Source organism: Sphingomonas sp. PAMC 26621 (assembly GCF_000251145.1).
GTDB lineage: Bacteria > Pseudomonadota > Alphaproteobacteria > Sphingomonadales > Sphingomonadaceae > Sphingomonas.
The window spans coordinates 1-56074 of record NZ_AIDW01000036.1; the positions used below are offsets into that span (position 1 = coordinate 1).

Genomic DNA, 56074 nt, shown 5'->3' on the forward strand with positions numbered 1-56074 from the left:
CCTATCCCCTGTGTGCCTTGGCAGTCTCAGGCTGCGCGGGCCGATGCGGCGGCCGGACGGCCGCCCCCGATCAGCTGGCTCGGCTGGACTCGCTTGTGGACGCGGGTCACGCTGCTCGCGCTGTCGCTCGGGGTCACCATCCCGCTGCATTATCTGTGGCGGACGGTGCGGCTGTCGTCGCCGTGGCCGCGGCTGTTCCTCGCGACCGCGGCGCGAATCTGCGGCGCGCGCGTCCGCGTTGTCGGCGTGCCGCTGAAGCGCGACGTCTTCTATGTCTCGAACCATGTCAGCTGGGTCGATATCTGCGCGATCGCGGGCGCGAGCGGCACCGCCTTCGTCGCCAAGGCGGAGATCCGCGAGGCACCGGTCGTCGGCTGGCTCGCGACGCTCAACCGCACGGTGTTCGTCGCGCGCGAGGATCGGCTGGGGGTCGCCGAACAGATCAACGCGCTGCGCGAGACTTTGGCCGAAAACTGGTCGGTGACGGTCTTTCCCGAAGGCACCACCACCGACGGCCGCTCGCTGCTGCCGTTCAAGACCTCGATGCTGAAGGTGCTCGAACCCCCGCCCCCCGGCGTGATGGTCCAGCCGGTGCTGCTCGATTACGGCCCGGTCGGCGCCGACATCGCGTGGATCGGCGAGGAAAGCGGGCGGAACAACGCGGTCCGCCTGCTCGCGCGCGCCGAGCGGTTTCGCGTCGCGGTGCATTTCCTCGAGCCGTTCTACCCGCGCGACTTTCCGGGGCGCAAGGCGATCGCGGCGGAGAGCAAGCGGCGGATCGAGGCGGCGCTGTCGGTGGTGATGTGCGGCCCGGTCCCGCCGTTCATCGGCCACGACGTGTGGGCCGGCAAGGGCGAGACGCTGCCGGCGGCGCTCGAGATCAAGGACCATCCGGCGGTGCGCGCGGGGTGAAGCGGGCGGGGTGATACGGGCGCTTGGTGAACCGGAATGCCTCCACCCCACATCCGTCATTCCCGCGAAGGCGGGAATCCATTGGGACCGCCGGCCCGTCATGGTGAGACCAGCCTGTATGGATCCCCGCCTCCGCGGGAGTGTGACGAGGGAGGCGCGCGGGATGGACGCCGCGAAGCAGCGCGCAGCGTTGCCCGCAAGGGGTTCAGTCCCGTCGCATTCTCCCCTATAGCCGCGCCGATCATGACCCCCGCCCCAAAGCATCCCCACAAAGCCCCCAAGACCTACGCGGTCAAATCGTTCGGCTGCCAGATGAACGTCTATGACGGCGACCGGATGGCCGAGCTGATGGCGGCGCAGGGGCTGACCCAGGCGGACCCCGCCGAGGCCGATCTGGTCGTGCTCAACACCTGCCACATCCGCGAACGCGCCACCGAAAAGGTGTACTCCGACATCGGTCGCCTGCGGAAGCACGGCAACGACCCGATGATCGCGGTCGCCGGGTGCGTCGCGCAGGCCGAGGGCGCGGAGATCGTTCGCCGCGCGAAGGTCGACGTCGTCGTCGGCCCGCAGGCGTATCACAACCTCCCCGACCTAATCGCGCGGGCCGCGCGCGGCGAATCCGCGGTCGATACCGACATGCCGGTCGACATGAAGTTCGGCCACCTCCCCGCGCGCCGTCGCGTGCCCCCGAGCGCATTCCTGACGGTGCAGGAGGGGTGCGACAAATTCTGCACCTATTGCGTCGTCCCCTATACGCGCGGCGCCGAAGTCAGCCGCGGGTTCGGCCAGATCGTCGACGAGGCGCGCGCGCTGGTCGCAGCGGGCGCGCGCGAGATCACGCTGCTCGGCCAGAACGTCAACGCCTGGACCGACGGCAGCCAAGGCCTCCACGATCTCGTCTCCACGCTGTCCGACATCGGCGATCTCGCGCGGATCCGCTACACCACCAGCCATCCCAACGACATGACGCAGGGGTTGATCGACGCGCACCGCGATATCGACAAGCTGATGCCGTTCCTCCACTTGCCGGTGCAATCGGGCAGCGACCCGATCCTCAAGGCGATGAACCGCAGCCACAGCCGCGATTCCTACCTCCGCATCCTCGACCGCGTCCGCGCGGTGCGCCCCGACATCGCGCTGTCGGGGGATTTCATCGTCGGCTTCCCTGGCGAGACCGAGGCGGATTTCGCGGATACGCTGAGCCTGGTCGATGCGGTCGGCTATGCGCAGGCGTTCAGCTTCAAATATTCGCCGCGCCCCGGCACCCCCGCGGCGACGATGGGCGAACAAGTGCCGCCTGAAGTGATGGACGAGCGGCTGCAACGCCTCCAGGCAGCGCTCAACCGCGATCAGGCGGCGTTCAACGCGGCGAGCGTCGGGCGGCGGTGCCAGGTGTTGATCGAACGCGCGGGCAAGCTGCCGGGGCAGATGCTCGGCAAGTCGCCTTGGCTGCAATCGGTCCATCTGATGACCGACGCCGCGATCGGCGATCTGGTCACGGTCGATATCGCGCAGGCCGGGCCGAATTCGGTGTCAGGGGTCGAGGTCGTGATGGCGGGACGTTTGCCCGCCGGTGCCGCTGCATAGGAAAAAAGCGGGGGCCGCCGTCAGCTCAGCGCAGTGACCGCGGCGACGACACCGGTCACGACGACGCCCCACAAAGCGAGCGATGCGCCGACGATCACGATCAGGCGCGTGCGCATCGGCAGGCGGCGGAATTCGGGCAGGTCGGCGGTATCGGTGCCGCCGGTCGGGAACGTTGCGGGCGTCGCGAAGGGAACCACCGTCTGCACCGCGCGCGCGGCAAGCACCGCGGCTTCGGACAACGGTTCGTCGAACGCGCAGCCATACCGCTTGCCGCTCCCACGCACGATCCGACCCGAAACCCGGCCGATCCCGGCGATCCCGATGCTGATTTCGGACGGCACCGCCAGCGTATCGCTGACGACGATCAGGCAACCCGTGGTCGACAGGTCGATCACGTCGGCGTCCACCGGACGCAACGTGTCGTCGCGCAGCGTCGCGCCGGCCTGCACGGGCAAACGCTCGGCCAGCCGACCGCTCGGGCCGGTCAGGACCGTATCGTCGTCTTCGAGGAACAGTTGAGCCGTGAGAACCATGTGCCGTACTCCCGCGACGCACACTGCCCGAGGAACCTTAAGATCTGGTAACGTCGCGGCCGGGGCGTCCGCCGGAACGCATCCCCTCGACAAATTCCCCGCTTTGGCGCAGCATCGGCATATGCTCCCGGAACCCGCCTCGTCCGATCTCGCGCCCGGCCAGTGGAAGCCCAATCCGCCCGGCCTTTGGTTCTATATCATGATCGGCGTGGGGCGGATTCTCGTCTCGGGGGCGGAGGTCGTGTTGATCCGCCTCGGCGTGCGGCGCTGACGCCGCAACGGCCTGTTGCGGGCCTTGCCCGAACGGATCGCGCTTCCCATGTTCCCGGTCCGTTCGGTGCCGTTGATTTCCCCGCCTTTTCCCCGCGCCGTCCCAGCAAAGGAAGTGCATGAGCCGCAAGCCAGTCCCCGCGCAATCCGGCGATCGTAGCCGGACCGAAGTCGTCTTCGACCGTCCACAGTTGATGGCGCAGCTGTTTGGCGAGTTCGACCAGAACCTGCTCGCGCTGGAGAACAAGCTGGGGGTCTATATTACCGCGCGCGGCAACAAGGTCGGGCTCGAGGGAACCGCGGAAGCGGTCGCGCAGGCGCGCGACGTGCTTCATGGGCTCTACAACCGGATCGCCCGCGGCGAAGTGGTCGACACCGGGCTGATCGACGCGGTGATCGCGATGTCGAGCGAACCGACGCTCGCCGGGATCATCCAGGCGGATGCGGGCGGCGGCGCAGTCCCGCAGATCATGATCCGCACGCGCAAGAAGACGATCGTCCCGCGCACGATCGCGCAGGCGCATTACATGCGGCAACTGCTCAACAACGACATCATCTTCGCGCTCGGGCCAGCGGGCACGGGCAAGACCTATATCGCGGTCGCGCAGGCGGTGGCGCAACTCATCACCGGCAGCATCCAGCGGCTGATCCTGTCGCGTCCGGCGGTCGAGGCGGGCGAGAAGCTCGGTTTCCTCCCCGGGGACATGAAGGAGAAGGTCGACCCCTATCTCCGCCCCTTGTACGACGCGCTCAACGACTGCCTTCCCGCCGAGCAGGTCGAACGGCGAATCGCGAGCGGTGAGATCGAGATCGCGCCGATCGCGTTCATGCGCGGGCGCACGCTCGCGGATGCGTTCATCATCCTCGACGAGGCGCAGAATACCACGCCCGCGCAGATGAAGATGTTCCTGACGCGCTTCGGCGAGAACAGCCGGATGGTGGTGTGCGGCGACCCCAAGCAGACCGATCTTCCCGGCGGCATGAACGCGTCCGGGCTGAACGATGCGGTCGGGCGGCTCGAGGGGGTCGAGGGCTTGTCGATCTGCCGGTTCGGGTCGGGCGATGTCGTGCGCCATCCGATTGTCGGGCGGATCGTGGAGGCGTATGAAGGGGCGAGTTAGTTGACGGTAGGGATATCCGGACAGTATATTTCGGATATCCCGGAGGCTCCGATGGCGTCGCTCTACATCAAGAACCCTGACACCGCAGATCTGGCGCGCGAAGTCGCCGCGTTGCTGGGGACGAGCAAGACGGCGGCCGTCCACGACGCGCTCGAACATCGCAAACGCGCGCTTCAGGCCGAGCGGAGCGTTAGCATTCACGATCGGCTCGAAATGTGGCGTGCAGCCCATCCGCTCGGCGAACCGAGCGGTCTCGAGGCCGACAAGGCGTTTTACGATTCGCTGAATGACGAGGATAGGATTGATCCTTTTTCTCGATGCATCGGCAATGGTCGCGATGTTGGCGGGCGAGCCCGGCTCGCCCGCGATCGAGGAAAGATTCGGTGCCGCCGACGAAATAGTGTGTTCCGCGGTCTCGCTATGGGAGACGGCGCGCGCCGTCGCAAAGATAAGAACCGTTCCGATCCCGCTCGCTTTTGCCGAAATCGAGACGTTCGTTGCCGACTTCGCGATCCGTCTCGTTCCGATCGGCGCCACCGAGAGTCGTGCCGCAGTCGATGCGTACCATCGCTATGGCAAGGGCACCGGCCATCCCGCCAGGCTCAACCTGGGGGATTGTTTCGCCTATGCCTGTGCCAAGACCAACGCCGCGACCCTGCTCTACAAGGGCGACGACTTCCTCCATACGGATCTTGCCTGATGCTTGAAATCGCCCTCTCCCACGAAGACGTCTGGCCGCAGCACGACTGGGAGGCGCTTGCCGCGCGCGCCGCCACCGCCGCGATGTCGCGCACGCCGCACGCCGAGCTTGCCACCGGCCCTGCCACGGTCGAGATCTCGATCCGCCTGGCCACCGATGCCGAAGTGCAGGTCCTGAACGCGCAATATCGGCACAAGGACAAGCCGACCAACGTCCTGTCCTTCCCGATGGTCCAGCCCGACCTGCTCGACACGATCGCGCAGAATTCGGACGACGGCGAGGTGCTGCTGGGTGATATCGTCCTCGCTTACGAGACGTGCGCGCGCGAGGCGGCGGAAAAAGACGTGACCGTCGACGCGCATGCAACGCATTTGATCGTGCATGGCACGCTGCATTTGCTAGGGTATGATCACATGGACGATGACGAGGCGGGGGCGATGGAGGCGATCGAGATCGCAGCCCTCTCCGCGCTGGGCATCGCCGATCCGTATCTGATTGCTGAGGACTGACGTAACCCCATGCCCGACGGCCAAAGTACCACCGGCACCGCCACCAGCAACGGCGGTGTCACCCATGCCTCCCCCGGGCATGAAACCAGCATCTGGCGCTCGTTCCGCAGCTGGATCTCGGGCCATTCGGGCGACGAATCGCTCCGCGCGACGCTCGAGGAAGCGATCGACGCGCATGAGGACGACCCCGCGCCCGACGCCAAGGGGGATCTCTCCCCGCTCGAGCGGACGATGGTCCGCAACCTGCTCCACTTCGGCGAGCGCGACGCGGGCGACGTCGGCGTGCCGCGCGCGGACATCGTCGCGGTCGAGGAAACGACCAGCTTCGCGAGTCTCGTCGCCTTGTTCGCGGAAGCCGGGCACAGCCGCCTGCCCGTCTATCGCGAGAAGCTCGATACGATCATCGGCATGGTCCACATCAAGGACGTGTTCCAGATCCTCGCGACGGGGGCCGAGCATCCGGCAAGCATCGCGCCGCTGATCCGCGAGCCGCTCTACGTGCCCATGTCGCGCGGCGCGCTCGATCTGCTCGCGGACATGCGGCAGAAGCGCGTCCATCTCGCGATCGTGCTCGACGAATATTTCGGGACCGAAGGGCTCGTCACGATCGAGGATCTGATCGAGGAAATCGTCGGCGACATCGAGGACGAACACGATGACGCGCCGACCGCGCTGCTCGTGCCGCTCGACGGCGGCGCATGGGATGTCGATGCGCGCGCCGAGCTCGAGGATGTCGGCGAGGCGATCGATCCGCGGCTTGCCGAGGTCGATGGCGACATCGACACGATCGGCGGACTCGCCGCAGTGCTGGCGGGGCATATGCCCAAGGTCGGCGATTGCATCGTCCACGACAGCGGCTGGACGCTCGAGATCGTCGCGGCGGACACGCGGCGCGTGCTGAGCCTGCGGCTGCATCCGCCCCGGCCCGAGCTCGAAGGGCGCGACGACTAGGGCGAACGGTGCCGCTCGCCTTTGCGGCACCGGCCTTTCTTGGAAAGACGGATCGACCCGGCGGCGCGGGGAGTTAGGGAAGCGCGCGTGACGTTGCAGCGTCGTGCCCCCTGTTTGCCCCCCTGATTGCAAAGGCCTGCCCTTGACCTTCCGACGTGTGGCGCAAAGCCTTGGAACGATCCTGCTGTGGATCGTCATCATCCTGTGCCTCATGCTGACGATCATCCCGCGTTTTCTCGACGCGCGTTACTATCGCGGCGCGCAAGGCGGGCATTACGACGGGCAACGGTTCTTCAACGCGGATGGCGAGCAGGACGAGATGGCGGGAAACCGCGCCGGCTTCCTGTGGCGCTACCTCACCGGCAGCGACGGACGCCCGAAATGGCCCGAGCACGTTGCGATCAACCCGGTCGCACCGCGGCAGCGCGTCGCGGGCCAGGCGATGGTCGCGACGTGGGTCGGGCATGCGACGGTGCTGGTCCAGACACAGGGGCTCAACATCCTGACCGACCCGGTGTGGAGCAAGACCGCCGGGCCACTCGGCCTCGGGCCGGCGCGGGTCACCAGACCCGGGATCGCGTTCGGCAAGCTGCCGAAGATCGACGTCGTGCTCGTCAGCCATGACCATTACGACCATCTCGACCTCGCGACGCTCAAACGCCTGTGGACGCGCGATCATCCGCTGATCGTCACCAGCCTCGGCAACGACAGCGTGATCCGGCAGGCGGGCGTGCCGTCGCACGCGCTCGACTGGGGCGGGCGGATCGCGGTCAAGCCGGGGGTCGAGATTGTCGTCACGCGCAACCATCACTGGGGCAGCCGCTGGTTCGCGGATCGCAACCGCGCCTTGTGGTCGGCGTTCGTGGTGCGGTTGCCGGGCGGCAACGTGTTCTTCGCGGGCGACACCGGGCCGGGCGACCTGACCTGGGCGAATGCGGCGGCGAGCTATGGGCCGGTGCGGCTGGCGCTACTGCCGATCGGCGCGTTCCGCTTTGCGCCGGGGCAAATGATGTCGGGGAGCCATATCGGGCCGATCGACGCAGCCGAAGTTTATCGGCGGCTGGGGGCGTCGACCGGGATCGGGGTCCATTGGGGGACGTTCCATCTGTCGTCGGAAGCGTATGATACGCCGCCGCGACTGCTGGCAGCGGTGACGCGGGTGGCGGGGTTGCAGGGGTTCGGCACGGTGCCGCTCGGGCAGCCGCGGGTCATCGCGCCATACGTGGCGCGCAAGCCCACTGCGCCGATCGACCGTGTCGAGATCGTCGGACGCCTGCCCGCGGCAGCACGGGCATTGCCATAGCGCTCTCGTTTTCCGGCGAAAGCCGGAATCCAGGGGTGTGAGGGAAGCACCCTGCACCCCTGGACTCCCGCTTTCGCAGGAGAAGGGTTGTGACGCGCACGAACCCACCCCCCGTTCGCCCTGAGCGAAGTCGAAGGGCCGTGCGCCGCGTGTGGGGGCTTCGCCTTCGCGCAGCCCGACCGGACGTTTGCGGCGTGCTAGCGCTTCACCGCCATTGGCGCGGGCGGCGGCGTGATGTCGCCCGCCTTGCACGGGCCGCTGCGAACGGTGTGGACGCGCATCTCCATCACGCCCTCCGCCACGCCGCTGGCGTCGAAACCTTCCGACTTCATCGTCAGGTTGCGGTCGCCGGCCGCATTGGTGCCGGTGACGCTGACCTTGACCGTCCCGCCGCCATCCTGCGGGCAGACCGCGCTGAGCCCGACCGTCGGGCCGGTGTCGTCCCGCTTGCCGATCTTGCAGTTCTGGCCGCGCGGGCCGATCTGCTCCATCGTTTGCGCGAGGTCTTCCTTCGCGGCCGCCTGGGGGGTGAGGCAGATCGACATGCCCGCCATCGCATCGAACATCGCCTGCATCTGCGCCTTTTCCTGCGGCGTCGCGCCCTTGCCCTCGAGCCGGAGGATTCGACCTTCTGCGACCAGCTACCGGGTTCGCGCCGGATCACCGGCTCGGACGAACATGCCGCGACCGCGAGGACCGGCAGCGCGAGTGCCGCGATGCGATGAAACGCCATGAGATATCCCCGGGGAAAGCTGTACGCGACACGGGGCCGGGCACGATTGTCTGTTGCCCCATCCCTTCCCATATTGCTCGGTGATGGCAATCCAGATTCGCACCACGCTCGATGAACCCGAAACCGGGGTCAGCTTCGTCCCCCACCGCCCGGCGCGGCCGCCCAAGGCGGAAGGGGGCAAAAGGTTCAAGCTCGTCTCCGAATACACCGCGGCGGGCGACCAGCCGACTGCGATCGCCGAGCTCGTCGCGCAGACGCAAGCCGGCGAGCGCGACCAGGTGCTGTTGGGCGTGACGGGTTCGGGCAAGACCTTCACCATGGCGAAGGTGATCGAGGCGGTGCAACGCCCCGCGCTGATCCTCGCGCCCAACAAGATCCTCGCGGCGCAGCTCTACGGCGAGATGAAGTCGTTCTTCCCCGACAACGCGGTCGAGTATTTCGTCAGTTACTATGATTACTACCAGCCCGAGGCGTACGTCGCTCGGTCGGACACGTATATCGAGAAGGAAAGCTCGACCAACGAGGCGATCGACCGGATGCGCCACGCCGCGACCCGCTCGCTGCTCGAACGCGACGACGTCATCATCGTCGCGTCGGTATCGTGCCTCTACGGCATCGGCTCGGTCGAGACCTATTCGGCGATGATCTTCGACCTCAAGAAAGGCCAGACCGTCGACCAGCGCGAGATCGTGCGCAAGCTGGTCGCGCTCCAGTACAAGCGCAACGATGCGGCGTTCCAGCGCGGCAATTTCCGCGTGCGCGGCGATGCGCTGGAGATCTTCCCGTCGCATTATGACGACACGGCATGGCGCGTGTCGTTCTTTGGCGACGAGATCGAGGATATCGTCGAGTTCGATCCGCTGACCGGCAAGAAGATCGCGAGCCTCGGCACCATCCGCATCTACGCCAATTCGCACTATGTGACGCCGGGGCCGACGCTCAAGCAGGCGATGGAAGCGATCAAGTTCGAATTGTCCGAGCGGCTCAAGGAGCTGGTGCCCGAGGGCAAATTGCTCGAGGCGCAGCGGCTGGAACAGCGCACCAATTTTGATCTCGAGATGATCGCAGCGACGGGTTCGTGCGCGGGGATCGAGAATTACTCGCGCTTCCTCACCGGGCGCATGCCCGGCGAGCCGCCCCCCACGCTGTTCGAATATCTGCCCGAGAATTCGTTGCTGTTCGTGGACGAGAGCCACCAGACGATCGGCCAGATCAACGGCATGTCGCGCGGCGATCACCGTCGCAAGCTGACGCTGGCCGAATATGGCTTCCGTCTGCCCTCGGCGATCGACAACCGGCCGCTGCGCTTCAACGAATGGGAGGCGATGCGTCCGCAGACGACCTATGTCTCGGCGACGCCGGGTGCGTGGGAGATGGAACAGACCGGCGGCGTGTTCGCCGAGCAGGTCATTCGCCCGACCGGGCTGATCGATCCCCCCATCGAGATCAAGCCGGTCGAGGAGCAGGTGCAGGACCTGATCGTCGAGGCCCGCAAGACCGCCGAACTCGGCTATCGCACGCTGGTGACGACGCTGACCAAGCGGATGGCGGAGGATCTGACCGAGTTCATGCACGAGGCGGGCCTGCGCGTCCGCTACATGCACAGCGACGTCGAGACGCTCGAGCGTATCGAGCTGATCCGCGACTTGCGGCTTGGCGTGTACGACGTGCTGATCGGATCAACCTGTTGCGCGAGGGGCTCGACATTCCCGAGTGCGGGCTGGTCGCGATCCTCGATGCGGACAAGGAAGGCTTCCTGCGCTCGGAAACCTCGCTGATCCAGACGATCGGTCGTGCAGCGCGCAACGTCGACGGGCGCGTGATCCTCTATGCCGACCGCATCACGGGCTCGATGGAGCGCGCGATGAACGAGACCGAGCGTCGCCGCGAGAAACAGCGCGCGTATAACGAAGAACACGGCATCACGCCGACCACGATCAAGCGCAACATCGGCGACATCATCCAGGACGTGTCGAGCCGCGATCAGGTCACGGTCGAGATCGACGAGGACCGGCCGCACATGGTCGGGCACAATTTGCGTGCGTACATCGAGGATCTCGAGAAGAAGATGCGTGCGGCGGCATCCGACCTCGAGTTCGAGACCGCCGGTCGTCTGCGCGACGAGATCCGGCAGCTCGAGCAGGAGGAGCTCGGGCTTCCGGTCGATCAGCAGAAGGCGCCGGTGATGGGGCGCTCCAACGAGGGCAAGCCAGGGACTCGCAAGACGCGGTACGGCAAGAGCCAGAAGATGCGGGCGGGTATGGCGGGGAGTTCGCGACGGGCGCGGTGATTGGGGAATGCAAAATTGAACAGTGTCGGGCTGGCGTGGTAAGTTTCGCACTATGCCCGAAACTGCGAGATCGTGCCGATGACCCGCACCGCGAAACTTTACTCTTGGATATTGGCCAACCCGCGATCGGCTATTCCATTCCGTGACTTTGAGCGACTACTGGCTGCGTTTGGCTTTTCGCTCAGGCGAACGACGGGAAGCCATCGTCAGTACGCGCACCCTAAAGTCCCCCACGTCTTGACCGTCCAGCCCCACGGCAAGGACGCCAAGACCTATCAAATCGAGCAATTTGTCGCTATGTGTATCGGGTACGGTCTTACATTGGACGAATGATGGCACCGCGATACCATATCGACCTGTTTTGGTATGAGCCCGACTCGTGCTGGATCGCGAACGTGCCGGATCTCAGAAGCTGCTCGGCGCACGGCGATACGCCCGAAGAGGCGCTTGCGGAGCTTCAGATCGCCATGGAAGGTTGGTTAGAGACAGCGAGGGGGTGCGGTATCGCGATCCCTGAACCGCAATACCGTCACACAAGCCTGGCCGCTTAACCTTTGAATTAAGCGACCGACAGGTCTTCGCTCGCCACGTCGTAATATTTCGACACGCGATCGGCATAGGCCTGGTCGAACGTCGGTGCGTTGCTTGCCCAACTCGGACCGCCTTCGAGGACGCGGCGGTCGATCGTCACGATGTAGGTGTCGTTGACGGGGTCGAACTGGAGCAGCGAGAAGGGGATCGGGTAATAGGCCTTGCCCATGCCGAGGAAGCCACCGATCGTCAGCACCGCGTAGATCGTCTGGCCGGTGCGCTTGTTGACCATCAGCGTCAGGACCGAGCCGATCTTGTCGCCGTCGCGGCTACGGACCTGCATCGCGTCGCTCTTGTTCGACTGGAGCAGCAGCTGGGTGGGTTCGGTTTGTGACATGGATCAATCCTAACAGTTCGCGGGCGTAACGGAGAGAGGCCGCTCCCGGTTCCCCTCCTCCATGCGGCTGAGCGGGTGGAAAACGCGGGGCGGCGTCGCGCGCGCGGTTGAGCGGGCCGTCCGCATCGCGCATAGACCTGGCCATGCGTAACATTTTCCCCCTGATAGCCCTGGCCGTTCTTGCCGGGTGCGTGGCGAAGCCGGTCGCGCCGCGTCCCGTCGCCGCGCCCGTCGTCCGCCCCGCCGTCGTCCCGCGGCCCGTCCCGGTGGCAAGCGCGGACTGGCGCGACTGGGCGGTCACGCCCGGCGACTGGGCGTATCGGCAGGATCAGGGCGGATCGACCGCGCTGTTCGGCACGACCGGCGGCAACGCACTGCTGACGCTGCGCTGCGACAGCGCAAGCGCGACGCTGTATCTGTCGCGGCAGGGGTCGGTGGTCACGCCGCTCACCGTGCGGACGTCGAGCGTCGCGCGCAGCGTGCCCGTCCAGCCGACCAGTCCCGGCCCGGTCGGCGCGCCGAGCTATGTCGCGACGCGGCTGACCGCGCGCGACCCGCTGCTCGACGCGATGGTGTTCAGCCGGGGCCGCTTCATCGTCGAGCAGGCTGGTACGACGACGCTGGTGGTGCCCGCCTGGGCCGAAATCGCGCGGGTTACGGAGGATTGCCGCCGCTGAAGCCGGCGCTCCCGGCGCGCTTCGGGCAGGCCGAGGAGAATCGTCGAATCTGCGGATTATTACAAGACTTGTTTCGCGAATTTAGATGATTCAAACACGAGTCGTGACCAGCGCAGGTCACGCTATTTTCAACTGGCGAAAGGAGGTGATCCGATGTCTCATGGTTCAGCAATGGGGTCGGTTCAGTTCGTGCGGGGGACGCACCGCTAGGCCTTTGGGGAAACCCGTTCGATCGCCGGCGCGGGGGGTATGGTCCCCCAGTCAACGCGAAGCGGCGATCGAGGCACTAGCGGTTCGCATGGTCTCCCAAGCTGGAGCTTCCGGCCGCTGACCATGTCAGGAGGTTGCCGGGGTGTCGTGAAGACCCCCGGCAGCCTCTTTTCATTTGGGGTGCCGCGCGACCTCTGAAAAAAGCCCCGTCCCCCCGCTTGTTGTCCTGCAAGGATGATCGCATGATCGGCGTCTCGAACGATAAAAGGGGATGACGGGCATGCGGATACGGGCAGCGTTTGCGGCGATGGTGATGGTTTCCGCGGCCGCTTCGGCGCAACAGGCCCCCGTGGTCGAGGAGCAGTCGATCGACGGCTTGCGCGCGCAACTGGCGCACGGGACGAGCAGCGTCGCGATCACCCAGGCCTATCTTGCGCGGATCGCGGCGATGGACCGCACCGGGCCGACGCTCCGCGCGGTGATCGCGACCAACCCCGACGCGCTCGAGCAGGCCAAGGCCAGCGACGCGCGGCGCAAGGCCGGCAAGCCGCTCGGCCCGCTCGATGGCATCCCGGTGCTGATCAAGGACAATATCGAGACGAAGGATCCGATCGCAACGACCGCGGGGAGCCTCGCGCTCAAGGACAACGTGACGCGGCGCGACGCGCCCGTGGTCGCGGCGTTGCGCAAACAGGGCGCGGTAATCCTCGGCAAGACCAACCTCAGCGAATGGGCGAACATCCGCTCGACCCATTCGATCAGCGGATGGAGCGCGGTCGGCGGGCTGGTGCGCAACCCCTATGCGCTCGACCGGACCTCGTGCGGCTCCTCCAGCGGGTCGGGCGCGGCGGTCGCGGCGAGCTTCGCGGCGGTGGCGATCGGGACCGAGACCGACGGGTCGGTCGTCTGCCCGTCGTCGATGAACGGGCTGGTCGGACTGAAGCCGACGCTCGGGATGGTCAGCCGTAGCCGTGTCGTCCCGATCAGCCACAGCCAGGATACGCCCGGGCCGATGGCGCGGAGCGTGCGCGATGCCGCGTTGCTGTTCAACGCGATGGTCGGGGTCGATCCCGAGGACGCGGCGACGCGCGACAGCCGGACGCATCTCCACGATTTCGCCGCCCCGCTCGCGACCGCATCGCTGTCGGGCGTGCGCGTCGCGGTCCTGCGGCCCGACATGTCCGACGTGCTGAAGGCAAAGTATGAGGCATCGCTCGCAGTGCTCAAGGCGCAGGGCGCGGTGCTCGTCGACGTCGAGACGCCCAAGCTCGACGGGATCGGCGAGGCCGAGCTGCTGGTGCTCCAGACCGAGCTCAAGGCCGATCTGGATACCTATCTCGCGACCACGCCAGCGGCGGTGAAGACGCGGACGCTGGATCAGGTGATCGCATTCGACACCGCCAATGCCGCGAGCGAAATGCCGTTCTTCGAGCAGGAGACGTTCGTTGCCGCCGCGAAGACGCGGGGGCTGCGCGATCCGGAATATCTCGGTGCGCGCGCGAAGTCGCTGCGGCTGGCGGGTGCGGAGGGGATCGACGCGCTGCTGGCGAAGGCGCAGGCGACGCTGATCGTCGCGCCGACCTACGGGATGCCGTGGCTCTCCGACACCGTCTACGGCGACAATTTCAATGGCCCGAGCGCGAGCGAATTGCCTGCGATCTCGGGCTATCCGCATCTGACCGTCCCGATGGGGCTGGTGCGCGGGGTTCCGGTCGGCCTGTCGTTCATCGCGACGCGCTGGGGGGACCAGACCGTGCTCAACGCGGGCTATGTGTTCGAACAGGCGGCCAAGGCGCGGGTCGCGCCGGGGTATCTGGCGACCAACGATGCCGGGCCAGGGCTGGCGGGCGCGCGGTAACGCCGCGGCGGGTGACCTCACAGACCTGAAGTGGGGTCACCCCGAACCCTATACCCCGCTGTCAATGGAGGCGCTATTTCTCCAGCAATTCCGGCCGGATGTGGATCGCGATCAGCGACATCCGCACTTCGATCAGGAAGGAGATGAGCGAGGCGATCAGCAGCCCCATCGCGAGGATGAACGACAGCGCCACCACCGTGCCGATATGCAGCTTGACCAGTTCGGCGACGAACAGCAGCGCGACGACGAGGCAGGTCATCACCGCGCTCGACACCGCGAGCACCAGCGACGCGTTGATGACGATCATTCGTTTGTCGAGCAGGCGCAATTCCCACACGTGCCGGTCATGCTCCGGCCCTTGCGAGGCCGGATGCAGCGCCTCGACCGCGCGCGCGCGGTCGACCACGCGCGACAGCCGCCCCGCGAGCACGTTGAGCAGCGCGCCGATCCCGGCGAGCATGAAGACGGGCGACAGCGAGAGCTGGATCGTCTGGGCGATCGTGGTGACGGCGGGATAGGGGTTCATTACAGGCTTTGTGGGCAATGCGTGGCGGCGACGCAAGCCGGACGGAGCGGACCGGTGATTTCGGCGTTATAGGACGATGAGCGAACTCGAGGACCTGCAGGCACAGATGGAAGCCGCCGCCGCCGCACTCGACTATGAGGAAGCGCGGCGGTTGCGTGACCGGATCAGCCTGCTGCGGGGCGGCGCGGGCGCACGGGATGCCGCGGCGGCGGACACCGCGGGGCTGGTGCGGCAACAGCCCGGCGCGATGGGGCTTGGCTCCAGCCAGCAGCGGATGACCCCGCCCAAGGGCTGGACGCCACCCCCCAAGCCGGACCTGATGACGAAGGGGCGGTCGCGCAAGCGCTAGGGCCCCCCAGGGGCTCAGACCCGCAGGTAGCGGAAGTACCACACTTCCCGCCCCTGCCGCCGCGCCTTGCGCTCGTAGCGGGTCTCGGGCCAGTCCTCCGGGCGGGTCAGGAAGTCGGCGGGCGTGCGCGCGGTCCATTCGAAGTCGCGGCGCTGCCCCATCACCATCATCGCCCAGCGGCAATAGGTCGGATCGTCGGTGCCGAGCCGGAACTCGCACCCGGGCTTTAGTTTTGCCGCGATCAGGTCGAGCGGGCCGTGGTTGACCATCCGGCGCTTCGCATGGCGCGCCTTGCGCCACGGATCGGGGTGCAACAGATACAGCCGTGACAGCGAGGCGTCGGGGAGCCGCTCCACCACGTCGAGCGCATCGCCCATGTGGATCCGGACGTTGTCGAGCGCATCGTCGCGGATATGCGCGAGCGCGCCGACCACGCCGTTGAGGAACGGCTCGCAGCCGATGAACCCGGTGTCGGGCCGCATCCCCGCCTGCCCCGCGAGATGTTCGCCCGCGCCGAAGCCGATCTCGACCTCGAGCGGGCGATCCGCGCCGAACAACGTCGTCGCGTCGAGCGCGCCATTGGTCGGCACGCTGATCTGCGGGAGCAGCGTTTCCACAAGGTCGGCCTGGCCCAGCCGCAGTTTGTGGCCCTGTCGCCGGCCATAGAGGCGGCGTGTCGTCATCGGATCGGTCATCGGGCGGGCGTGTAGCGCGGGATGCCGCGTCGTTAAAGGGGGAGCAAAGCGCCGTTGCCGTCGTTACAGCGGGGTAACGAAGGATTGGGGCAGCATGGCTGACACGACGTCGCAGGACGATAACACGGAAGCGGGCACCGGCACGGTCGAGGAACTGAAGGCCGCCAACGCCAAGGAGCTCCACCGCGCGGTGCGCGAAGAGGGGCAGGAGGAGCTCGAACGACCGGTCAGCGCGCTGTTCTGGTCGGGCGTGGCGGCGGGGCTCGCGGTCACCGCCTCGCTGATCGCGGAGGGCGCGATCGCGTCGCACGTTCCGCCGGGGCCGACGCGCCCGCTGCTGATCGCGCTGGGCTATCCGATCGGCTTCGTGATGGTGATCCTCGGGCGGATGCAACTGTTTACCGAAAGCACCGTCACCGCGATGATCCCGCTCGTCACCACGCCGTCGTGGGATGCGCTGGGGCGGACGCTGCGGTTGTGGGCCGTGGTGTTGCTCGCCAACTGCATCGGCACGGCGCTGGCGACCGGCGCGTTCGCGGGGCTCGGGCTAGGCGATTCGTCGCTCGATGCGGGGATGATCGAGGTGTCGATAAAGATTACCGAACACGCTGCGCTGGAGACGTTCTTCAATGCGGTGCCCGCCGGGTTCCTGATCGCGATCGTCGCCTGGTCACTCCCCAATGCGCGCGAGCAGGCGTTCTTCGTGATCTTCGGGATCGTCTATGTCGTCGCGATCGGCGGGTTCAGCCATTCGGTCGTCGGGTCGAGCGAGGCGTTCCTGCTGCTGTGGACGGGCAAGATCGGGATCGGCGGCGCGCTGTCGTTCCTCGTGCCCGCGGTGCTCGGCAATCTGTTCGGCGGCGCGGGGCTGTTCGCGGTGCTGGCGCATGCGCAGGTGCGCGAGGAGGGGGCGTGATCGCGCCGTCGATGGACCGAAACGTCCGCTTCGCCCGTTCGGTGCGGCACAGATGGAGAGGCGGACGATGAACACGATCAGCAAGGCGGCAAGCAAACTGGCGAAGGCCGATCGCAAGGTCACGCACGAAGCGGCGCAGCACCGCGACGCGCCCGTCGTCAAGGCGTTCGGCGCGCTCAGCGAAGGCGCGGACCAGCCGCCCTTGCTGCTGCTCGGCGTGGGAACCATGGTGGTCGGCGCGCTGCTCCGCCAGCCGGTGATGCTGCGCACCGGCGCGCGGATGCTCGCGAGCGAGGCGGTGGCGACGGGAATCAAGTCGATCATCAAGCGCTCGGTCGATCGCACCCGGCCGAAGAAGGCGATCGAGACGGGGAAGCACGACTTCAAGCCCGGCGACAATACGGCGCACGACGAAAGCTCGTTCCCCTCTGGTCATACCGCGGGCGCGGTGGCGGTCGCGGGGGCGCTGGCGAAGGACGTGCCGGCGCTGGGCGCCCCCGCCTATGCGCTCGCAAGCGGCGTCGCTGCGGTTCAGATGCCGCGCGGGAAGCACTATGTTCTCGATACCGTCGCGGGTGCCGTGGTCGGCTTCGTCGCGCAGCGTGCGGCGAACACCGCCGTCCGCCTTGCCGAACGCGCGCTGGTTGGGGCGATCAGACGGCGGCGGCGACATTCATCCTAAAGAACGAGTTCACGATATGCGATAGGCCGAACGCAAGTTTGTATCGGTTACCTGCCCCTTGAATTTGCAAGGGGAATATCATGAAGGCGATTTTCTGGACAAGTGTTGCGCTCGCGCTTTCGATGCCGGTCGCGGCGGGTGCGCAAGAGGTGGTGCAATGGTCGGCCCCCGCCGCCATGACCGGTCAAACCGCCTTCTTCCCATTGGGGACCGCGCTGCACCTGACGACGCGGACGGAACTCAACACCAAGGAACGCCATGCCGGGGACCGCTTCTACCTCGAGGTCGCGGAACCGCTGGTATACCGCGGGCAGGTCGTCATACCCGCCGGGGCCGTCGCTGTCGGTGAGGTGATGCGGGCAGAACGCAACGGTCATTTCGGCAAGCGCGGGACGATCGACGTCCGGCTCAGCTATGTCCAGACGCCGAGCGGACCCGTGCGCATTTCGGGGCGGACATCGCGCAACGGAACCGGGCAAGGGCTGTTGTCGATCGGCGGAGCGCTCGTCGTGTCCTGGCCGATGATGTTCATCCACGGGACCAGCGGTCGCCTGCCGGCCGATACGCCGATCACCGCCTATCTTGCCGACGACCTTCGCTTCACGGTGCAGTCGGACGGCGGTCAGGCCGTGGCTGCCTTGCCGGATAGTCCCGGCCAGATGCAGCGCGCTTTGCCCGCGCGGTTCGATCCGTCGGTATTTTCGAGCAGCCAGCGCTAGGGGCTGGAATGCGACGGCGGGATCCGTCGCGGGAACCGGGCGCGGGAGAACCCGCGCCCGATCGGCTTCAGGCGACGGCGGCCTTGAGCGCGTCGACCAGGTCGGTCTTTTCCCAGGTGAAGCCATCCGCATCGGGCTCGCGCCCGAAATGGCCGTAAGCAGCGGTGCGCTTGTAGATCGGCGCATTGAGCTTGAGGTGCTCGCGGATGCCCTTCGGCGTCAGGCGGACGAGCTGCGGGAGCACTTCCTCGATCTTCGACTCAGGCACCGTACCCGTGCCGTGCAGGTCGACGTAGAGCGACAGCGGCTCGGCGATGCCGATCGCATAGCTCAGCTGGATCGTGCAGCGGCGCGCGAGGCCGGCGGCAACGACGTTCTTCGCGAGATAGCGCGAGACATAGGCGGCCGAGCGATCGACCTTGGTCGGATCCTTGCCCGAAAACGCGCCGCCGCCGTGCGGTGCTGCACCGCCGTAGGTGTCGACGATGATCTTGCGACCCGTAACGCCCGCGTCGCCGTCCGGTCCGCCGATCTCGAACGCGCCGGTCGGGTTGATGTAGATCTTGGTGTCGTCGGTCACGAAGCCCTCGGGCAACGTGTCCTTCATCACGCCAGCGACGTAGCTGCGGAGTTCCTCGTACAGCGCCGGGTTGGCGTTGTCGCCCTGCAGGCAATAGCCCGCCTTGTGCTGGGTCGACACGACCAGCGCGGTCGCGCGGACCGGCTTTTCGTCCTTATATTCGAGCGTGACCTGGCTCTTGGCGTCGGGCTCGAGGAACGGGGCCGCCCCCGAGTGCCGGTCGGCGGCCATCTGCTGCAGGATCTTGTGGCTGTAATAGAGAGTCGCGGGCATCAGGCCCGGGGTCTCGTCGGTCGCGTAACCGAACATGATGCCTTGGTCGCCGGCACCCTCGTCCTTGTTCGCGCCCTCGTCGACGCCCATCGCGATTTCGGCGGACTGGCCGTGGAGGTTGTTCTCGAAGCGGAAGTTTTCCCAATGGAAGCCCGACTGCTCATAGCCGATCTCGCGTACGGTATTGCGCACTGCCGCCTCGATCTCCTCGAGCGCGCCATCGGCCCAGGCGCCGTTCTCGTACACGCCCTTGCAGCGGATCTCGCCTGCGAGGACGACGAGGTTGGTCGTGGTCAGCGTCTCGCACGCGATGCGCGCCTGCGGGTCCTTGCTCAGGAACAGATCGACGACGGTGTCCGAAATCTGGTCGGCGACCTTGTCGGGATGACCTTCCGAGACCGACTCGGAGGTGAAGAGAAACGATGCGCGCATTGATGAAACCCTCGTCTGGGCGCGGACCGGTGCGACCGGAACACGCATATAAAGCTTTCCTTATATGTGCTCCTATCGTGCCCGCCGTCGGATGGCAATTGCCGTTAGCGCCAACATGAGGGCGGTCAGCAGCGCCATCAGGTTGCCGAACCGTGCGAACAGGGTGGGCGGTGCGGCCGGCGGGATCGGCAGTTCGATCGCGCCCTTCGTCTCCCACGGGATCGACGCGAGGACATGACCGCGCGCATCGATGATCGCGGAAATGCCGGTCGGCGTCGCACGGATGATCGGCAGGCCTTCCTCGATCGCGCGCATCCGCGCCTGCGCGAGATGCTGCGCCGGGCCCCAGCTGCCGTACCAGCTGTCGTTCGAGGGGTTGAAGATCAGCGCCGGACGATGCTTGCGGTCGACGATCGAGCCCGAGAAGATCATTTCGTAACAGATCGCGAAACCGACCCGGCCGATGCCGGGAATGTCGAGCCCGTCCGGCCCCTTGCCGGACGCGAAATCAAGGTCGCCGGGGACGAGCCGCGACAGCCCGATCGCGGACATCAGCGGGCGCGCGGGGAGATATTCGCCCCACGGCACGAGGTGCGCCTTGTCGTAGCGGCCGATGACCCTGGCGTTCGCGTCGATCGCGAAGATCGCGTTGGTGGCGGCGTTGACCTCGCCGGATGCGTCGAATTTCAGGGCATTGCCGCCGGTCAGCACGACATCGCGCGGGCCGAGCAGCGCGGCGATCCGCGAGCGGATGACGAACGGCGCGCCGCGGAAGTAATATTGCGGGGGATAGCCGTCCTCGGGGAGATAACGCAGCGCGCCCTCGGGCCAGACGATCAGCCGTGGCGCGGCGTGCGGCGTCCCGCTGAGGCCGGACAGCGCGCGGAGGTTGGTCTCGGCATAATCCTCGCGCGGGCGCTGTTCCTGGTCGAGATCGGGCTGGACGACGCGAATGCGCGGGGCGTTGGCGAGCGGCTTTGGCGCGGGCGCGGTGTCGAGCGCCGACAAGGACAACACGACGAGCAACACGCCGACCGACACCGGGAAGCGCCACGTCCGCCGCGCCGCAAGCAGGACCGCACCTGCCGTCAGCACCGCGATTCCCGACAGCGCATAAGTGCCAAGCCAGGCCCCGCTCGCCGCGACCGGGGTCGGGAGCCAGATTTCGGAGAGCGGGTTCCACGGATACCCCGTCAGCAGCGTGCCGCGCAGATATTCGGTCGCGATCCAGACGGTCGCGAAGATCAGCACGTAGGATGCGTCGAGCGCGGGCTTGCGCAGCCGCCACGCGACCCCCGCCGCCGCCATCGGGAAGATCGCGAGATACAGCGATAGCAGGATTGGCGCGAAGAAGCCGAGCGCATGCGGCATCGCGTCCTGGAAGCTGAAGGCCTTGGCGATCCAGTTGTTGCCGATCGAGAAATGCGCGACCCCGAACAGCCACCCGCGCCACAGCGCCGCGCGCCGCGTCGGCGCCTGATGCACCAACAGCATCCAGACTGCGAAACAGCCGAGCGTGACGGGCCACAGCGCGAGCGGCGCGAAGCCGACCGCGGCGATCCCGCCGAGGAGGAAGGAGAAAAGAGCGGGGCGCTGGGTCATGCGGTCGCTATCGCGTGATAGAAGAGGGGACGCAACGGGGAGCGCGAACCACGGCAGCTCCCCTCCTTGGGCTTCTTCTCTTTCCGCTTCTCTTCTCTTCTCTACCCTTCCCCGGCGAAGGCCGGGGCCCAGCAGCGATGGCCAAGGTAACGAAGTGCAGAGGCTCGCAATCTGCCGTTCCTCTCCTGGGCCCCGGCCTTCGCCGGGGAAGTGGCTTCAACTTGGCGGGCATCTTGAACGTGACGCCCCCCACCCCCGCCGCTATCGTCCCCGCATGACTCGCCCCTTCCACCTCGCCTTCCCCGTCAACGATCTCGCCGCCGCGCGCGCCTTCTACGGCGGGACGCTCGGGTGCACCGAGGGGCGCAGTTCGGATCACTGGATCGACTTCGACCTCTACGGTCACCAGATCGTCGCGCATCTCGACCCCGCCGCCAAGCCGGTCGCGGTGTCGAACGCGGTCGACGGGCATGCGGTGCCGGTACCGCACTTCGGCGTCGTGCTGACGATGCCCGACTGGCAGACGCTCGCCGAGCGGCTGACCGCGGCGGGGACTCGCTTCGGGATCGAGCCGCACACGCGCTTCGTCGGTCAGCCGGGCGAGCAGGCGACGATGTTCTTTTATGACCCGAGCGGCAACGCGCTCGAGTTCAAGGCGTTTGCCGACGACGCGATGATCTTCGCGCAATGATACGCCGTCGCGTGAAGGACAGACCATGAGCGAACCGATTGTCGTCGATATCCCCCACAAGCTGGGCCTTGCCGCCGCGCGCGCACGCGTCGACGGCGGGATCGGCAAGCTCGCCGGGATGTTCCCGGGCGGTGCCGCGGTCGATCATCGTTGGGAGGGGGACACGATGTTCTTCACCGTCGCCGCGATGGGTCAACGCGTCGCGAGCCGGCTGACGGTCGCGGAGACCTCGGTCCGCGCCGAGGTCGACCTGCCGCCGTTCCTCGCACTGTTCGCGGACAAGATCCGCGCGAAGCTGGCGAAGGAAGCGCCGAAGATGCTGGAGTAACGCCCCTCTATACGACCGTCATGCTGAACTTGTTTCAGCATCCACCGGTGAATGCATCCTGCGGCCGGCAGGACAAGACCACGGTGGATGCTGAAACAAGTTCAGCATGACGGCGCATTGTGGGTGGGCGCGCGTTACTTCGCGCTGACCCGCCACACGGTGTTGCCCACGTCATCCGCGACCAGCAGCGCGCCGCCGCGATCGAACGTCACCCCGACCGGACGGCCCTGCGCCTCGCCCTTGGCGTTGAGGAAGCCCGTCAGCACGTCGACCGGCTTCACGCCCTTCCTGGGAAAGCCAAGCTCCCCGAACGGCACGAACGCGACCTTGTAGCCCGACACCGGCACGCGGTTCCACGAGCCATGCTCGCCGACGAACGCGCCGTTCGCATACGCCGCGCCGAGTTTCGCCTCGCTCGCGAAGGTCAGCCCCAGAGCTGCCACGTGCGGCCCCATCGCGAAATCGGGACGCTTGGAATATTCCTGCAGCGCCGGGTTCTCGGGCTTCACGCGCGTGTCCGGGTAGCCGCCCCAATAATACCACGGCCAGCCGAAGTTGTCCCCGAGGCCGACCCGCGTGATGTAATCGGGGACGATATCCGACCCGAGCATGTCGCGCTCGTTGACCGCGACCCACAGCCCGCCCGACCTGGGTTCGAACGCCATCCCCTGCGGGTTGCGCAAGCCCGCGCCGAACACGCGGAAGGTCTTCGCCTGCGGGTCGACCTGGAGGATGTTGGCGCGGTATTTTTCCTTGTCCATGCCGTTTTCGGCGATGTTCGACGACGAGCCGACGCCGACGTAGAGATATTTGCCGTTCGGGTCCGCGAGCAGCGTGCGCGCCCAGTGGTTGCCGCCGCCGTTGAGCGCGATCACCTTCTCGGGGGTCGCGGTGATCTTCGTCTCACCGGGCGTGAACGGCACGCGGACCAGCGCGTCGGTGTTCGCGATGTAGAGATAGCCCCCGAGCAGCGCCATGCCGGTGGGCGAGTTGAGCCCGCCGATCAGCACGGTCTTCTGTTCCGCGACCCCATCGCCATTCGCGTCGCGCAGCAGCGTGATGCGATTGGCGGAGGGAACGCCAGCGCCCGCCCGGCCGAGCAGATAGCGCATCACGGTATCGGTGATGCTGCGGCCCTTGCGCGGCGGCGAATTGGTTTCGGCGACCAGCACGTCGCCATTGGGGAGGCGGTAGAGCCAGCGCGGATGCTCCAACCCTTGCGCGAACGCGGCCACCTTGAGCCCGGCGGCGGGGACCGGAGTCGTGCCCGCGGGCCAGCCGACCGCCTTGGCGACCTTGGTCGTGGGGATCGTCTGTTCGCGCGGTGCGGAGATGGTCGGGCGTTCGCCTTCGACCTGGGCGATCGGGAGTTGGGCGGGTTCGGGCTGGAACATCCACCAGAGGACCGCCGCCCCGACAACGGCGAAGATGCCGAGGAGGATGAAAATATGTTTGCGCATACCGCTTGATAGGGTGCGCCGCCGCCCGGTGGAAGGCTAGAGTTGGGGGGGCATTCCTCCACAACCGTTCGTTTGGGGGGTTTCCGTTTCTCAAATCGAACCGGGCCAGTCCCACCGCCACGTGGCGTGGCCGCATTTCGATACGAAAACGGGAGCCCGGGGGTACGAGCAAACGCCCGCAACCCCGAAGCTCCCGCATTCAACGCCGCAACCGCGATCAGGCGACCGCAGGCTCGCCTTCGACATGGCCCGACGCGACGTCGAACCGGTCCGCGTTCATCACCTTGACCCACGCATCGACGAAGTCCTTGACGAACTTGTCGCCCGCATCCGCCGAGGCATAGACCTCCGCGACGGTGCGCAGCTGCGAGTTCGCGCCGAACACCAGGTCGGTGCGCGAGGCGGTCCACTTCTGCTCGCCGGTCGCGCGCAGCGTGCCGAGATATTCCTCGTCGCTGTCGTCGCTGATCTGCTTCCATGCGGTCTGCATGTCGAGCAAATGCACGAAGAAGTCGTTGGTCAGCTGACCCTCGCGGTCGGTGAACACGCCATGCTTCCCGGCCTTGGGGTGGTTGGCCCCGAGGACCCGAAGCCCGCCGAGCAGCACCGCCATCTGCGGGCCGCTCAGCCCAAGCAACTGGGCCTTGTCGACCAGCAGTTCCTCGGTCGGAACGCTGAACTTGACCGACAGATAGTTGCGGAAACCGTCCGCCTTGGGCTCGAGTACGTCGAAGCTCTCGGCATCGGTCTGCTCGGCCGACGCATCGGTCCGACCCGGGAGGAACGGCACTTCGATCATCTTGCCGGCCGCCTTCGCCGCCGCCTCGACCCCGACCGAACCGCCAAGCACGATCAGATCCGCGATCGACACCTTCTTCGCACCCTGACCGTCGAAGTCCGCCTTGATGCCCTCATAGATGCCAAGCACCTTGGCAAGCTGCTCGGGCTGGTTGACCTCCCAGTCCTTCTGCGGTGCGAGCCGGATCCGGCCGCCATTCGCACCACCGCGGTGGTCCGACTGGCGATAGGTCGAGGCCGACGCCCAGGCGGTCGTCACCAGCTCGGCCACCGAAAGCCCCGAATTGGCGATCGCCTGCTTGAGGCCACCGACGTCACCCGCGTCGATCTGCGGATAGTCCGCCTTGGGGATCGGGTCCTGCCAGATCAGGTCTTCCGCCGGAACGTCAGGCCCGAGATAGCGGACCTTCGGCCCCATGTCGCGGTGGGTCAGCTTGAACCAGGCACGCGCGAAGGCATCGGCGAACGCCGCCGGGTCCTTCTGGAAACGCTTGCTGATCTCGAGATACGCCGGGTCCTTCTTGAGCGCCATGTCGGCGGTCGTCATCATCGTCGGGACCTTGACGCTCGGCGTGTGCGCCTTGGGGGCGAGCGTTTCCTGGGGGTTGCCGACCGGCTGCCACTGATGCGCGCCCGCCGGGCTCTTCACGAGCTCATACTCGTGGTCGAGCAGCATGTCCCAATAGGTCTGGTCCCAGGTGATCGGCGTCGGGGTCCAGGCCCCTTCGATCCCCGAGGTGATCGTGTCGTCGCCCATGCCGGTGCCATGCGTCGACACCCAGCCCATGCCCTGCGTCGCGATGTCGGCGCCTTCCGGCTCGACGCCGACGAGCGAGGCGTCACCCGCACCGTGCGCCTTGCCGAAGGTATGGCCGCCTGCAGTCAGCGCGACGGTTTCCTCGTCGTTCATGCCCATGCGCGCGAACGTCTCGCGCATGTCGCGCGCCGAGCCCATCGGGTTGGGGCAACCGCCGGGGCCTTCCGGGTTGACGTAGATGAGGCCCATCTGGATCGCGGCGAGCGGGCTCTCGAGCGCACGGCCCTCTTCTTCCTCGATTCGCGTATCGCCGAGCCACTCCTCTTCGGTGCCGAAATAGATGTCCTTCATCGGCTCGAACACGTCCTCGCGCCCGCCACCGAAGCCGAACACGGGTCCGCCCATCGATTCGATCGCGACGTTGCCCGCCATGATGAACAGATCGGCCCAGCTCAGCTGCTTGCCGTACTTGGACTTGATCGGCCACAACAGGCGACGTGCCTTGTCGAGGTTGCCGTTGTCCGGCCAGCTGTTGAGCGGCGCGAACCGCTGCGAACCCGACGACGACCCGCCGCGCCCGTCGCCGGTGCGATAGGTGCCCGCCGAATGCCACGCCATGCGGATGAAGAACGGGCCGTAATGCCCGTAATCGGCCGGCCACCATGGCTGGCTGTCGGTCATCAGCGCGGTCAGGTCGCGCTTTACGGCTGCATAATCGAGCGCGTTGAACGCTTCGGCATAATCGAAGTCGTCGCCCATCGGGTTCGCCGACAGGCCGTTCTGCTGGAGGATTTCGAGGCTGAGCTGGTTCGGCCACCAATCACGGTTGGTGCGGCCGAGCAGCGTGCGCATTGCGGCGGGCTCCTTGCTCGGATCGCTCAGCGGGCTACCTGTGGTAATTGCGTCCATGGGTCTCTCCAATCGACTCTTCTGAATCTGAGACTGCACAATGCCACGATCCACTCAATCGACGAAATGCATTAAACCGAAGAGAGTGATCGGACGGGTGATATTTGCGACGGGGGGCTAAAAGCGGATCGGCACGCCCAGCATCAGCTGGCTGGCCTGATTGTCGACATGCTTGAAATCGATTCGCACGGCGGTGCGGTCGCGGAACCGATATTCCATGCCACCGCCGACGATGAAGCTGCTGCCCCATTGATGGATGTCGGGAATCCCGGGGTTGAAGTCGATCCGATAGCGATTGCCGCCATATCCGCCGGTTGCGTAAAGCAACAGGCGCGGTGTCGCGAGATATCCAGCGCGCAGGCTCAGGCGATAGCCGTAGCGAGGGTGTTCCTCGAAGAAGCGCCTGCTGTCGGGCAAGCGGGCGACCGGTCGCCCGCCACCGATGTTGACCCCGACTTCGCCACCGATGCGGACGTTCTGCGCAACCGCGACGTCATATCCGACGAACGCGCCACCGCTCGGGCCGACCGCGCGATAGTAACGGCTCAATGTCTCGCCCGTGTCGAGGTTGGCTACATCGAAAAAGACATGATCTTCCCGCGCCCCGGCCTCGATGCCGGCGAACGGCCCGGTGTAGGACCGCGCCTGCGCAGAGGCGGACGGTGCGGACAGTATGGCGACGATACCGACGAACGTGACCGCGACGGCTTGGCAGGTCATGGCAATTCCCCCTTTTCGCTACGATAGCGAAACGAAACTTGCCATTTCCAGCTGAACATCAGCTGATCGCCATGGATATCTCGGGTTAACCGTGTTCGGGCTCGGGCTTGGGGGGATGCACCCGCAAACTCAGCACGCGCCGCGTATCCGCCGCGATCACCTCGAGCGTCCAGCCGCTGTCGTGGACGATGCAGGCGCCGACCTTGGGCATATGCCCCGCCAGCACCGCGGCAAGCCCGCCGATCGTGTCGATGTCGCCATCGACCTCGGCCAGCCGTTCGTCGATCGTCTCGCCGACATCCTCGAGCTCGGCGCGCGCATCGACATCCCACGCGCCGCCATCCAGATGCCGCGCACCCTGCCCTCGACCTGCGATCCGCCGCCGCCCGGGGAAACCGAAGCGGGGTCCATTACGCTGCAATTTCAGAACCTTGAGAGCGCAGCGCAATGGACCCCGGACCCTTATGCGGGCAGCAAGCCCTCCCGTGCGATCTTGTCTTTCCACACCAGCGGCGCGAGCTGGTGGACGTTCGCGCCCGAGGAATCGACCGCCACCGTCACCGGGAAATCGACCACCTCGAACTCGTAGATCGCCTCCATCCCGAGATCCTCGAACCCGACGACCTTCGAGCCCTTGATCGCGCGCGCGACGAGATACGCTGCGCCGCCGACCGCCATCAGGTACGCCGATTTGCCCTCGGCGATCGCCTTGGTCGCGTCGGGCCCGCGCTCGGCCTTGCCGACCATCGCGAGCAGGCCCTGCCCCAGCATCATCCGCGTGAACGAATCCATCCGCGTCGCAGTCGTTGGCCCCGCCGGACCGACCACCTCATCCCCCACCGGATCGACCGGGCCGACGTAATAAATGACGCGCCCAGCGAACTCGACCGGCAGCGGCTCGCCCTTGTCGAGCATGTCCTTGATGCGCTTGTGCGCGGCATCGCGTCCGGTGAGCATCTTGCCGTTGAGCAGCAGCCGGTCTCCCTGCTTCCAGCCCTGCACGTCAGCGGGCGTCAGCGTGTCGAGATCGACGCGGATCGCGGCCTGGTCGGGCACCCAGTGGACGTCGGGCCATTCATCGAGCTTGGGCGCCTCGAGATAGGCGGGGCCGGAGCCGTCGAGGACGAAATGCGCGTGGCGGGTCGCGGCGCAATTGGGGATCATCGCGACCGGCTTGCCCGCGGCGTGGCACGGCGCGTCCAGGATCTTGACGTCGAGGATGGTCGACAGCCCGCCCAGCCCCTGCGCGCCGATGCCGAGCGCGTTGACCTTGTCGAAGATCTCGATCCGCAGCGCCTCGATATCGGTCTTCGGGCCACGTGCCTTCAATGGCCCCATGTCGATCGGCTCCATCAGCGCCTGCTTGGCGAGCAGCATGCAATGCTCCGCGGTCCCGCCGATGCCGATCCCGAGCATCCCCGGCGGGCACCAGCCCGCGCCCATCTGCGGCAGCATCTCGAGCATCCAGTCGACGATCGAATCGCTCGGGTTCATCATCTTGAACTTGGACTTGTTCTCGCTCCCGCCGCCCTTCGCCGCGACGTCGACCGAGACGCGCGATCCCGGCACCAGCTCGACGTGGAGCACCGACGGCGTGTTGTCCTTGGTGTTGCGCCGCGTGAAGGCGGGGTCCGCGAGGATCGACGCGCGCAGCTTGTTCTCGGGGTTGAGATACGCCAGCCGCACGCCTTCGTCGACGACCTGCTGGAGCGAGCGGCTGGTGTCGTCGAGCCGGCAGTCCATTCCCCATTTGATGAAGACGTTGACGATTCCCGTATCCTGACAGATCGGGCGATGCCCCTCCGCGCACATCCGCGAATTGGTCAGGATCTGCGCGATCGCGTCCTTGGCGGCGGGGCCCTGCTCGGCCTCATAGGCCGCGCCGAGTGCGCGGATATAATCCATCGGGTGATAGAAACTGATGAATTGCAGCGCGTCGGCGACGCTTTCGATCAGGTCGGCTTCGCGGATCATCGTGGTCATAAGCGCTTTCCGTTCTGGCGTTTGCCCTGCCTTATGCGCCCCGCGCAGCGCCGCCAAGCCATCCGCCCGCGATAAACGCGCGCGCGCAGCACCGCGTTAACCACCTCCCGCAAGGCTCTGTGCAAGGATGCTGCGGTAGGATCGCGGCGATGCGTATCCGTGTAACCCCCTTTCGTGCGCTCCGCGTCGCGTTTGCCGCGCTGTGGACCGACCTTTCCCCCAGTGCGACCGAATCCGAGGGGCATCGCAACACCTTGCGCCGACAATTGCGCCAGCTTGCGCAAAGCTGGCCGTTCGCGCTGCTGGTCGCGCTGGCGGCGCCGCTGCAGGTCGCGTGGACCGGCTGGCAGCAGGCGCGGCCGGGGGTGATGCTCGTCGCGCTGGCCTGCGCGGCGGTGCTGGCGCTGTTCGGCACGCTGCTGCTGCTGGCGATCCGGCGCGGCATCACGCGGCGCTGGTCGCTGCACGGCAAGGTCCGCACCGCCATGGCGCTCGGCGCGGTCGGCGGGGCGGCGTTGCTCCTCCTTGTGTTCGCGACCGTTCAGCTCAGTCCCGGTCCGGCGCGGCTCGCCGGTTTCGTCACCGCGTTCGGCGCGATGATCGTCCTGGTGATCGCGCTGTATCCGGTCCGCGCGGCGACGCTCGGGTTCGGCGCGGGGCTGCTGGTGACGCTGGGGGCGCAGGACGGGATCGGGATCGGGTTCGGGATCGGCACGGTGCTACTGCTCGCGCTGACGAGCTCGACCTACCGGCTTGCGCTGTTCGAGCGCAGCGCGGTCGCGCAGCGCGATCTCGACCATGCGCAGGGGCGGATGGCGACTCGCCTCGTCGCCGAATTCGAGACGCATTCGAGCGGCTGGTTCTGGCAGACCAACAGCGAGGGCGAAGTCACCTATCTGACCGACAAGGTCGCGCGCGAGCTCGACACGCCCGATGCCCCCGCGATCGGCGCGCCGCTCTCCCGGCTGTTCCGGATGGACAGCGCGCTCCCCGAGACCGAGCGCACGATCGCGTTCCACCTCTCGTCGCGCACCGCCTTTTCCAACTATTCGGTCCGCCCCGCGAGCCGCGCCAAGCTCGAGCGCTGGTGGTCGATGTCGGGCCGCCCGATCTTCGACGAGGACGGCATCTTCATCGGCTTCGTCGGCAGCGGCAGCGACCTGACCGAACGCCGCCGCGCGGATGCCGAGATCACCCGGCTCGCGCTGTTCGACGGGCTGACCGGGCTCGCCAACCGCCAGCGGCTCCGCCTCGCGCTCGACCAGATGCTCGCGCAGCCCGCATCGCCCCAGCGGATGACCAGCCTGTTCCTGCTCGATCTCGACCGGTTCAAGGCGGTCAACGACACGCTCGGGCACCAGATGGGCGATGCCTTGCTCAAGCAGGTCGCGCAGCGGCTGCAACGCGGGATCGGCGAGGCGGGGCTGGTCGGGCGGCTCGGCGGCGACGAGTTCCAGGTGATCATGCCCGGCCAGGCCGATCGCGAGAAGCTCGCCGAGCTTGCGCGCCGCGTGATCTTCGACTTGTCGCAGCCCTATTCGATCGAAGGCTCGGCGATCAGCATCGGCTGCTCGATCGGCATCGCGATCGCGCCGCAGGACGGCGGCGATTCGGAAACGCTGATCCGCAACGCCGATCTCGCGCTGTACGCGGCCAAGGGCGACGGGCGCGGGATCCACCGCTTCTTCCGCGACGAACTGCTGGTCGGCGCGCAAAGCCGCAAGCAGCTCGAGGACGATCTGCGCCAGGCGCTGGTCGGCAACCAATTCTATCTCGCCTATCAGCCGGTGGTCGATACCCGCTCCGAACGGATCGTCGGGTACGAAGCTCTGCTGCGCTGGGCGCATCCGACGCGCGGGCTGGTCAGCCCCGCCGAATTCGTCCCCGTGGCGGAGGATTGCGGGCTGATCGAGACGATCGGCGAATGGGTGCTGCGGACCGCCTGTACCGAGGCGGCGGGCTGGCCGGGGGATGTCCGCGTCGCGGTCAACGTCTCGCCGATTCAGTTCGCCAATCCGGTGCTCCCCTCGCTCGTCACGTCCGCGCTCGCAAAATCGGGGATCGCGCCGCACCGGCTCGAGCTCGAGATCACCGAAGGGGTGTTCCTCGACGAATCCGCCGCATCGGAACAGATGTTCAAGACGCTGAAGGGCTGCGGCGTGCGGCTTGCGCTCGACGATTTCGGGACGGGCTATTCCTCGCTCGGCTATCTCAAGAAAGCGCCGTTCGACAAGATCAAGATCGACCAGAGCTTCGTCAAGGGCGCGACGATCCCGGGCAACCGCAACGCCGCGATCATCCGCGCGATCGTCTCGCTCGCGGACGCGCTCGGGATGGAGACGACCGCCGAGGGGGTCGAGAATCGTGACGAGATCACGCTCATCCGCGATCTGGGGTGCAGCCACATCCAGGGCTTCGTCTATGGCAAGCCCGCGCGCGCGGCGGACGTCTTGCAGCAGCTCACGATCGGCGGGGGGATGGCGACCGCAACCGGCTATCAGATCACGCGCAACCCGCGCACCGCAATGCTGCGCAGCGCGCGGATCGAGGCAGGAGCGGTGTCGGGCGAAGTGCGGATCCGCAACATCTCGTCGACCGGCGCGATGATCGAGGGGATCGAGGTCGACGACGGCACGACCGATCTCGACGTGCTGATCGAGCTGCTCGAGGACCAGATGTTCCCCGCCAAGCTGCGCTGGGCGGCGGATGGCCGCGCGGGGCTCGAATTCGCCGAGACCTTCAACCTCGAACGTCTCGCCGCGCCGAGCGTCCCGCAGGCCGCACGCAAGGCGGGATAAGACTGGGTAAGGCTTAGCAGGACCGAGCGGGTATGACGGGTTCTGGCAGGCGATTTCCCCCTTTCCGTCATTCCCGCGGACGCGAGACCTCTGCGAGAACGTCCGTCATCCTGAACTTGTTTCAGGATCCAGCCCTCCACGAGTCCGGACTATGCCTGTTGCGACGTGGATGCTGAAACAAGTTCAGCATGACGGCAGCTTTTGGGCGAGGGATGACGATCAAACGTCCGATTGCCTTTATGCGGAGGTCGCACTTCCACGAGCATGACGGAAAGGTTTGCCAAGGCCGGAAACACGGGCCGCGCGACGACATCGCGCGGCCCGGTCGTTTACTTGCTTGCGGTCGTCGGCGTGGCAACGGGTGCAGCCGGTGCCACAGCGGGCGTCGCCCCCGTGGCTGCGCCGGGCGCAGCGACCGGCGGCGGCGGCGGGGCGGCATCCTGGGCACCGGGGCCATCGGGACCGTCCGGTCCACCCGGGCCGCCGGGACCATCAGGCCCCCCGCGCCCGTGCGGGCCACGCGGGCCGCCCGGGCCACCGGGGCCACCGGGTCCACCGCGCGGCGGCATCGGGCGGAGCGCGGTCACCTTGCCATCCGCGCCGACGAGGAACGAGGCGTGGAGCATGCCATGCCCGAAGCGTCCCTGGACGCTGACGGTCTGCCCTGCGCTGACGAGGCCGGTGCCATCGACCGGCCGTCCGCCCGCGACCAGCGTCCGCCCGCTGCCATCGGCGAGGATGAACATCGGACCATAGGTCTCGGCGACCTTGCCGCGCACCGTGACGATGCTTCCGGTGTCGCTGAGGCTGCGGATCGCGACCGGCTTGATCGGTGCCATCTCGACCGACGGCGCGGTCATCTGCGCGACGGTCGCGCCGCCGCCGACCCCGACCGCAAGCAAGGCGGCGCCGATCAGCGCGCCGCGGGTCGAGATCTTGCGGCGCTGGGTGATGTGGGTTTCTTCGGTCATCGGTATGCTCCTTCGGTTGGTATGCAGCCTTCTACCGAGTCGTGCCCCCGGCCCGCTGAACCTTGTCGTTCAGATTGGGTTTAGCGCGGGGAGATAGCCGCAATGTTGCTGCGGCGACCCGTCCTGCCTGCTCGAACGAAAGATCTGCACCCATGCGCATCCTGCTGGTCGAGGACGACACCGCACTCGCCGAGGCGACCGCGAAGGCGCTCCGCGCGGAGCATTTCGCGGTCGACGTCGCCGCGAATGGCGAGGATGGCGCGCATCTCGGCGATACCGAAAGCTATGACGCGGCGGTGCTCGACCTCGGGTTGCCGCGCAAATCGGGGATTACGGTGCTCGAGGAATGGCGCGCGGCGGGGCGCATGCTCCCGGTGCTGATCCTCACCGCGCGCGATGGCTGGTCGGAAAAGGTCGCCGGGTTCCGCGCGGGCGCGGACGATTATCTCGTCAAGCCGTTCCGGATCGAGGAGCTGGTGATGCGGCTCCGCGCGCTGGTGCGGCGCTCGGCGGGGCATGCCTCGGCGCGGATCGTGTGCGGGCCGATCACCTTCGACGCGCAGACCGGGCAGGTCGAGCGCGACGGCCTCCCGCTGCGGCTGACCGCGCTCGAATGGCGCGTGCTGTCGACACTGATGCTTCGTAAAGGCGTGGTGGTCGAGCGGCTCGACCTGATGGAGCATGTCTACGAAGGCGATGCAGACCCCGATTCGAACTCGCTCGAGGTGATCGTCGGGCGGCTGCGCAAAAAGATCGGCTCGGACCTGATCGAGACGGTGCGCGGGCGCGGCTATCGGATCGTCGCGGCGTGAACGTTGGCGCGCCTCCTTCCACACCCCGCCGTCATGCTGAACTTGTTTCAGCATCCACCGTGCAACACCCCCCGACAGCCATCGCCGCGCGGTGGACCCTGAAACGAGTTCAGGGTGACGCCGGCTGTGGTGGGGCCGCGCGTCCTTCCTCCCCCCGCCGTCATGCTGAACTTGTTTCAGCATCCACCGCGCAAAACCCCCGGACAGCCAGCGCCGCGCGGTGGACCCTAAAACAAGTTCAGGGTGACGCCGGCTGTGGTGGAAACACCCGCACCCCACCCCCTCGCCGCCGTCATGCTGAACTCGCTTCAGCATCCACCGTGCAACACCTCCGGACAGCCAGCGCCGCGCGGTGGACCCTGGATCAAGTTCAGGGTGACGCCGGGCGTGGTGAAAACGCCGCCCCCCTTCCCCACTTCCGTCATGCTGAACTTGTTTCAGCATCCACCGTGCAACACCCCCGGACAGCCAGCGCCGCGCGGTGGACCCTGAAACGCGTTCAGGGTGACGGCAGCAGGTGCGCCGCATGACGCTCCTCCCGCGCTCGCTTTACGGTCGCCTGCTCGTCACCGCGCTCGTCGCCACGCTCGCCGCGCTCGCGTTTGCGGCGCTGACGATCGGCGCGGTGCTCGACCGGTTCGTGATGCACGGGCTCGACGAACGGCTCGACGCGCAGATCGCGATCCTCGCGCAGGCGGTCCGCCCCGATGGCCGGATCGACCGCACCCGGCTGATCCTCGCCGCGCCCTATGATGATCCCGCGAACGGCTGGGGCTGGCGGATCGACGCCGCGGGCCGGACGGTCGCCTCCCCCGCGCCGCCCGATCTCGATGCGATGCGCCCGCCCCGCGACGGCCCCCCGCCGCCGTTCGCCGGGCGCGATCCCGCGCAACCGGGCGCGCTCGACTGGCGCGACCGCCACGGCCAGCTCCACGCGCGCAGCCTGACGCTCGCCACCCCCGCGGGGCAGGTCCGCATCACCGCGTCTGCCCCGCGCGCGATCGTCGACCGGCCGCTCCGCGCGGCGATGGCGCCGCTGCTCGGCTCGCTCGCGCTGCTGGGCCTTGCGCTCGGCGCGGCGACGCTGGTGCAGTTGCGCGTCGGGCTCGCCCCGCTCAAGCGGATGCGCGAGGGTCTTGCGGCGGTGCGCAGCGGACAGGCGACCGCGATTCCCGCCGACCAGCCGCGCGAACTCGCCCCGCTCGCCAGCGAAATCAACGCGCTGCTGGAGGAGAACGCCGCCGCACTCGCCAACGCGCGCGGGCATGTCGCCAATCTCGCGCATGGGCTCAAGACCCCGCTCGCGACGCTCGCGCTGACGGTCCGCCCGCTCGACCCGGACGGCACGCTCGGCGCACAGATCGCACGGATCGACCAGGCGGTACGGCACCACCTCGGTCGCGCGCGCGCCGCGACGCCGGGAATCGCCTCCCGCGTCGCGACCCCGCTCGCGTCGACCGTCGCCGGGCTGGTCGACGCGCTGTCGCGAATCCATGCCGAGCGGCGAATCACCGCCGCTGTCGCGATCGATCCCGCGCTGGCGGTTGCGGTCGACCCGCAGGATCTCGATGAACTGATCGGCAATCTGCTCGACAATGCGTGGCGCTGGGCCTCCCGCCGAATCGCGGTGGAGGCGCGCGCCGACGGCAGCCGGTTCCTCGTGCTGACGATCGCGGATGACGGCCCCGGCATCCCCGAAGCAACCCGCGCCGCCGCGCTTGCCGCGGGGCAGCGGCTCGACGAACGCGGCGATGGTCACGGCTTCGGCCTGTCGATCGCGACCGAGCTCGCGACTCTTTACGGCGGCACGCTGCTGCTCGATACGGCTGCGCTTGGGGGCCTGGCCGTCCATGTCACGTTGCCGCTCGGCTTGGGCGGGTCGGCGTGAAATAAATGTCATGTTCCCGGTTCGGTCCCTTGCCTTTCCGCAACGCCAGCTTTGACCACGCGTCGCCGCGCATGCCCGGTTTCGCGACACCGCGAGCAGGCGGAAAATAGCGACGAACCGAGTCCCCGAACTGTCATTTATCATATTGCGTGATGGACGCGATGGGCACAATCTGTAGGGGTCAGGTTCGGGGGCGAACCCAAGAACTGGTAGAGCGAAGCGGGCGACCCCATATCGGGACAGCACCCGGGCCGGATGCGCGAGCGCGATGATGGTCACTTTTCGTTCTCGCCGGAAGCCCCTGAAATGCTAGCATGGGGGCTCGTCCCCCGAGTCGAACGAAGATCGAACGGATCGGGAACGCGTGGCGTGTCCGATCCTGTAGCTTTGAGACGGAAACAGGGGCGGGACAATGGATTTTCGGGATACCGAGGAAGTGAAGGCGGATATGGCAAGCGATATGATCGAGGCGCTCGCGGCGAGCGTCCAGGCTCCCCAGGACACCGCCCAGGAAAGCGGGCGCAACGGCGCGGATCGCAAGCTCGCGGCGCGTGGCGATTCGAAGGAAGTCCACGTCCAGCTGTATCCGGTCGAGGTCGATCACTCGCGTGACGCGCTGCTGACCGATTTCGGCAAGGAAACGCTGCGCGACCGCTACCTGCTTCCGGGCGAGACGTTCCAGGACCTGTTCGTCCGCGTCGCCTCGGCCTATGCCGATGACGAAGCGCATGCGCAGCGGCTCTACGGCTATATCTCGCGCCTGTGGTTCATGCCCGCGACCCCCGTTCTGTCGAACGGCGGCACCGGGCGCGGCCTGCCGATATCGTGCTTCCTCAATTCGGTCCCCGACAGCCTCGGCGGGATCGTCGACACGTGGAACGAGAACGTCTGGCTCGCTTCGCGCGGCGGCGGGATCGGCACCTACTGGGGCAACGTCCGCGGGATCGGCGAGCCGGTCGGCCTCAACGGCAAGACTTCGGGGATCATCCCGTTCGTCCGCGTGATGGATTCGCTCACGCTCGCGATCAGCCAGGGCTCGCTCCGCCGTGGCTCGGCCGCCTGCTATCTCGACGTGTCGCACCCCGAGATCGAAGAATTCCTCGAAATCCGCAAACCCTCGGGCGATTTCAACCGCAAGGCGCTCAACCTCCACCACGGCGTGCTGATCACCGACGCGTTCATGGAAGCGGTCCGCGAGGGCAGCGAGTGGACGCTGGTCAGCCCGAAGGACGGCTCGGCGCGCGCGACAGTCGATGCGCGCTCGCTGTTCCAGAAGCTGGTCGAGACGCGGCTTGCCACCGGCGAGCCGTACATCGTCTTCGCGGATCACGTGAACAAGGGCATGCCCCGCCATCACCGCGAGCTCGGGCTCAAGGTATCGACGTCCAACCTGTGCAGCGAGATCACGCTGCCGACCGGCACCGACCATCTCGGCAATGAGCGCACCGCGGTCTGCTGCCTGTCGTCGCTAAACCTCGAGACGTGGGACCAGTGGAAGGACGAGAAGGGCTTCATCGAGGACGTCATGCGGTTCCTCGACAACGTCCTGCAGGACTTCATCGACCGCGCCGAACCCGGCATGGAGCGCGCCGCCTATTCGGCGATGCGCGAGCGCTCGGTCGGCCTGGGCGTGATGGGCTATCACTCGTTCCTCCAGGCGCGCGGTCTGGCGTTCGAGGGCGCGATGGCGAAGTCGTGGAACCTCCGCATGTTCAAGCACATCAAGGCGCAGGTCGACGAAGCGTCGATGCACCTCGCGGTCGAGCGCGGGCCCTGCCCCGACGCGGCCGACCGCGGCGTGATGGAGCGGTTCAGCTGCAAGATGGCGATCGCGCCGACCGCGTCGATCAGCATCATCTGCGGCGGCACCTCGGCGTGCATCGAGCCGATCCCGGCGAACATCTACACGCACAAGACGCTCAGCGGCTCGTTCTCGATCAAGAATCCGTATCTGGAAAAGCTGCTGATCGCCAAGTCGAAGAATTCGGACGCGATCTGGAACTCGATCCTCGAGCAGGGCGGGTCGGTCCAGCATCTCGACTTCCTCGACGTCGAGGAAAAGGACTGTTTCAAGACCAGCTTCGAGATCGACCAGCGCTGGCTGCTCGAGCTCCAGGCGGACCGCACCCCCTATATCGACCAGTCGACCTCGCTCAACCTGTTCATCCCGGCTGACGTCGAGAAGTGGGACCTGCTGATGCTCCACTTCCGCGCGTGGGAACTGGGGATCAAGTCGCTCTACTACCTCCGCTCCAAGTCGGTGCAGCGCGCCGGTTTCGCGGGCGGTGTCGAGAACGACAACACGATCGAGAAGCCGCAATACGAGTTCGAGACGACCGATTACGACGAGTGTCTCGCCTGCCAGTAGAGGCACTTTGCGGGGCATCGGCATAATCTTGAGCGCGGAGGATGGCCGCGCCGGATCAACCGATTTTACGCACCGTCCGACGGCGACCCCGGCGTCGGCGGTCCAAGATAGGTAACAGTCACGATGCTCGACCCTCAGATCAAGACGACGCATGACAGGTGGCGCAGCCGCTTGTCATGCGTTACTGATTCGGAGCGGTTGTGCCTCTCGGGGTTGCGTGCTTCCGGTTCAGCGTTTCGTCCGTCCGCCGGCTTTGCGCGCCATGCGTCGCGCCGCAGAGCGGACAGACGTTTTGAATCGCACTGTACCAGCATTCCGATGCCGGGTTTGCACAGACGAGCGTATCCTGTTGTCCACAAGACACCAACCATGCGCGCGTCGCCCGCTCCGGTCTTGACGGTCGTCGCGCCGCCAGAGCCGAGGGGCGAAGCGATGACCAATGCGACTGCCTATCACGGGTATGAAGTGTGGAAGGGTTGGAACTCGACCGATTTCATGGCCGTCACGCCAAGCGACCGCGCCTATTTCGATCTCGAGATGCGGGGCATCCCGGTTGCGGGGGAGGATCTGCTGGAAATCGGTTTCGGCAACGGCCGGTTCCTGGGCTGGTCAGCGGCACGAGGTGCCCGTCTTTACGGCACCGAAATGTCCGAGCAGGGCAAGGCGCTTGCTGCCGCCCGCAATGTCACCGTGTTGCCAACCGATCTGTCGCAGTCTGTAGACCGTCACCGCGATCGTTTCGGGGTGATCGCCGCGTTCGATGTTCTCGAACATTTGTCGCTCGACGAAATCCGACGAATGCTCGACCAGATCTCTGCGATGTTGCGTCCCGGTGGCCATTGCATCGCGCGATTTCCCAACGGTCAAAGCATTTTGTCGGGATTGTATCAGTCTGGGGACTACACGCATGTCTCGACCCTGTCCGCGTCGATCATGACGCAACTGGTCAGCGGTAGCGTCCTCGAAATCGTGCGCGCCGAGAGCAGTGCATACCCCGATCACGGCCTTGCCCGAAAGGCCCGTGGTGTCGTTCGTACTGGTTTCGAGGCCTTCCTGTGCCGGCTCTACGGGTTCCGTGCCCCGCTTGGGCCCAATGTCACCGTTGTCCTGCGCAAGACGGCGGGCGCCGCATGAGCGACGCCCGCCAGTCCCTCACGCGCGGTGCCGGTGGCACCGCTGCGACGGGATTACTTCTCTTCTTCGAACGTCACGGCCACATCGGCGTTGGCGCTGAGGCGGACCTTGCCGTCCTCGACATCGGCAACGAGGCCGAGCGAGATGAAGTGGTGATGCCCTTCGTGGCTGCCGGTGCCCTCGTTGACCTGCGCGCCGGAATCCTTCTTGGTAAGCTTGATGCGGCCGCCCTCGACGTGGTCGACGGTGCCGACATGGACGCCGTCTGCGCCGATGACTTCGGCATGTTCCTGAATCTGCGATGCGTCGACCATGGTGGTAGCTCCTTCGTTACGGTTGCGGACTCCCAACGCACGCCCGTCCAAATCGATGCAAGGAATGCGGCATGACCGGCCCCACCCTCCGCGGGCTGGCGGTGCTGCCGGGCGTGCTCGCGCTGGCCGGGTGCGCGCACCAGGTCGCGAGCGCGGTCGCGCCGGCCGCGCCGGGCTTCGTGCTGGGCGTGTGGCACGGCTTCATCTTCCCGGTCGCCTGGGTCCTGTCGCTGCTGGTGCCCGACATCGCGGTCTATGCGGTGCCGAACAATGGCGGCTGGTACGATTTCGGCTATTTCCTCGGGATCGTCTTCCTGGGCGTCGGCGCGAACCGGACCCGCACCGTCTACGTCACGCGCGTGGTACGGCGATGACGCCGGGGATCGCGATCATGTATGCGGTGGCGGCAGTGTTCACGCTGATCGGCGCGGGCCTGTTGCTCGCGCTCGTCCGCCCGGGGAGCGAGGGGCGCGTCTATGCGTTCCGGATGGTCGGGATCATGGCGCTGTCGCTCGGTGTGGTGCTGATCATGTCCGCAAGTGCGATGTGGCATTGGAGCGTGAGCGCATGACTGATACGATTGCCACCCGGAACATGGCGCACGCCGCGCCGCTTCCGCTTGCCAATCCCGAGCAGCGCAAGATTGCGGCCTATCCGCTGTTCGACTGGCTGCGGTTCGTCCTGGCCTCCGTGGTCGTCCTGGTCCATGCCGGGGCGCGTTTCCCCGCGCCGCTCGACGGCAACCTTGCGGTCTGCGTGTTCCTGGCGCTGAGCGGCTGGTTGATCGGCGGCATCCTGCTGGAGACGCAACGCGCGGAATTACCGCGCTTCTTCTACAATCGCGCGACGCGGATCTGGTGCCCGTATTTCGCGACGGTCATCCTGCTCTACGGGCTCGCTGCGGCAGTCCACGGCGTCGACGCCAACTGGTTCAAATATCTTTTCTACGACGCGTCCTTCACCCATTACACCTGGACCGTATTCCCGCGCGCCTCGGGGGAGATGCCGCTGCTGGGCACCGGAAATCATTTCTGGAGCATCTCGGTCGAGGAGCAGTTCTACCTCTTCGCGCCGTTGCTGATGCTGTTCCTGGCGTGGGGGAAGCGGCTGTGGGTGTGGCTGGTGGTCGCCGCGTTGCTGCTTTTGAAAGGATCGCAATTCACCCCGATCGCGCTTGGCGTCGTGGCGGCGATCGTCCATCGCGATCATGGGACCAATGCCGCCGGCGTGGTGTGGAACGCGCGCTATCGCGGCCCGGCGATCGCGGCGGTTGTCGCCGTCGCGTTGTTCGTCGCGGCAGCCTATTGGCCGATCCCGCAGGTGCGCGCGTTGCTGGCGGTTGCGGTGGTCCTTGCCGCGGCGATCCCGGGGACGCGCGGGGCGGTCGGCGTGTTCGTCGGCGCGATATCCTATCCGCTGTATCTCAACCACTGGATCGGCGGGTTCGCGGTGCATTCCGTGGCGCGCCGTCTCGGCTACGGTCCCTCGGTCGTGCAGGAGGCGCTGTCCTATCTGCTGGCGATCCCGGTCGCGATCGTTGCGTGGTACCTGATCGATCGCCAGGTGATGGCGCACCGCAACGCCTGGTACACGCCGCAGCGTGGCCGCGCGCTCGGCATCACCGCCTACGTGTTGCTCGCGATCGGGCTGGTTGGCGGCCTGTTGATCCGGCGGGCGGGCGGATGATCGCCTGCCCTCTCCTTCTTTCCTATCTTTCCTGAAAAGCGTCCTGGAGTAACCCCATGTCCCTCACCGAAGCCCGCAAGCAGTACAAGCCGTTCGAATACCCTTGGGCATTCGATTTCTGGAAGCGCCAGCAGCAGATCCACTGGATGCCCGAGGAAGTGCCCTTGGGCGAGGATTGCCGCGATTGGGCGCAGAAGCTCAGCGACCACGAGCGCAACCTGCTCACGCAGATCTTCCGCTTCTTCACCCAGGCGGACGTCGAGGTGCAGGATTGCTATCACGAGAAATACGGCCGCATCTTCAAGCCGACCGAGATCAAGATGATGCTGGCGGCGTTCAGCAATATGGAGACGGTCCACATCGCCGCCTACAGCCATCTGCTCGACACGATCGGCATGCCCGAGAGCGAGTATGGCGCCTTCCTCGAATATAGCGAGATGAAGGACAAGCACGACTATCTGCAGACGTTCGGCGTCGACAGCGACGAGGACATCGCCAAGACGCTTGCGATGTTCGGCGGCTTCACCGAGGGGCTGCAGCTGTTCGCGTCGTTCGCGATGCTGATGAACTTCCCGCGCTTCAACAAGATGAAGGGCATGGGGCAGATCGTCACCTGGTCGATCCGCGACGAATCGCTGCATTGCGAGGGGATCATCAAGCTGTTCCACGCCTTCTGCGCGGAACGCGACTGCATGACCAAGTCGGTCCGCGACGACATTGCCGACATGTGCCAGCACACCGTCCGGCTCGAGGACAATTTCATCGACCTCGCGTTCGAGATGGGCCCGGTCAACGGCATGACGCCCAAGGAAATCAAGAAATACATCCGCTACATCGCCGACTGGCGGCTGGGGCAGCTCGGCATGAAGCCGATCTACATGATCGACGAACACCCGCTGCCGTGGCTCGCGCCGATGCTCAACGGCGTCGAGCACGCCAACTTCTTCGAACAGCGCGCGACGGAATATTCGAAGGCAGCGACGCGCGGCAACTGGAACGAAGTGTGGGACGGGTTCGACAAGCGCCAGAAGGCGAAGGCCGGGCCGGTCGAGCTGTTCTCGGCGAACGAGGATTCGGACGCGGGGGACATGTTCTCGCGGGCTGGGGTGGCGGCTGAGTGAGTCGCGCCGGGCGCGGGATTAGCGCAAGCTAATCCCCGCCTCGAGGCGCGACCGGCCGGCGGCGCTCCAGCGCCGACCGACGGCGCGGGCTTTGCCCGCGACGCCCCTTTTTATCTTGGCTGATGCATTCATGGAAATTTGAGTGCATTAAGCTCTTTGTAAACTCAAACATTGCCCCTCTCGACCCGATAAGCGTCGCCAACGCGATTCTGCATCGCCGGCTTGAGACCGCGGGATCGCTGGTACGGTCCTCAGCGTAACACGCCGGGACGTCTCGCTACGCGCCCTCTTCGTCCCGGGCACCGTGGCGCACCCGCAGGATGATCACTCGCTCCGCCTCCACCCGATAGCGCAGCACATAGGGCCAGACGCTCGTCATCTCGCGCATCCCGCCCCCGGCATCACGTCCACGCTCGGAAAATTCGGCAAGACTGTCCGCGACGGTAATCAGTCGCTCGCCCAATGTCCGCGCCGCTGCGGGATTGAAAGCAGCGATATACGCGACGATCGCTTCCACGTGAGCGACCGCCTCGTCCGTCCAGACGATCGCGCGCAAGTCAGTCGCCGACGCGTGGCCGTGGCAGCGGAGCGTCCGTGTCCCAGGACTGTATCCAGCGCTTCACCGCTTCATGCGACACCAGTCGTCCCGCTGTGACATCAGCCTCGGCGCGGGCATCCGCTGCTGCCTCGGCAGCCGGGTCGACAGACTCGAACAGGGTCGGCTTCTGGTTCATGTGGCAGCATTCATACCACGCCCGCCGCATTCCGAAAACCGTAGCGCCCCCTCACCGCAGCCAGGACAAAACAAACGACCGCCGCACCGCGCTCGTCCCGTTCGGCACCGCCACATCGATGTCCTGCCGGTGGAACTGGCGGTACAGCACCACGCTCAGCACCGCGGCATAGAAGCACCACACCGAGGCGAAGGCATAGCCCTTCACCAGATGCACGATCGTCAGCCCGACCACGTTGAGCACGCCATACCCGCGCACGACGCGGTGCGACGACAGCAGCAGCGCGCCGCAGGTCGAGGCGATGTATAGCAGCGACACCCACAGGCGGCTCGTCACCGGGTTGCTATAGGCGATCGAATGGAACTCGATCGCGGCGCAGGTCGGCGCGATCACCAGCCCCGCCATGTCCCACGCGAACACCACTGCGCCGACGCCGGTCAGCGCGAGGATCCCGCGGCGGCGCCACCCCGGCGGCTCCATCAGCGCGACCGCGATCGGCATCAGCAGCGGCGGGATTCCGAGGGCGTAGAGCGAGAACAGGAACACGCTGTGATCGACCGCATAGCGCCCGAGACGCTCCTCGAGCGACAGCCACACCAGCCCTTCCGAAAACTGGTGGAACGCGAACAGCAAGGGCACGCTCGCGAACAACAAAGCGCGCGGTTCGCGGACGTGGCGCAGCGTGGCAACGCGATCGTGGCAAGCACGACGGCGGCGGTGAAGCTGGCGGTGGCGGAGAAGCACATGGTCGGTCCCTCGGGCGCGGAACCGCCGGGGCCTGTGTGGGGGGAATTGTGCTGGGTGGGAAGGGCGGGACTTCTTGAAGCCCCTCCCCTTTAGGAGCGCCGGGTGAACAGCGCCCCGCGCTGTTCAGGTCATGCCGGGGGCATGACCGACCCGGCGCTGGGTTGGGGGTGGGGCAGTGCCTCGCAGAGAGTTAAGTTCCGCTGGACTCCCCCACCCCCAACCCCTCCCCTGAAGGGGAGGGGATTGAGAAGAAGATTTACGCCCGCGCGCCCTCGACCACACCACCCGAATTATGCCGCAGCGCCTTGAGCACCGTCTCGACGATCGCGTCCGCATCCAGACCCGCCTCGGCATATTGCGCCTCGGGCTTGTCCTGGTCCTGAAACACGTCAGGCAAGCGCAGCGTCCGCAGCTTCAGCCCCGCGTCGATCAACCCGGTATCGCTCGCGAAGGTCAGCACATGCGCGCCAAGACCGCCAACCGACGATTCCTCGATCGTCACCGCAACCTCATGCGTGGTCAGCAGCTTGCGGATCAGCTCCTCGTCGAGCGGCTTCGCGAAGCGCAGATCGGCGACCGTGGTCGACAACCCCTTGGCTTCCAGAGCATCCGCCGCCTTTAACGCCTCGCCGAGACGAGTCCCCAAGGCCATGATCGCGACCTTGTGCCCCTGGCGGACGATCCGCCCCTTACCGATCTCGAGCCGCTCGGGAACCTCGGGCATCGCCACGCCCGTGCCATTGCCACGCGGATAGCGCACCGCGATCGGCCCGCTGTCGTGCAACGCCGCGGTGTGGGTCATATGGACCAGCTCGGCTTCGTCCGACGGCGCCATCACCACCATGTTGGGGAGCGTCGCGAGATACGTCACGTCGAACGACCCGGCATGCGTCGCGCCATCCGCGCCGACCAGCCCGGCGCGGTCGATCGCGAAGCGGACCGGCAGGTTCTGGATGCAGACGTCATGGACGACCTGGTCGTACGCGCGCTGGAGGAAGGTCGAATAGATCGCGCAGAACGGCCGCATCCCCTGCGCGGCAAGGCCCGCCGCGAAGGTGACCGCGTGCTGCTCGGCGATGCCGACGTCGAAGAAGCGGTCGGGAAAGGCCTTGGAGAAACCGTCGAGCCCGGTCCCCGACGGCATCGCCGCGGTGATCGCGCAGATCGTCGGATCGCTCTCCGCTTCCTTCAGAAGCTGCGCGCCGAACACGTTCTGATACTGCGGCGGCCCCGGGGGCGCTTTGGTCTGGACGCCCGAGATCACGTCGAACTTCTGGACGCCGTGGTACTTGTCCGCAGCGGCTTCGGCCGGGGCGTAGCCCTTGCCCTTCTTGGTCACGACATGGACGAGGATCGGGCCTTCCTCCGCATCGCGGACGTTCTCGAGCACCGGGATGAGCTGCTCGAGATTATGCCCGTCGATCGGTCCGACGTAATAGAAGCCGAGTTCCTCGAACAACGTGCCGCCCATGGCGAGCCCGCGCGCGAATTCGTCCGCCTTGCTGAGGCTGGAGGCGAACGGCCGTGGCAGCTTCTTGGCAAGCCGCTTGGCGAGTTCGCGGAAGCCGAGGAACTCGCGGCTCGACACGATTCGCGAGAGATACGCCGACAACCCGCCGACCGGCGGCGCGATCGACATGTCGTTGTCATTGAGGATCACGACCAGCCGGTTGCCCGCCTGCGCCGCATTGTTCATCGCTTCATACGCCATGCCCGCGGACATCGCGCCGTCGCCGATCACCGCGATCGCCTTGCCGGGCTTGTCCGCGATCTTATTGGCGATCGCGAAGCCGAGCGAGGCCGAGATCGAGGTCGAGCTGTGCGCCGCGCCGAACGGGTCATATTCGCTCTCGGAGCGCTTGGTGAAACCGGAGAGGCCCCCGCCCATGCGCAGCGTGCGGATCCGGTCGCGACGACCGGTGAGGATCTTGTGCGGGTAGCATTGATGCCCGACGTCCCACACGAGGCGGTCGCGCGGCGTATCGAAGACATAGTGAATCGCGACGGTCAGCTCGACCACGCCGAGCCCCGACCCGAGATGGCCACCGGTCACACCGACCGCGGCGATCGTCTCCTGCCGCAGCTCGTCGGCAAGCGCGCGCAGCTCTGTCGCAGGGAGGGTCCGCAGGTCCGCGGGAACGTTAACCGTGTCGAGCAACGGCGTCTTATGAGAGTCAACCATCGGACCTGTTTAGCGCCGGTCCTTCACGCTGTCGATTGCTGCTAGTTGCTTCCGTTACAAAGCGACATTTTCTTGACGGCCGTCGCCTGCGCGACCGACAAGGCGGCATGCGCGATTTTTCCCACCGGGTGGCGACCGAAGCCGACATCCCCGCGATCAGTGCGTTGATGGAAGACGCGATCACCGCGCTGCAATCCGCGTTTCTCTCCGACGCCGAAGTCGCAGCGAGTCGGTTGAGCATGGGGCTGGACACGCAACTGATTGCGGACCGGACCTATTTCGTCGTCGAGGAATCGGGTGCGCTCGCCGGTTGCGGTGGCTGGAGTTACCGCGCGACGCTGTTCGGCGGGGACGCGAGCGCGGTTGCGCGCGATGCACGGACGCTCGATCCGGCGACCGATGCCGCGCGGATCCGCGCGATGTACACCCACCCCGGTTTCATCCGCAGCGGGGTCGGGCGGCTCGTGCTCGCGTTGTGCGAGGATGCCGCGCGCGTGGCAGGGTTCAGGCAGCTCGAGATGATGGCGACGCTTGCGGGCGAACCGCTGTACCGCGCCTGCGGTTACGTCGAGATCGAGCGCGTCGCGCGGATGGCCCCGGCGGGGCCGCCGGTGCCGGGGGTGCGGATGGGGAAGACGCTGGGATAATCCGGAGCCGCCCGTCCTTCCTTCCCCGGCGAAGGCCGGGGCCCGAGAGCAGACCATCGATCGCCTAGCGCTGCGCCTTAGACAACCACCTTCACTACTGGCCCCCGGCCTTCGCCGGGGAAGCAACAAAGTGATCGCCGGGAGAAAACCCGCCGCTACGCCGCCTTCGCGGTCGCCGCACACGCCGCGCATTTGCCGCGCACTTCGATCACCGGACGCTCGGGCGCAAACCCCGCGTCGATCGCCGCCGTCCGCACACCCTTGGTCAGCCGGTCGTCGTCGAGATGGACGATCTGCCCGCAGGAATCGCACACCAGAAAGATGCAATCGTGCAGGCAATCGGGGTGGGCGTTGGCGATATACGCGTTCGAGCTTTCCACCCGCCGCGCCAGGTTGGACGTCACGAACAGGTCGAGGATGCGGTACACGCTGTTCGCGGCGACGCGGCGCCCTTCGGTCTTGGAAACCGCTTCGGCGATGTCATAGGCCGAGGCAGGCTTGTCGAACCCCGCCAGCGCGCGGAAGATGTTGGCGCGCATCGTGGTCCACTGCTCGCCCGATCGCTCCAGCGTTGCCTGAGCCGCCAGCGCAAGATCGGCGTCCTGCGGTTCATAATGTCGGTGCGTCGCCATGGATGGGAGATAGGCCCTCCCCGCCTTCGCTGCAACGTCCGAGCGAAGGTCAGCAGGCGGCGCGGCGGTTGAGATCGTGGCCGAGCGCGAGCGTCGCGACGCCGATCAGCGTCCACACCGTCTCCAGCCCGTCGCCGTCATGCGGCAGCGAAATCGCCCCCGCCATCATGCCCAGGCCGGCCGCGCCGACCACCGCGGGCATCATATAGCCGTGCGTAAAGATCCCGCGCCCGAGCGCGATCACGCCGAAGCCGATCGCGATCGTCAGCCCGATCTCATGGAACAGTGGATTGAGCAGCAACCCGCCCGCCGATGCGGCCAACGCCAGGAACACCGAACTCGCGATGCAATGGACGACACACAGCCCCGACAGCCCGATCGCCATATTGTCGAACCGCTGTTCGATCCACCGATAGGCGGGAGAGGAGGCAAGCGTCGTCATGCTGTTCGCCATGTGGCATGCCCTCCGCCAAGTTACAACATATCATCGCGCTTTTTTGCATGCGCGGGACTGCAATCGACAATCGACGGGTCCGGGCGTGACGCGTAAGACGGGATCATGCTCCAGGCATCCTCGCTCCCCTCGCGCGTCCGACCCCGTACGGTGTCGCTCTGGCTGTTTCTCGCGGCGGCGCTGGTCGTCGCGATGGTCGTGATCGGCGGAATTACCCGCCTGACCGAGTCGGGGCTGTCGATCACCCAGTGGAAACCAATCAGTGGAATCATTCCGCCGCTCAACGCCGCGCAGTGGCAGGCCGAGTTCGACAATTACAAGCGCATCCCCGAATATCAGCAGATCAACCGCGGGATGACGCTGGCCGGCTTCCAGGCAATCTTTTTCTGGGAATATGTCCACCGGCTGCTCGGGCGCGTGGTCGGCATGGTGTACCTGCTGCCGTTCCTTTATTTCTGGGCGCGCGGACGCTTGCCGCGCGGTTATGCGCCGCGGCTCGGCGCGCTGGTCGCGCTGATCGTGCTGCAGGGCGCGATCGGCTGGTGGATGGTGTCGTCGGGGCTGACCAAGCGCACCGACGTCAGCCATATCCGGCTCGCGATCCACCTCGTCACCGCGCTGACGCTGCTGGCGGGAACGGTGTGGACTGCACTCGACCTGCGCGATCTCGCCGCGACTCGGCTCGCGCGTCCGGCACGGCTGCGTGCCTTTGCAGCCGCCGCGCTGGTGCTGTTGTTCACGCAGATCATGTTCGGCGCGTTCACTGCCGGGCTCGATGCCGGCTACGCCTTCTCAAGCTGGCCGTTGATGGGGAACGAGATCTTCCCCGCCGCCACGCCGATGACCGAGCCGATGTGGCGCAACGCGATCGACAATCCGATCGTCGTCCAGTTCATCCACCGCTGGCTCGCCTTCGTCGCGGCGGCGGGGGTCGTCGCGCTCGGCTGGCGCGCGATCCGGGCGGACGCGCCGCGAATCGGCGGAATCGCGATTGCGCTGGTCGCGGGCCAGATCCTGCTCGGGATCGCCACTTTGCTCAGCGGCGTCGAGATCGTCGTCGCCGTCGCGCACCAGGCAAATGCCGCCTTGCTGCTGATTGCGGCAATTTGCGCCGCACATGCCGTCGGACGCCGGACAATCTGACGCAGGATAGCGGACGGTATCCCGATACCTGTCGGGAAACCCGCCGAAACCTTGACTTTCCGCGCCCGTCCCAGCATTAGCAACGCCAACGATGCCGTCCCCCGGGGCGGCATCCGTCATTTTAGCTATGTAAGGTCACAAGCCCCATGAAGGCGCTGATGAAGACCACCAAGCCGGCATTGCCGTATGAGGTGGAGAAAAAATGGATCATCGTCGATGCCGATGGTCTGGTCGTTGGCCGCATGGCCTCGATCATCGCGAACATCCTGCGCGGCAAGCACAAGCCGAGCTTCACGCCCCACGTCGATTGCGGTGACAATGTCATCATCATCAACGCGGACAAGGTGCGGTTCACGGGCAACAAGCTCAAGGACAAGGTCTATTACAAGCACACCGGTTATGCCGGCGGCATCAAGGGAATCACCGCGGGCAAGGTGCTCGAAGGTCGTTTCCCCGAGCGCGTGATCGAAAAGGCCATCGAGCGGATGATTCCGCGCGGCCCGCTCGGCCGTCAGCAGATGCGCAACCTGCGCGTCTTCGCCGGCACGGAGCATCCGCATGAGGCGCAGAACCCCGAGGTTCTCGACATCGCCAGCATGAACCGCAAGAACAAGGTGGGCGCATAATGTCCGACAACCGCCAGTCGCTGGCCGATCTCGCCGCTCTGACCAACACTCCCGCGCCTGCTGCTGCAGCACCGGCCGCCGCAACGACTTCGGACGCACAGGCCGAGGATTACATGGCCGGCAAGATCGAGGAGCCAACTGCTCCGACGATGCCGCTGCGCGAGCAGATCCTCGACCAGTACGGCCGCGCCTATGCGACCGGTCGTCGTAAGGATGCGGTTGCACGTGTCTGGATCAAGCCGGGCTCGGGCAAGATCACGATCAACGGTCGTGACCAGGAAGTGTATTTCGCACGCCCGACGCTGCGTCTCGTCATCAACCAGGTGTTCGGCGTGACCGATCGCCAGGGTGCGTATGACGTCGTCTGCACCGTCAAGGGTGGTGGCCTTTCGGGTCAGGCCGGCGCGGTCAAGCATGGCATCAGCCAGGCACTGACCAAGTTCGAGCCGATCCTGCGTGCGCCGGTCAAGGCGGCAGGCTTCCTGACGCGCGACAGCCGTACCGTCGAGCGTAAGAAGTACGGCCGTGCGAAGGCACGTCGTAGCTTCCAGTTCTCGAAGCGCTAAGCTTCCCGAGCATCGATGCTTGCGAAAGGGCGGTCCGGCAACGGGCCGCCTTTTTCGTTTGGGCCGCTCGGGCACGTCCTCCTTATTGATGAGTCGAACCATTACCTTGGCACGATAAGGACATGCCCTGTCCGTTCGTTTCGAGCGAAGTCGAGAAACCCGGCACAGCGCAGGTTTCTCGACTGCGCTCGAAACGAACAGTGGGGACGACCATTTACCCGATTGCAGGACCTGCCCCAGTGACCGACGACCCTACCCCGCACGCCACGACCCAGTCCGCCCTGCTGGACGGATCATCGGACGATGTCGTTGAGACCGCCGAGGGCACGTCGAATGGGCCGACGTCCTTCACCGAGGCGATCGAGCAGGTCGGCGCGGGGTCGCTGCTAGGCTATCGGCTCCAGCAGCAGGCGATCCTGTCCGATTTCGGGCTGTTCGCGCTGCAATGCCGCGACAATGACGCGCTGCTGGCCAAGGCCGCCGAAATGGCCGCGGACGGCATGCGGACCGGGCTGTGCAAGGTTCTCGAGTTCCGTCCCCAACAGGCCGACCTGCTGTTCCGCGCCGGAGTCGGCTGGCGCGCCGGGGTGATCGGTCAGGCCACGCTGAGCGCGGACGACAAGTCGCCCGCCGGATTCGCTTTCCGCAACGGCACGCCGGTCATCTCCAACCATCTCGAGGGCGAGGACCGCTTCCGTACCCCGCAGATCATGGTCGAACACGGCGTGCGCCGTGCGATCAACGTGCTGATCTCGACCACGGCGGGCGCCTGGGGCGTGCTTGAGGTCGACAGCCCGAGCGCTGGCCAGTTCGAGGCCGCCGACATCGCGTTCCTGCAGGGCTTCGCCAATCTGCTCGGGGTGGCGATGGACCGGCAGGAGGGCGAGCGGCGGCTGGCCGAGGCGCTCGACTATCAGAAAGTGCTCGTTCAGGAGGCGAGCCACCGCGTCAAGAACAGCCTGACGATGCTGTCGAGCATCCTCCACCTGCAATCCCGCAGCAACCCGCTGCCCGAGGTATCGAGCGCGCTCAACGAAGCGTCGGGGCACGTCATAGCGATCGCGCGGACGCACGACCAATTGTGGCGGCAGGGCACCGGGCGGGTCGATATGCGGGCGTTGCTCGAGGATCTGTGCGCGAGCCTGTCCGGACAATTGCCGAGCCTCGCGCTCGACTGCACGTCCGACGCGATCTCGATCGACGCGGATCAGGCAGTCGCAGTCGGTTTGCTGATTACCGAGCTCGTCACCAATGCGGCGAAGCACGCGTATGGCGAGGACGGCGGCAAGGTCTCGGTCTCGGCGACGCGTGACGGCGAGTCGGTCTGCCTCACGGTCCGCGATTATGGCGCGGGCCTGCCCGCAACGTTCGACGTCCGCGCAGGCTCCTCGAGCAGCCTCGGCCTGCAACTGATCCGCACGTTGGCACGCAGCCTGCACGGCAGCGTCGATGCCAAGTCGGACGGGGGCGCGCATTTCATCGTCACCTTCCCGGTAGAAATGCGGAAGGGCTGACCCCTTCTCGGATCCCTTCCCCGGCGAAGGCCGGGGCCCAGTCGGAAAACAGAAGATTGCAGGCGACCGTGCTCCATTACCTCCGCCATCGCCACTGGGCCCCGGCCTTCGCCGGGGAAGAGTAAGCAGAGCCGGCGCTAAACCCGCTCGCGCTCCAGCACCTCGTCGGGCTTGGGCGACATCGTCCGGCACACGACGTCGAACCGCCCGTCCGCGACCCGGATCTCGTTGAACGATGGCGGCGTCGTCCGGGTCCGCTCCGACAGCGTTCCCGCGCCGATCATCCGGATGCTACGACCGTCAACGTCGTGCGCGATGTCGAACGGATCGTGGACGTGCCCCGTCAGAACCGCATCCGCCCCCGCCGCCGCCAGCGCGTCGAGCGCATCGGCACCCCGTCGTGTCTTGGCGGAAGCGTGCGTGTCCGCCTCGATCAGCGGATGGTGCGCGGCAATGAAGATCAGCCGGTTCTCGGGCACCGCCGCGATCAGGTCGAGCGTCCGCCGCAATGCCCCGCGACTGACATAGCCCTTCGACCAGTTGAGCCGCCACTGCGCGCGCGCGGTCGTCACCAGCGGCACGATCGCCACGCCCGCCAGATCGATCGGCCGCTCGACCATTCGTTCGACCTTGCCCATCCGGCGATAGGGGCGGAAGAACCGGTCGAACAGATTCCAGTACGGCAGGTCGTGGTTGCCCACCTCGACCGTCACCGGCACCGGCAACCGCTGGAGCCATTCGAGCCCCGCAGCGAATTCGCGCCGTCGCGCGCGCATCGTCAGGTCGCCCGTCATCACCACCGCATCGGGGCGCTCGGCATGGACCAGCGCGTCGAACCACGCGATCGCGGCGGCATCCTCGCGTCCGAAATGGACGTCGCTGACATGAAACAGACGGATCATCGGACGCCTCTTATCGTTCGCGCGTGGTCAGGAACAGGTCGCGCGTCCGCCCGATGCGGACTTCGCTACCCGGTTCCAGCATGGCGGGTTCCCCGTCGAACAGCGCCAATGCGGGTTTCTTGCCACCCGTGCGGAAGCTGGTCGCGTGGCACTGCGTCACTTCCGATGCCGCGACCCAATCGCCGGTCAGCCATTCCCAGCCGAGCCGCGTGATGCTGCCGAAATCGCGCGCGTCGATCGCGGCGATGTCGAGCCGGTCATCCTCGGCGCGCACCAGCACCGCCTGCGCGCCGGACTTGAGCCCCGCCACGCCTTCCATCCGGATCCCCTTGCCGAAGGTCCGGCTCCACGCATGCCGAAGCGCGCGTCCCAGCCCGCGCAGGCTTCCGCTCCGCACGATCTCGCGCGCACGGACCCAACTCGCCGCCGGGCCGAGGATCAACCCGACGAAGGCGCGGTTCTCGCCGACCTGCGCGAACGGCAAAGCGGTCTTGCGCGCCCGGTCGTGCGCTGCGCCGATGATCTTCGCGGGGTCGGTGCCGCCGTGGAGCAGCTTGGCGAGCAGGTTCATCGTCCCGCCCGGCAGGATCAGGATCGACCCCTTCCAGTCGAGCAGCGCGGTCACCGCCGCGTTGATCGTCCCGTCGCCCGCGAACAGCACCGCGGTATCGACCCCTGCCGCGTCGAGGGATCGCGGTGTCGGCAAGGGTTCTTCGGGAAAGGCGGTGCGCCCGGCAAGCGTCAGTCCGCGCTCGCTGCAGATCGCCTCGAGCGCCTTGGCCTTGGCAGGCGTCGCGGTGCCCGATTTCGGGTTGGTGATGAACCACAGAGTCTTCATTGTTCCGCCAACGCACCAGTCCGCGAAAAGTCACGTCGGCGATCCCGCGTGCCACAAACCCCTGTCCCGCCGCAGGCGCTTGGTGCAACGGTAGCGCATGACCGACCCACGCGCCGCCAAACCGATCGCCGAACTCACGCTGCGCGGAGTCCTGCTGGGTGGGCTCATCACGCTGCTGTTCACCGCGGCCAACGTCTATCTCGGGCTCAAGGTCGGGCTGACCTTCGCGACCTCGATCCCGGCGGCGGTGATCTCGATGGCGGTGCTGAGCGCGTTCAAGGACGCGACGATCCTCGAGAACAACATCGTCCAGACGATCGCGAGCGCAGCGGGGACGCTGGCGGCGATCATCTTCGTGCTGCCGGGGCTGATCATGATCGGCTGGTGGCAGGGCTTCCCGTTCGTGACGACCGCCGCGATCACGATGACCGGCGGCATCCTCGGCGTGATGTTCTCGGTGCCGCTCCGGCGTGCGCTCGTCGTCGATACCGACCTCCCCTATCCCGAAGGTCGCGCCGCCGCCGAAGTGCTCCAGGTCGGATCGGGCGTGCGCGGCGATGGCGACGCGCGCGGTGCCGCGGAGAGCGCGACGGGGCTGCGGATCATCATCGTCAACAGCCTTGCCGCTGCGGGGTTCGCACTGCTCACGCAGATGAAGCTGGCGATCGCCGAGGCGTCGGTGTGGTTCCGCGCGGGCGCTGGCGCGACCGGCATTTCGGGCGGGCTATCGTTCGCGTTGCTCGGGGTCGGGCATCTCGTCGGCATCTCGGTCGGGATGGCGCAGGGGCTCGGCATGGTGATCGGCTGGTGGATACTGCTGCCCTATCTCACCGCGATCCACCCGGTCGCGGGCGGCGCAGAGACCTGGGCGAACACCGTGTTCCGCTCGGATGTGCGCTTCTTCGGTGCGGGCGTGATCGGCGTGGCCGCGGTGTGGACGCTGATCAGCATCGCGCGCCCCGTCATCGGCGGAGTCCGCTCGGCGCTCGCCGCATCGCGCGCGCGCGGCGCGGGCGATACGCTAGCGCTCGAGGAACGCGACCTGCCGATCGGGATCGTGTTCGGCGGATCGCTCGCGGTGCTGCTGCCGATCGCGTGGCTGTTGTGGAGCGTCATCGCGGGCGGCCCGCTCGCCCCCGCAGCACTCGCGCTGATCGGCGGGGCGCTCGTCTTCATCCTCGTGATCGGGCTGATGATCGCGGCGGTGTGCGGCTATATGGCGGGCTTGATCGGTGCGTCCAATTCGCCCGTCTCGGGGATCGGCATCCTCGCCGTCATCGCCTCGTCGCTGATGCTGGTCGGGCTGTTCGGACGCGGCACCCCGCCCGAAACGACGCAGGCGCTGATCGCCTATGCGCTGATCGTCACTGGCATCGTGTTCGGCGTCGCGACGATTTCGAACGACAATCTGCAGGATCTCAAGACCGGGCAACTCGTCGGCGCGACGCCGTGGAAACAACAGGTCGCGCTGATCATCGGCGTGGTGTTCGGCTCGCTCGTGGTACCGCCGGTGCTCAACGTGCTCAACACCGCGTTCGGGTTCGTCGGCGCGCCAGGCGCGGGGCCGAATGCGCTCGCCGCCCCGCAGGCGGGGCTGATCTCAACGCTCGCGCAGGGCGTGCTCGGCGGCAATCTCAACTGGACGATGCTCGAATGGGGCGTCGCGGCGGGGGTGGTGGCGATCGTCGTCGACATGCTGCTCGGGCGCGCGAAGCTGCTGCGGCTTCCCCCACTTGCGATCGGCATCGGCATCTACCTGCCGATGAGCGTGATCCTGCCGACGGTGATCGGCGCGGTGGTCGGCTGGTGCTACGATCGCTGGGCCGACCGCACCGCAAACCCCGAACGCGCGCGCCGCTTCGGCGTGCTCACCGCGACCGGACTGATCGTGGGAGAGAGCCTGTTCGGGGTACTGTTCGCGTTCGTCGTCGCAGGCTCGGGGACGGACTCGCCGCTCGCGGTGGTGGGGGCGGGCTTCGCGACGCCTGCGCTGATCGGGGGGACGGTGCTGTTCGCGGCAATGGTGGCGATCTTGTACCGGGCGACGATGCGGCGGGTGGTTGCGCAAGGGGCGTAACAGTCCACGGAAGTCAGCCGTAGCCTACTGAAGCGGCTATTCCGCTTCCGCCTAACTCCGGACGTTCCTAGCCATACTGCCCCCGCCCAAAACCTGCTACTTAAGACGAGATGGACAGGGCCATTTCGCGATGATCGTTAGCATTTTAATTGTTCTCGGAACTATGGCGCTAATGGGTGCCGCAGCTTGGCATGCCAACACGGCCCTGCCATCGGGACAACTGCCTATGGGGCGAACCAACAAGCCGAATACAAATCGCATCGTCGTCGTCCTACAAGCCCCTTTCGTTTATTTCGTTGTCCTTTTCATTATCCTGATCAAAGGAGTTTTTGAAGGCGAGGCGACGATATTCGACACAAAGGCGGTCTTTGCCTTGTTTGCCATTTCAGTCGTCATTCTGATCGCTCAACAAGCACAGTTTTGGGGAGTGCGTAGGATCATGCGGAAATGTGCTCATTAAAGCGGCGGCTTCCGAAACCTGCCAGTCCGCTTACCACCAGCTATTGCCGTTCAACCTGATGAATGAGGAGCGCACAGTTCACGCAACACGACCACTGCCGTTCGTTTCGAGCAAAGTCGAGAAACCTGCGCTGTGCCCTGTTTCTCGACTACGCTCGAAACGAACGGCGGGGAGGTAACGCACGAAAGGCCGCCGACCGTTCTCCTGCGTAAGCAGGAGTCCAGGGCAACAAACGCCACACCCGTAATCCTGGGCTCCTGGGCATCCCACCCCTCCCGCGTCATCCCCGCGGCGGCGGGGAGCCATACTGGCTGGCCGCGCAGAATATGGCGGACGGCGTTAGCGGATTCCCGGCTCCGCAAGCCCTCCGCGTAAAGGCAATCGGAAGTTTAACCGGCACCCTCACCCCAAAAACTGCCGTCATGCTGAACTTGTTTCAGCATCCACCGTGCAAT

General features: G+C 66.5%; 52 protein-coding genes and 3 pseudogenes. 34 read left to right on the top strand and 21 right to left on the bottom strand.

Features of this window, described 5'->3' with window-relative positions; all coding sequences use genetic code 11:
• The first annotated feature begins 1155 nt into the window (after positions 1 to 1155).
• Positions 1156 to 2502 carry a tRNA (N6-isopentenyl adenosine(37)-C2)-methylthiotransferase MiaB gene (miaB, locus tag RI03_RS16570; protein WP_081504243.1) on the top strand — a complete coding sequence of 449 codons (1347 nt, stop codon included), beginning with the start codon at positions 1156 to 1158 and terminating at the stop codon, positions 2500 to 2502.
• A 20-nt stretch (positions 2503 to 2522) separates the two neighbouring features.
• Here the strand turns inward: miaB and RI03_RS16575 are convergent, their stop codons facing one another.
• Positions 2523 to 3035, bottom strand: coding sequence for a PilZ domain-containing protein (locus RI03_RS16575; protein WP_010218710.1), 513 nt, complete (start codon positions 3033 to 3035; stop codon positions 2523 to 2525).
• A gap of 121 nt (positions 3036 to 3156) precedes the next feature.
• Here RI03_RS16575 and RI03_RS24130 point away from each other — a divergent pair, with 121 nt between their 5' ends.
• From RI03_RS24130 to RI03_RS16600, 7 genes and pseudogenes are all read left to right on the top strand, one after another.
• A complete protein-coding gene (locus tag RI03_RS24130; protein WP_170318392.1) occupies positions 3157 to 3306 on the top strand; it encodes a hypothetical protein in 150 nt (49 codons plus the stop codon).
• A gap of 118 nt (positions 3307 to 3424) precedes the next feature.
• Positions 3425 to 4426: a PhoH family protein gene (locus RI03_RS16580; RefSeq protein ID WP_010218711.1), complete on the top strand. Its 1002-nt coding sequence runs from the start codon at positions 3425 to 3427 to the stop codon at positions 4424 to 4426.
• Positions 4427 to 4477: 51 nt separating this feature from the next.
• Positions 4478 to 4696 (top strand): annotated as a pseudogene (locus tag RI03_RS22820) (type II toxin-antitoxin system VapB family antitoxin); the annotation flags it as partial.
• A 31-nt stretch (positions 4697 to 4727) separates the two neighbouring features.
• Positions 4728 to 5126, top strand: a complete 399-nt coding sequence (locus RI03_RS16585) for a type II toxin-antitoxin system VapC family toxin (protein ID WP_010218712.1) — start codon at positions 4728 to 4730, stop codon at positions 5124 to 5126.
• On the top strand, positions 5126 to 5635 hold the full coding sequence (gene ybeY / locus RI03_RS16590; RefSeq protein ID WP_010218713.1) for an rRNA maturation RNase YbeY: 510 nt from the start codon (positions 5126 to 5128) through the stop codon (positions 5633 to 5635). Before RI03_RS16585 ends, ybeY begins: the two co-directional genes overlap by 1 nt.
• Before the next feature lie 9 nt (positions 5636 to 5644).
• The gene (locus RI03_RS16595; protein ID WP_010162096.1) at positions 5645 to 6586 is read left to right on the top strand and encodes a hemolysin family protein; all 942 of its coding nucleotides are present in this window, start codon (positions 5645 to 5647) and stop codon (positions 6584 to 6586) included.
• 157 nt (positions 6587 to 6743) lie between these two features.
• Positions 6744 to 7889, top strand: coding sequence for an MBL fold metallo-hydrolase (locus RI03_RS16600; RefSeq protein WP_010218714.1), 1146 nt, complete (start codon positions 6744 to 6746; stop codon positions 7887 to 7889).
• Positions 7890 to 8086: 197 nt separating this feature from the next.
• On the opposite strand, the gene RI03_RS16605 is transcribed toward RI03_RS16600, so the two are convergent.
• Positions 8087 to 8464, bottom strand: coding sequence for a DUF3617 domain-containing protein (locus tag RI03_RS16605; RefSeq protein WP_010218716.1), 378 nt, complete (start codon positions 8462 to 8464; stop codon positions 8087 to 8089).
• A gap of 241 nt (positions 8465 to 8705) precedes the next feature.
• On the opposite strand from RI03_RS16605, the pseudogene uvrB reads away from it, so the two are divergent.
• Together uvrB and RI03_RS16615 are read left to right on the top strand one after the other, a co-directional pair.
• Positions 8706 to 10912 (top strand): annotated as a pseudogene (gene uvrB / locus RI03_RS16610) (excinuclease ABC subunit UvrB).
• Between the two features lie 78 nt (positions 10913 to 10990).
• Positions 10991 to 11245 (top strand): type II toxin-antitoxin system HicA family toxin, encoded by a 255-nt coding sequence (locus tag RI03_RS16615; protein ID WP_010218717.1) that lies wholly within the window; start codon positions 10991 to 10993, stop codon positions 11243 to 11245.
• Positions 11246 to 11471: 226 nt separating this feature from the next.
• Here the strand turns inward: RI03_RS16615 and RI03_RS16625 are convergent, their stop codons facing one another.
• Positions 11472 to 11840 (bottom strand): PRC-barrel domain-containing protein, encoded by a 369-nt coding sequence (locus RI03_RS16625; RefSeq protein WP_010218720.1) that lies wholly within the window; start codon positions 11838 to 11840, stop codon positions 11472 to 11474.
• A 143-nt stretch (positions 11841 to 11983) separates the two neighbouring features.
• On the opposite strand from RI03_RS16625, the gene RI03_RS16630 reads away from it, so the two are divergent.
• Positions 11984 to 12517, top strand: a complete 534-nt coding sequence (locus tag RI03_RS16630) for a hypothetical protein (RefSeq protein WP_010218721.1) — start codon at positions 11984 to 11986, stop codon at positions 12515 to 12517.
• Between the two features lie 481 nt (positions 12518 to 12998).
• Positions 12999 to 14585, top strand: coding sequence for an amidase (locus RI03_RS16635; RefSeq protein ID WP_010218722.1), 1587 nt, complete (start codon positions 12999 to 13001; stop codon positions 14583 to 14585).
• Between the two features lie 73 nt (positions 14586 to 14658).
• Here RI03_RS16635 and RI03_RS16640 read toward each other — a convergent pair whose 3' ends face one another.
• On the bottom strand, positions 14659 to 15111 hold the full coding sequence (locus RI03_RS16640) for a DUF2721 domain-containing protein (protein WP_010162086.1): 453 nt from the start codon (positions 15109 to 15111) through the stop codon (positions 14659 to 14661).
• Positions 15112 to 15187: 76 nt separating this feature from the next.
• Between RI03_RS16640 and RI03_RS16645 the strand changes: the two genes are divergently transcribed.
• Positions 15188 to 15460, top strand: coding sequence for a UvrB/UvrC motif-containing protein (locus tag RI03_RS16645; protein WP_010218723.1), 273 nt, complete (start codon positions 15188 to 15190; stop codon positions 15458 to 15460).
• A 14-nt stretch (positions 15461 to 15474) separates the two neighbouring features.
• On the opposite strand, the gene trmB is transcribed toward RI03_RS16645, so the two are convergent.
• Complete coding sequence (gene trmB, locus RI03_RS16650) at positions 15475 to 16155, bottom strand: tRNA (guanine(46)-N(7))-methyltransferase TrmB (RefSeq protein ID WP_010218725.1); 681 nt, start codon at positions 16153 to 16155, stop codon at positions 15475 to 15477.
• Between the two features lie 94 nt (positions 16156 to 16249).
• On the opposite strand from trmB, the gene RI03_RS16655 reads away from it, so the two are divergent.
• The 3 genes from RI03_RS16655 (at position 16250) to RI03_RS16665 (ending at position 18472) form a co-directional block, all read left to right on the top strand.
• A complete protein-coding gene (locus tag RI03_RS16655) occupies positions 16250 to 17071 on the top strand; it encodes a formate/nitrite transporter family protein (protein WP_010218726.1) in 822 nt (273 codons plus the stop codon).
• A gap of 67 nt (positions 17072 to 17138) precedes the next feature.
• Positions 17139 to 17753, top strand: coding sequence for a phosphatase PAP2 family protein (locus RI03_RS16660; RefSeq protein WP_010162082.1), 615 nt, complete (start codon positions 17139 to 17141; stop codon positions 17751 to 17753).
• Positions 17754 to 17833: 80 nt separating this feature from the next.
• Complete coding sequence (locus RI03_RS16665; RefSeq protein WP_010162081.1) at positions 17834 to 18472, top strand: hypothetical protein; 639 nt, start codon at positions 17834 to 17836, stop codon at positions 18470 to 18472.
• A gap of 67 nt (positions 18473 to 18539) precedes the next feature.
• Here RI03_RS16665 and metK read toward each other — a convergent pair whose 3' ends face one another.
• Together metK and lnt are read right to left on the bottom strand one after the other, a co-directional pair.
• Positions 18540 to 19757 (bottom strand): methionine adenosyltransferase, encoded by a 1218-nt coding sequence (gene metK / locus RI03_RS16670; RefSeq protein ID WP_010162080.1) that lies wholly within the window; start codon positions 19755 to 19757, stop codon positions 18540 to 18542.
• A gap of 72 nt (positions 19758 to 19829) precedes the next feature.
• On the bottom strand, positions 19830 to 21359 hold the full coding sequence (gene lnt / locus RI03_RS16675) for an apolipoprotein N-acyltransferase (RefSeq protein ID WP_010162078.1): 1530 nt from the start codon (positions 21357 to 21359) through the stop codon (positions 19830 to 19832).
• 274 nt (positions 21360 to 21633) lie between these two features.
• On the opposite strand from lnt, the gene RI03_RS16680 reads away from it, so the two are divergent.
• Positions 21634 to 22050: a VOC family protein gene (locus RI03_RS16680; protein ID WP_010218729.1), complete on the top strand. Its 417-nt coding sequence runs from the start codon at positions 21634 to 21636 to the stop codon at positions 22048 to 22050.
• Between the two features lie 25 nt (positions 22051 to 22075).
• Positions 22076 to 22378, top strand: coding sequence for a polyhydroxyalkanoic acid system family protein (locus RI03_RS16685; protein ID WP_010218730.1), 303 nt, complete (start codon positions 22076 to 22078; stop codon positions 22376 to 22378).
• Between the two features lie 134 nt (positions 22379 to 22512).
• Here the strand turns inward: RI03_RS16685 and RI03_RS16690 are convergent, their stop codons facing one another.
• The 5 genes and pseudogenes from RI03_RS16690 to RI03_RS16710 form a co-directional block, all read right to left on the bottom strand.
• A complete protein-coding gene (locus tag RI03_RS16690; protein ID WP_010218731.1) occupies positions 22513 to 23838 on the bottom strand; it encodes a PQQ-dependent sugar dehydrogenase in 1326 nt (441 codons plus the stop codon).
• A gap of 217 nt (positions 23839 to 24055) precedes the next feature.
• Positions 24056 to 26302: a catalase/peroxidase HPI gene (gene katG, locus RI03_RS16695; RefSeq protein ID WP_010218732.1), complete on the bottom strand. Its 2247-nt coding sequence runs from the start codon at positions 26300 to 26302 to the stop codon at positions 24056 to 24058.
• Positions 26303 to 26419: 117 nt separating this feature from the next.
• Complete coding sequence (locus tag RI03_RS16700; RefSeq protein WP_010218734.1) at positions 26420 to 27022, bottom strand: outer membrane protein; 603 nt, start codon at positions 27020 to 27022, stop codon at positions 26420 to 26422.
• Between the two features lie 85 nt (positions 27023 to 27107).
• Positions 27108 to 27368, bottom strand: a pseudogene (locus RI03_RS16705) (transporter associated domain-containing protein); the annotation flags it as partial.
• Positions 27369 to 27484: 116 nt separating this feature from the next.
• Positions 27485 to 29005, bottom strand: coding sequence for a fumarate hydratase (locus tag RI03_RS16710; RefSeq protein WP_010218736.1), 1521 nt, complete (start codon positions 29003 to 29005; stop codon positions 27485 to 27487).
• A gap of 149 nt (positions 29006 to 29154) precedes the next feature.
• Between RI03_RS16710 and RI03_RS16715 the strand changes: the two genes are divergently transcribed.
• The gene (locus RI03_RS16715) at positions 29155 to 31803 is read left to right on the top strand and encodes a putative bifunctional diguanylate cyclase/phosphodiesterase (protein ID WP_010218738.1); all 2649 of its coding nucleotides are present in this window, start codon (positions 29155 to 29157) and stop codon (positions 31801 to 31803) included.
• Between the two features lie 329 nt (positions 31804 to 32132).
• On the opposite strand, the gene RI03_RS24135 is transcribed toward RI03_RS16715, so the two are convergent.
• Positions 32133 to 32774, bottom strand: a complete 642-nt coding sequence (locus RI03_RS24135) for a hypothetical protein (RefSeq protein WP_010218739.1) — start codon at positions 32772 to 32774, stop codon at positions 32133 to 32135.
• Between the two features lie 152 nt (positions 32775 to 32926).
• Between RI03_RS24135 and RI03_RS16725 the strand changes: the two genes are divergently transcribed.
• The 4 genes from RI03_RS16725 to RI03_RS16740 all read left to right on the top strand — a co-directional run bounded on the left by RI03_RS16725 (position 32927) and on the right by RI03_RS16740 (position 38976).
• Positions 32927 to 33586: a response regulator gene (locus tag RI03_RS16725; RefSeq protein WP_010218740.1), complete on the top strand. Its 660-nt coding sequence runs from the start codon at positions 32927 to 32929 to the stop codon at positions 33584 to 33586.
• A 526-nt stretch (positions 33587 to 34112) separates the two neighbouring features.
• Complete coding sequence (locus tag RI03_RS16730; protein ID WP_010218741.1) at positions 34113 to 35474, top strand: sensor histidine kinase; 1362 nt, start codon at positions 34113 to 34115, stop codon at positions 35472 to 35474.
• Positions 35475 to 35886: 412 nt separating this feature from the next.
• Positions 35887 to 37842 carry a ribonucleoside-diphosphate reductase subunit alpha gene (locus RI03_RS16735; RefSeq protein ID WP_010218742.1) on the top strand — a complete coding sequence of 652 codons (1956 nt, stop codon included), beginning with the start codon at positions 35887 to 35889 and terminating at the stop codon, positions 37840 to 37842.
• A gap of 123 nt (positions 37843 to 37965) precedes the next feature.
• Complete coding sequence (locus tag RI03_RS16740; protein ID WP_238542421.1) at positions 37966 to 38976, top strand: class I SAM-dependent methyltransferase; 1011 nt, start codon at positions 37966 to 37968, stop codon at positions 38974 to 38976.
• A gap of 53 nt (positions 38977 to 39029) precedes the next feature.
• Here the strand turns inward: RI03_RS16740 and RI03_RS16745 are convergent, their stop codons facing one another.
• A complete protein-coding gene (locus RI03_RS16745) occupies positions 39030 to 39290 on the bottom strand; it encodes a DUF2171 domain-containing protein (protein WP_010162063.1) in 261 nt (86 codons plus the stop codon).
• Between the two features lie 71 nt (positions 39291 to 39361).
• On the opposite strand from RI03_RS16745, the gene RI03_RS16750 reads away from it, so the two are divergent.
• The 4 genes from RI03_RS16750 to RI03_RS16765 are packed head-to-tail and all read left to right on the top strand — an operon-like array spanning position 39362 to position 42097.
• Positions 39362 to 39664, top strand: a complete 303-nt coding sequence (locus RI03_RS16750; protein WP_010218744.1) for a hypothetical protein — start codon at positions 39362 to 39364, stop codon at positions 39662 to 39664.
• On the top strand, positions 39661 to 39861 hold the full coding sequence (locus tag RI03_RS16755; RefSeq protein WP_010162061.1) for a hypothetical protein: 201 nt from the start codon (positions 39661 to 39663) through the stop codon (positions 39859 to 39861). Before RI03_RS16750 ends, RI03_RS16755 begins: the two co-directional genes overlap by 4 nt.
• On the top strand, positions 39858 to 40976 hold the full coding sequence (locus tag RI03_RS16760) for an acyltransferase family protein (protein WP_010218745.1): 1119 nt from the start codon (positions 39858 to 39860) through the stop codon (positions 40974 to 40976). Before RI03_RS16755 ends, RI03_RS16760 begins: the two co-directional genes overlap by 4 nt.
• A gap of 56 nt (positions 40977 to 41032) precedes the next feature.
• Positions 41033 to 42097: a ribonucleotide-diphosphate reductase subunit beta gene (locus RI03_RS16765; RefSeq protein ID WP_010218746.1), complete on the top strand. Its 1065-nt coding sequence runs from the start codon at positions 41033 to 41035 to the stop codon at positions 42095 to 42097.
• A 277-nt stretch (positions 42098 to 42374) separates the two neighbouring features.
• Here RI03_RS16765 and RI03_RS16770 read toward each other — a convergent pair whose 3' ends face one another.
• The 3 genes from RI03_RS16770 to dxs all read right to left on the bottom strand — a co-directional run bounded on the left by RI03_RS16770 (position 42375) and on the right by dxs (position 45760).
• Complete coding sequence (locus RI03_RS16770) at positions 42375 to 42653, bottom strand: type II toxin-antitoxin system RelE/ParE family toxin (protein WP_010218747.1); 279 nt, start codon at positions 42651 to 42653, stop codon at positions 42375 to 42377.
• 229 nt (positions 42654 to 42882) lie between these two features.
• The gene (locus tag RI03_RS16780) at positions 42883 to 43575 is read right to left on the bottom strand and encodes a DUF6629 family protein (protein WP_238542422.1); all 693 of its coding nucleotides are present in this window, start codon (positions 43573 to 43575) and stop codon (positions 42883 to 42885) included.
• Positions 43576 to 43834: 259 nt separating this feature from the next.
• Positions 43835 to 45760, bottom strand: a complete 1926-nt coding sequence (dxs, locus tag RI03_RS16785) for a 1-deoxy-D-xylulose-5-phosphate synthase (protein ID WP_010218749.1) — start codon at positions 45758 to 45760, stop codon at positions 43835 to 43837.
• A gap of 107 nt (positions 45761 to 45867) precedes the next feature.
• Between dxs and RI03_RS16790 the strand changes: the two genes are divergently transcribed.
• Positions 45868 to 46407 carry a GNAT family N-acetyltransferase gene (locus RI03_RS16790; protein ID WP_010218750.1) on the top strand — a complete coding sequence of 180 codons (540 nt, stop codon included), beginning with the start codon at positions 45868 to 45870 and terminating at the stop codon, positions 46405 to 46407.
• A 155-nt stretch (positions 46408 to 46562) separates the two neighbouring features.
• On the opposite strand, the gene RI03_RS16795 is transcribed toward RI03_RS16790, so the two are convergent.
• Positions 46563 to 47039, bottom strand: coding sequence for a Fur family transcriptional regulator (locus tag RI03_RS16795; protein WP_010162055.1), 477 nt, complete (start codon positions 47037 to 47039; stop codon positions 46563 to 46565).
• 49 nt (positions 47040 to 47088) lie between these two features.
• Entirely contained in the window at positions 47089 to 47481 is a 393-nt protein-coding gene (locus RI03_RS16800; RefSeq protein ID WP_010162054.1) for a MerC domain-containing protein, read from the bottom strand.
• 117 nt (positions 47482 to 47598) lie between these two features.
• On the opposite strand from RI03_RS16800, the gene RI03_RS16805 reads away from it, so the two are divergent.
• From RI03_RS16805 to RI03_RS16820, 4 genes are all read left to right on the top strand, one after another.
• Positions 47599 to 48636 (top strand): COX15/CtaA family protein, encoded by a 1038-nt coding sequence (locus tag RI03_RS16805; protein ID WP_026046808.1) that lies wholly within the window; start codon positions 47599 to 47601, stop codon positions 48634 to 48636.
• 146 nt (positions 48637 to 48782) lie between these two features.
• Positions 48783 to 49262, top strand: a complete 480-nt coding sequence (gene rplM, locus RI03_RS16810; protein ID WP_010162051.1) for a 50S ribosomal protein L13 — start codon at positions 48783 to 48785, stop codon at positions 49260 to 49262.
• Positions 49262 to 49828, top strand: coding sequence for a 30S ribosomal protein S9 (gene rpsI, locus RI03_RS16815; RefSeq protein ID WP_010218754.1), 567 nt, complete (start codon positions 49262 to 49264; stop codon positions 49826 to 49828). Before rplM ends, rpsI begins: the two co-directional genes overlap by 1 nt.
• 239 nt (positions 49829 to 50067) lie before the next feature.
• On the top strand, positions 50068 to 51342 hold the full coding sequence (locus RI03_RS16820; RefSeq protein ID WP_010218755.1) for a sensor histidine kinase: 1275 nt from the start codon (positions 50068 to 50070) through the stop codon (positions 51340 to 51342).
• 137 nt (positions 51343 to 51479) lie between these two features.
• Here RI03_RS16820 and RI03_RS16825 read toward each other — a convergent pair whose 3' ends face one another.
• Positions 51480 to 52244, bottom strand: coding sequence for a metallophosphoesterase family protein (locus RI03_RS16825; RefSeq protein WP_010218756.1), 765 nt, complete (start codon positions 52242 to 52244; stop codon positions 51480 to 51482).
• 10 nt (positions 52245 to 52254) lie between these two features.
• Entirely contained in the window at positions 52255 to 53082 is an 828-nt protein-coding gene (locus tag RI03_RS16830; protein ID WP_010218757.1) for a diacylglycerol/lipid kinase family protein, read from the bottom strand.
• A gap of 97 nt (positions 53083 to 53179) precedes the next feature.
• Here RI03_RS16830 and RI03_RS16835 point away from each other — a divergent pair, with 97 nt between their 5' ends.
• Positions 53180 to 55159, top strand: coding sequence for an OPT family oligopeptide transporter (locus tag RI03_RS16835; RefSeq protein WP_010218758.1), 1980 nt, complete (start codon positions 53180 to 53182; stop codon positions 55157 to 55159).
• Positions 55160 to 55289: 130 nt separating this feature from the next.
• Complete coding sequence (locus RI03_RS16840) at positions 55290 to 55619, top strand: hypothetical protein (RefSeq protein WP_010218759.1); 330 nt, start codon at positions 55290 to 55292, stop codon at positions 55617 to 55619.
• Positions 55620 to 56074: the final 455 nt, after the last annotated feature.

Bases quoted from the DNA above. Each gene is read 5' to 3' on its own strand.
- miaB (WP_081504243.1), top strand. From the start codon at position 1,156: ATGACCCCCGCCCCAAAGCATCCCCACAAAGCCCCCAAGACCTACGCG.
- RI03_RS16575 (WP_010218710.1), bottom strand. From the start codon at position 3,035: ATGGTTCTCACGGCTCAACTGTTCCTCGAAGACGACGATACGGTCCTG.
- RI03_RS24130 (WP_170318392.1), top strand. From the start codon at position 3,157: ATGCTCCCGGAACCCGCCTCGTCCGATCTCGCGCCCGGCCAGTGGAAG.
- RI03_RS16580 (WP_010218711.1), top strand. From the start codon at position 3,425: ATGAGCCGCAAGCCAGTCCCCGCGCAATCCGGCGATCGTAGCCGGACC.
- ybeY (WP_010218713.1), top strand. From the start codon at position 5,126: ATGCTTGAAATCGCCCTCTCCCACGAAGACGTCTGGCCGCAGCACGAC.
- RI03_RS16595 (WP_010162096.1), top strand. From the start codon at position 5,645: ATGCCCGACGGCCAAAGTACCACCGGCACCGCCACCAGCAACGGCGGT.
- RI03_RS16605 (WP_010218716.1), bottom strand. From the start codon at position 8,464: ATGCAGGCGATGTTCGATGCGATGGCGGGCATGTCGATCTGCCTCACC.
- RI03_RS16615 (WP_010218717.1), top strand. From the start codon at position 10,991: ATGACCCGCACCGCGAAACTTTACTCTTGGATATTGGCCAACCCGCGA.
- RI03_RS16625 (WP_010218720.1), bottom strand. From the start codon at position 11,840: ATGTCACAAACCGAACCCACCCAGCTGCTGCTCCAGTCGAACAAGAGC.
- RI03_RS16630 (WP_010218721.1), top strand. From the start codon at position 11,984: ATGCGTAACATTTTCCCCCTGATAGCCCTGGCCGTTCTTGCCGGGTGC.
- RI03_RS16635 (WP_010218722.1), top strand. From the start codon at position 12,999: ATGACGGGCATGCGGATACGGGCAGCGTTTGCGGCGATGGTGATGGTT.
- RI03_RS16640 (WP_010162086.1), bottom strand. From the start codon at position 15,111: ATGAACCCCTATCCCGCCGTCACCACGATCGCCCAGACGATCCAGCTC.
- RI03_RS16645 (WP_010218723.1), top strand. From the start codon at position 15,188: ATGAGCGAACTCGAGGACCTGCAGGCACAGATGGAAGCCGCCGCCGCC.
- trmB (WP_010218725.1), bottom strand. From the start codon at position 16,155: ATGACCGATCCGATGACGACACGCCGCCTCTATGGCCGGCGACAGGGC.
- RI03_RS16655 (WP_010218726.1), top strand. From the start codon at position 16,250: ATGGCTGACACGACGTCGCAGGACGATAACACGGAAGCGGGCACCGGC.
- RI03_RS16660 (WP_010162082.1), top strand. From the start codon at position 17,139: ATGAACACGATCAGCAAGGCGGCAAGCAAACTGGCGAAGGCCGATCGC.
- RI03_RS16665 (WP_010162081.1), top strand. From the start codon at position 17,834: ATGAAGGCGATTTTCTGGACAAGTGTTGCGCTCGCGCTTTCGATGCCG.
- metK (WP_010162080.1), bottom strand. From the start codon at position 19,757: ATGCGCGCATCGTTTCTCTTCACCTCCGAGTCGGTCTCGGAAGGTCAT.
- lnt (WP_010162078.1), bottom strand. From the start codon at position 21,359: ATGACCCAGCGCCCCGCTCTTTTCTCCTTCCTCCTCGGCGGGATCGCC.
- RI03_RS16680 (WP_010218729.1), top strand. From the start codon at position 21,634: ATGACTCGCCCCTTCCACCTCGCCTTCCCCGTCAACGATCTCGCCGCC.
- RI03_RS16685 (WP_010218730.1), top strand. From the start codon at position 22,076: ATGAGCGAACCGATTGTCGTCGATATCCCCCACAAGCTGGGCCTTGCC.
- RI03_RS16690 (WP_010218731.1), bottom strand. From the start codon at position 23,838: ATGCGCAAACATATTTTCATCCTCCTCGGCATCTTCGCCGTTGTCGGG.
- katG (WP_010218732.1), bottom strand. From the start codon at position 26,302: ATGGACGCAATTACCACAGGTAGCCCGCTGAGCGATCCGAGCAAGGAG.
- RI03_RS16700 (WP_010218734.1), bottom strand. From the start codon at position 27,022: ATGACCTGCCAAGCCGTCGCGGTCACGTTCGTCGGTATCGTCGCCATA.
- RI03_RS16710 (WP_010218736.1), bottom strand. From the start codon at position 29,005: ATGACCACGATGATCCGCGAAGCCGACCTGATCGAAAGCGTCGCCGAC.
- RI03_RS16715 (WP_010218738.1), top strand. From the start codon at position 29,155: ATGCGTATCCGTGTAACCCCCTTTCGTGCGCTCCGCGTCGCGTTTGCC.
- RI03_RS24135 (WP_010218739.1), bottom strand. From the start codon at position 32,774: ATGACCGAAGAAACCCACATCACCCAGCGCCGCAAGATCTCGACCCGC.
- RI03_RS16725 (WP_010218740.1), top strand. From the start codon at position 32,927: ATGCGCATCCTGCTGGTCGAGGACGACACCGCACTCGCCGAGGCGACC.
- RI03_RS16730 (WP_010218741.1), top strand. From the start codon at position 34,113: ATGACGCTCCTCCCGCGCTCGCTTTACGGTCGCCTGCTCGTCACCGCG.
- RI03_RS16735 (WP_010218742.1), top strand. From the start codon at position 35,887: ATGGATTTTCGGGATACCGAGGAAGTGAAGGCGGATATGGCAAGCGAT.
- RI03_RS16740 (WP_238542421.1), top strand. From the start codon at position 37,966: ATGCTCGACCCTCAGATCAAGACGACGCATGACAGGTGGCGCAGCCGC.
- RI03_RS16745 (WP_010162063.1), bottom strand. From the start codon at position 39,290: ATGGTCGACGCATCGCAGATTCAGGAACATGCCGAAGTCATCGGCGCA.
- RI03_RS16750 (WP_010218744.1), top strand. From the start codon at position 39,362: ATGACCGGCCCCACCCTCCGCGGGCTGGCGGTGCTGCCGGGCGTGCTC.
- RI03_RS16755 (WP_010162061.1), top strand. From the start codon at position 39,661: ATGACGCCGGGGATCGCGATCATGTATGCGGTGGCGGCAGTGTTCACG.
- RI03_RS16760 (WP_010218745.1), top strand. From the start codon at position 39,858: ATGACTGATACGATTGCCACCCGGAACATGGCGCACGCCGCGCCGCTT.
- RI03_RS16765 (WP_010218746.1), top strand. From the start codon at position 41,033: ATGTCCCTCACCGAAGCCCGCAAGCAGTACAAGCCGTTCGAATACCCT.
- dxs (WP_010218749.1), bottom strand. From the start codon at position 45,760: ATGGTTGACTCTCATAAGACGCCGTTGCTCGACACGGTTAACGTTCCC.
- RI03_RS16790 (WP_010218750.1), top strand. From the start codon at position 45,868: ATGCGCGATTTTTCCCACCGGGTGGCGACCGAAGCCGACATCCCCGCG.
- RI03_RS16795 (WP_010162055.1), bottom strand. From the start codon at position 47,039: ATGGCGACGCACCGACATTATGAACCGCAGGACGCCGATCTTGCGCTG.
- RI03_RS16800 (WP_010162054.1), bottom strand. From the start codon at position 47,481: ATGACGACGCTTGCCTCCTCTCCCGCCTATCGGTGGATCGAACAGCGG.
- RI03_RS16805 (WP_026046808.1), top strand. From the start codon at position 47,599: ATGCTCCAGGCATCCTCGCTCCCCTCGCGCGTCCGACCCCGTACGGTG.
- rplM (WP_010162051.1), top strand. From the start codon at position 48,783: ATGAAGGCGCTGATGAAGACCACCAAGCCGGCATTGCCGTATGAGGTG.
- rpsI (WP_010218754.1), top strand. From the start codon at position 49,262: ATGTCCGACAACCGCCAGTCGCTGGCCGATCTCGCCGCTCTGACCAAC.
- RI03_RS16825 (WP_010218756.1), bottom strand. From the start codon at position 52,244: ATGATCCGTCTGTTTCATGTCAGCGACGTCCATTTCGGACGCGAGGAT.
- RI03_RS16830 (WP_010218757.1), bottom strand. From the start codon at position 53,082: ATGAAGACTCTGTGGTTCATCACCAACCCGAAATCGGGCACCGCGACG.
- RI03_RS16835 (WP_010218758.1), top strand. From the start codon at position 53,180: ATGACCGACCCACGCGCCGCCAAACCGATCGCCGAACTCACGCTGCGC.
- RI03_RS16840 (WP_010218759.1), top strand. From the start codon at position 55,290: ATGATCGTTAGCATTTTAATTGTTCTCGGAACTATGGCGCTAATGGGT.